Genomic DNA, 57,671 nt, shown 5'->3' with positions numbered 1-57,671 from the left:
ATACATATTCCAACGTATTAAGAGAAACACATAGTTCTTTATTTGTTGGTGGTAGTTTTGTAAATTATTTAGTTGAGCTAGCAGCATGTTGGACAATTTTTATGATTATATCAGGTATTTATTTAACTTTTAAATCAAAAGCATTGAAACCAACTAAAAAGAAATCATCATTCTTATTTAATAGACGATTACACGCGATTATAGGACTTATTATAGCTATTCCAATATTTATAATCGTACTAACAGGCTTACCGTGGTCAGCGCTTATGGGTAAACAAATTAACCAATTTGCCGAAGATCATCCAACGATCGGTTATTCAGCGTTAAAAGCTAACCCACCAGAATCAGAAGATAATGAATTACCATGGGCAACGCGTACTAAGGAGAAACCTTCATCTAAAAAAGATCCACATGCCGCACATCATGGTTCTACCAGTAATGTAATTGGTGCAGATGGACAACAAAGTTTAGAAAATATTATCGCAGATGCTGAAGAAAATGGCATTAAAAAGCCATTCTCTATCGTTTACCCTACTGATGAAAAAGGTGTATTTACCGTTTCTAAAAGTAGTAATACTGGCGTTACAGGATTAGATGTTCCACCTAAAGAGGAAACGACAGCATATTTCGATCAATACTCAGGTAAACTTTTAGATAAAGTAGATTATGATGATTATGGTATTATCGGTAAATGGTTCAGTTTCGGTATACCTTTACATGAAGGTCACCTATTTGGAACTGCAAATAAAATCATTAACCTATTAGTTTGTTTAGCCTTTATTAGCGGCATTACATTTGGTTTCTTATCATGGATGAAACGAAAGAAATCCAACTCATTTAGCGCACCAATAAGAACTAGTAATCAAGTTCCAATTGGACTCATTGTATTCTTAGTTATATTAGGAATCGCAATGCCATTATTCGGATTATCGCTAATTCCAGTCGCTATTATAGAATTCTTCTTATGGAAACGACATAAAAAGTTACATACAGTGTAAATAAAAAGCATATCACGCTTCTGAAATTAAATTCAGATAACACGTGATATGCTTATTTTTATACAAATATTTAAATGCATTCATATATTCATTAAACTTAGCTATTAGCCTCGTCATAATCGTTACAAACTGCTTCAAGTAAGTGTCTTAAATCATGATCATCCATATCATCAGGCACTCTAACTTTTATAAGATGATTTTTATCAGTAATAACATGAAAATAATGATGGTCATTTTCATATCCTTTTCCTAGTATTTGCATGAATAACATCCCCTTAGATATTTATCAAACACTCATATACTAATAATATCATACTTATTTAATTTATTTTAATATTTTAATTTCATAATAAATTAATTACAAGTTGGGCTCAGGATGAACATAAGAAGAATATGCGCCTGCTTCTTTTAATTGTTGTTCAACTAAATCACAAATATCATGGGCTTCATCTAGGGTTAAATCTTTATCGACAATGATCGTTACATCAAGAAATACACTATTACCATGATAACGCCCTTTTATAGATGGCACGTCTAATACGCCGTCTATATTTTCAATTTCTTCTATATAATTATTTAAATCTTTTTCATGAAAACCATCACTTAAAGTAAATATTGATTCTTTAAAAATAGTAAAACCAGTATAAACAATAATTAAGCCTAGAATAACAGCAAGTATAATATCAATTATAGGTAGACCAAATTGTGTGAATATAAGACCAATACCAGTACCAATACTGACTAACGCATCAGACAGATTATCTTTTGCTGCTGATTTTAATGATGTACTTTTAGTTTTAATCGCTAACTTCCAATTAAATAAATATACTAAAATCATTATAATACCACTTATAAAACTAACCCATATTGTCAGTGTGCTAGGTTCACTATAGTCACCTTGAAGTAATTTAGGAATGTTGCTAGAAATAACTTCTATCCCGACAAACATAATGATAAAAGATACAATCAAAGTTGTAATATTTTCAGTCTTCATATGTCCGTAAGGGTGATTTTTATCAGCAGGTTTGATTGAAATCTTCAAACCTATAAGTACTGCCACAGAAACAAATATATCTGTTAAGTTGTTTAAACTATCCGCCTTTAATGCAGATGAATTATAAGTTGTACCAACTGCAAATTTCAAAATAGAAAGAATAATATAAGTAACCAAACTTATATATGCGCCACGTTGTGCAATTCTCAAATTATTTGCCATTTCCAACACTCCAATTTTTTCACTGAAATATGATTATATAACAAAATTTGAGACAAGTTAATGAATTAGTTATCGTAAAATAATATAAATTAATTCGCATATTTATGTTTTAGGTATACCTATATTTCAAATACATATTCTCTTATAATATATTATTTATATATCTAAAAATTTTCAATATATGTTCTTATGATATTTGTTACTATGGACGCCCTTAGTTACACTTCGCCCGACTTTTCTAACGCCTAAAAATCATTTTTCTTAGCAAACTAAAAACCCAGCAAAGTTAGATAACTTCGCTGGGTTTGATGAACTTCATTCTTATAAAATGCTTAATCCGCTTGCTTTAATATCTTTAGCAAATCCTTGAACTGTATCAACAGATAATTCATTAATATCTCTTCCGATATTTGGTACTTTTGCTACCACATCTTTAGGACAAGTAATGATATCGACGCCGATTTCGTCTGCTTGAATAACATTAAATAATTCACGGCAACTTGCCCATAATAATTTAACGCCCTCTTTACTATGACAAACTTTTTCTGCTTCTTTCATTAATGGTAGTGGATCTACACCTGTATCAGCAATTCTACCTGCGAATACAGAAACATATGTTTCAACACCTGGTTTAATTGCTTCTACTATTTCTTTAACTTGTTCAATTGTATAAACAGCAGTGACATTAACTTTAACATCATTTTCTGATAATTTTTTAATTAAAGGAATCATTGATTCACCTTGTGTATTTACAACAGGAATTTTGACAAATACGTTTTCACCATATTGTTTTAAAATTTCTGCTTCTTTAGCCATTGTTTCTATATCATCTGCAAATACTTCAAATGAAATCGAAGCATCTGGTATTGCTTTAACCACATCTTCAGCAAATGTTTTATAATCCGTTACACCTGCTTTTTTCATTAAACTTGGATTTGTTGTAAAACCATCAACTTCTTTATTCTGATAGGCTTGTTTCATTTCTTCAATGTCCGCACCATCAGCAAAAACTTGTACTTTAAGATTACTCATGAATTTCATTCCTTTCTACTTGTTGTGCATTTATCGTACCATAATTTGCAATCGCTTACTAAACTATTTGATTAAAACACAATATCCAAGTTATTTTAAATGTATTTTGAAGTGCTTTATGGCATAATAAGAATTAATAATAACCAAATAATATTTTTTAAGTAATATAAATATAATTGCTTAGGTGGTGTATTTTGATGGCTGATAATATAGAAACAATAAAGCATTTCAAACTTTATACGACTGGGTCATTTTTAGGTGACGAAGCAGTCATCAATAATAGCCCTACGAGCCGAGTTGAGCGGTACTATATTTTTTCCTATTATTTAGAAATTAACGATTTCAAAATACTCATTAACACAGGCTTTTCAGAACATGTTAAACCAAGTACTGATTTAAAAACTTTAAAATTATTTCGCAGACAAGACTATAAAGTGTATGAAACTTTACCAAGCCAATTATTAAAAGACCATATACACCCAGATGAAATTGATTATTGTATTATCACAAACTTTTCAAGCCATCATCTCGGTTATTTAAACGCATTTAAAAATGCAACTATCATAACCTCAAGTGAAGCTTATCATGATTTTATTACACAACAAGTTTCCAACAATAACCTTCAATTAAGCTTTCATGTTATGCCAAATAACTTTAAAGAACGCATTGAATTTGTAGAAGATTTTGTACAAACTGAACATCCTATTTTGGGTAAAGGATATAAAGTCTTTAATCAAGATGCATTAGTTAGTTTTGATTTGCCAGGAGCCATGCCAGGTCAATTCGGCTTAATGATGACATTCTCTAATTTAATGATTTTTATGTGTAGCGATGCCGCATGGTGCCGTTCAAATATTCAAAAGAATGACCTTCCTACTAAAAGATTGTTGCGCAAAGCATACAACGGCGAACTTTTCATTGAAACCCATTTAAAGCTTATTGATTTAAAAGAAAATGCGAATACCTCTCTTTTCATCATTCCTAGTCATTGTAAAAAAATGGACGACTTTGAAGAAGTAATGGAATTATTAGATGCAATAAAATAATTTATGTGATAACATAAACGATTATACGGAATTTTTGGAGGGCATCATGGATAAAGCTAAACGCTATTTTTATATATCAATTATACTTATTATTATTAGTTTATTTTTAAGTGCACAAAATCCACTTTTAGAAACGATGTTTGGTTCTTTAGTTTCGCTCGTACTAATAAGTAGTATTTTAAACGGTATTTTATTATTAATTGCTGTCTTTACAACTGATAAGTCAATTAAATATCAAACTGATAAACACACAACGCTTTCAAAATTGAATAAACTTTTACCACTCGTTTTATTCATCGTCATTTTATATCATATTGTCGTTATAATAAGATTTTTCGGAATAATTTAAGGGAAACATAATGTTTCCTTTTTTTAATGAGGAGGTTTATTAAATGGTATATTTAGCAATATTTTTAGGCGGTGCTATAGGTGGAGGGCTAAGATATTTAGTTTCGTTAACGATCACTAATGACGCCTTCCCATTCCCCACATTGACTGTTAACGTAATCGGAGCACTTTTAATGGGTATATTCTCTACATATTTTATTAGCTATTTCAATTTACACCCAAATATTAAAAAATTAATAACAACAGGCTTCTTAGGTGCTTTAACAACCTATTCATCTTTAAGCTTAGAAACAGTCGAGCTACTAGAACATGGACATATATTAGTTGCAGGTACTTATTTACTCGTTAGTTTACTTCTAGGTTTCATATTTATTGCAATAGGTTATAGGAAAGGAACTGACCAAGCATGACGTTATTATATATTATGATAAGTTCAGGTATAGGTGCACTTTGCAGAAATTTAGTGAATGAATTCTTCACTAAACTGTATACAAACCACTTCCCAATCGCTACTTTAACAGTCAACGTAATTGGTAGCCTTATAATTGGATTTGCCGCTCAATATTTAAATGACGATTCTTATTCATATGCAATTATCGCAATAGGCTTTTGCGGTGGATTTACAACATTCTCTACTCACTTTTTAGAAATTTATGAACGATACTTATTAAAATCATATAAAATGATGACTATTTATATAATATCTACAGTCATACTATCAATTGGAGCATGTTATTTAGGATATCACTTATAAAATCACTTACGTAATAGGTACCTTTATATCTAAGACAAAAGAAAAAGGACTGATAAGAATAAATTTTCTTATCAGTCCTTTTGTGTTAATTATTGACCAGTAAAGACTTCTGGGTCTGGTCCGATTCTTTCGTCTTTATTTAAAGCATTTAATCTTGAAAGTTGATCTTCTGATAACTCAAAATCAAATACGTTTAAGTTTTCTTCAATTCTTGATGGTGTTACTGATTTAGGAATAACAACAATATTTTCATCAATATTCCATCTTATAATAACTTGAGCTGGTGTTTTACCTAACTCATTTGCAATTTCTTTTACAACTTCATCTTCCAGTATTTGTCCGTTCATTAAAGGAGACCATGATTGTGCAACAATTTTTTGTGCTTCTAAATACGTTCTTAATTCTTTTTGAGTTAAGTATGGATGACATTCTATTTGATTAATAACTGGTTTAATAGAAGCTTCTTGTAATAATTCTTCTAAATGATGTACATGGAAGTTACTTACACCAATGTTTTTAAGTTTACCTTCATTGTATAAATCTTCCATAGATTTCCATGTTTCAGTAATAAGATCTTTATCTTGACCTGGCCAATGGATTAAATATAAATCTACATAATCTAAACCTAATCTTTTTAAAGATGCTTCATAGGCTGATTGAACATTCTCTCTACCGTAATCTGTCATCCAAAGTTTAGTTGTAATAAATAAATCTTCTCTATTTAATCCTGTTGCTTCTAATCCTTCTTTGATACCTTGTCCGACTTTTTCTTCGTTGTGATAAGTTTGAGCAGTATCTATATGTCTATAACCACTTATAATAGCATGTTTAACCGCTTCTCTACATTCATCATTATTTTCTACTCTGAATGTCCCTAACCCTAAAGCTGGTATAGAATTTCCGTTGTAAAACTCAATTATTTTCTGTGTCATTTTACTGCCTCCTAATTTTAGACGATACTTAAATTAAAATTGAAACAACTTTAGTTTCTAAATATGGTTCAATACCTTCTGAACCACCTTCTCTACCAAATCCACTTTCCTTCATTCCACCGAATGGAATATGAGCTGCACTTGGTCCACCATCGTTCCAACCAATTACACCATAATCTAAGTTCTCATACAACTTTATACCATTACTATAGTTTTCAGTAAAGAAATATGCTGCCAAACCAAATGGTGTATCGTTTGCTTTTATGATAACTTCATCTAAATCTTTATAAGTTTGAATTGGTGCTACTGGTCCGAATGTTTCTTCTACCATGATTTTCATATCGTCTGAAACGTCAGATAGAACAGTTGGTGTAATAAAATAACCACCATCTTTATAGCTATCCCCTCCAGTAATCACACGTGCGCCTTTACTTGTTGCATCTTCAATATGAGATTTAATTTTTTCAAAACCATCTACGTTAATAACAGGACCTATATCTGTTGATTCATCTTGACCATCGCCTACTTTTAATTTACTGACCTCTGTTCTGAGCGCATCTTCAAACGCGTCTTTAATAGATTCTTGTACGTAAATTCTATTTGCACATACACAAGTTTGTCCTGCATTTCTGAATTTAGATGCAATTGTTCCTTGAACTGCTTTATCTATATTTGCATCTTCGTGAACAATTAAAGGTGCATGACCACCTAATTCAAGCGTTACTTTCTTCAATGTCGAACTAGATTGTTCCATTAATTGCTTACCTACAGGCGTTGAACCTGTATAAGTAATTTTTGAAATTAAAGGATGCTTTGTGAAAATTGCACCGACGTCTTTACCTGAACCATTTACATATTGGATAACACTTTGATCAAATCCTGCTTCATGTGCAAGATCAACTAATTTCATTGTTGTAAGAGGTGTATCTTGTGCTGGCTTACATATAAATGTACACCCTGCTGCTAATGCTGGTGCTGCTTTTCTAGTCATCATCGCTGCTGGGAAGTTCCAAGGTGTTATGCTCGCTACAACGCCAACAGGTGCACGTGTAACGATGAGTCGTTTGTTATCAATATGTTCTGGAATAGTTCTACCATAAGTACGTTTAGCTTCTTCAGCAAACCATAATATATAATCTGACGCATATTTTACTTCACCTAAAGCTTCTTTTAATGGCTTCCCACTTTCTTTTGTCATAATTAAGGCAATTTCTTCTTTATTTTCGAGAATCAATTCATACCATTTATATAACAATGCACTACGTTCATGAGCTGGTTTCTTTTTGTATGTTTGAAAAGCATCATGTGCCTTTTCAATCTTGCTGTTAATATCTTCTTCCGTATTGTTTTTAATCGTTTCGATTACTTCACCAGTTGCAGGATTTTTAACTTCAAAATTTTCTTTTACCATACTTATAACCACCTTTTTAGTATAAAAATAGCGCTACATAATATGCAGCGCTTAGTTATTACGGGTTAAACTTTTCAATTTCATCCATAATTCTCTCAAGGTCTTCCACACTATATTGGAATCTACCATGAAATACAAATTTATTAAAGAAGTGTTGAAGTTGTTTTTCACCAACTAACACTTTAATGTTAGGGTCTTGTGAATAATTACTGATAGTTGCTTCACTTACTTCATTTGGATGGAAGTAAATAATAGGTGTCGGTGTATATTTAAGTTCTAACTGTCTTTGCAATTCTTCAGTTGTATTATCAACTTCTTTAACTTCATTAGTATATGAATGAAAAGCTGCAGTTTTATTATTTGGTTGTTTTTCAAGTAATAACGTTTGTTCTTTGTTTGGGTTTAAATCCAATGTTTCAAAGACTTGTCCTAATACTGGAAAATCACTAAACTGCTGTTCTGTAATACCGTGATAGATATGACCACTTACTAAATTAGAGTCAATTACATAAATACCCGTTCTTGTTAAGACTAAATGATCTATTTGTCGAACTTTACCTAATGGATCTTTAGGTAAGAAGATGTTAGCCATAATTTGCATGTCTTCAGGTCTGATACGACGTTCATTTACAAGTTGGTCTCTTAACTCTAACAAGTGTCTATCAGTTATATATTCCCCTTCATTCTTAGAAAATAACTTTAATGAGTCAATTTCTCTTTCTTTTTGTGAAATTGCTTCTTGATGTGTTTCTTCTTGTTTCGTTAGAACCTTTTTATTTTCAACTCTTTCATGATCTAACTTTTCTTTATGTTCAGATTTAAGCGTCTCATTTTCTTTTTTATGAGCTTCTTGAATCTTATTCAAAGATTTTTGTTTCTGTTTTAATGAAACAAAGAATAATATAATAAATAGTATCGCAATGACGACCGCTGCGATTAATCCATAATGAATCGGTTCTAATTGACTCATAATTGTAGATCGCTCCCTTTCATATGTATTAATTCCATTATAGTAAAAATTACAAATAAATTCAGTATATATCATGAAATATATTGATAATATAACGTAATTTCTTATACTTCATACATTTGAGTAGTTAAACCACACTTTAATAGTAAATATTTTATGAATATACAGCGGATTGCTGTTACAAAACTTGCATGAATTGTAATTATGAGCGTTGTTGTGAACACTTCAGGCCAAACTTGTCCATAACGGGGGCGTTGTGAACACTTTCGCCCAAACTTGTTCATAACGAGGGCGTTGCGAACACTTCTACCCAAACTTGTTGGTAACGGGGCTGTTGTGAACACTTCTGCCTAAACTTGTTCATAACGAGGGCGTTGTGAACACTTTCGCCTACACCTGTTCATAACGAGGGCGTTAATTACAAAAGTCAGCTGAAATGTTACTATGGACCGCCTTAATTACAAAACTACTTAGAAGTGTTAATACCGGTATCCTTATTTGCACTTCTAACTAAAACTGCTAATAACACCCCAACTTCCTTCTAAAATAAAATAAAAACTCTGCATAAATCCCGTAAGATTCTATACAGAGCGTAATTGTTTATTTTAATAAGTCTTTTAATAAATCTACTTTATCTAATTGTTCCCATGGTAATTGAACATCTGTTCTACCGAAGTGACCGTATGCTGCTGTCTTTTTGTAGATTGGTTGTCTTAAGTTCAACATTTGAATAATGCCTGCTGGTCTTAAATCAAATACTTCTCTTATTTTTTCTACTAATACAGTTTCTTCTACTTTACCTGTACCAAAAGTATCTATTGAAATGGATACTGGTTGTGCTACTCCAATTGCATATGCTAATTGAACTTCACATTTATCTGCTAATCCACTTGCTACTATATTTTTAGCGACATATCTAGCAGCGTATGCACCTGATCTATCTACTTTAGTAGGATCTTTACCACTGAAACATCCTCCGCCGTGTCTTGCATAACCACCGTATGTATCTACAATGATTTTTCTACCCGTTAATCCAGCATCTCCTTGTGGTCCGCCAATTACAAATCTACCTGTTGGATTGATAAAGAATTTAGTTTCTTCATCTAATAATTCTTTAGGTACGATTGGATAGATAACATGATCTTTAATATCTTGTTGAATTTTTTCTAATTCAATTTTTTCATGATGTTGTGAAGAAATAACGATTGTATCTACTCTTACTGGTTTGTCATTTTCGTCATATTCAACTGTTACTTGTGTCTTACCATCTGGACGTAAATATTCTAAAGTACCGTCTTTACGTACATCTGTTAATTTCTTCGCAAGTTGGTGAGCTAAATATCCTGGTAAAGGCATGTATGTTTCCGTTTCATTTGTAGCAAAACCAAACATAAGACCTTGGTCACCTGCACCAATTGATTCTATTTCTCTATCTGATAAATCATCTCTATCTTCTAGTGCGCAATCTACACCTTGTGCAATATCTGGTGATTGCTCATCAATAGCAGTTAAAATCGCCATCGTTTGGAAATCATAACCATACTTCGCTCTTGTGTATCCTATATCTTTTACTGTTTGTCTAACTACTTTGGGGATATCTACATATGTTGAAGTAGAAATTTCACCTGCAATTAAAGCCATACCAGTTGTTACTGTTGTTTCACAAGCTACTCTTGCTTTAGGATCGCCTTTTAATAATTCATCCAGGATAGCATCGGAAATTTGGTCCGCAATTTTATCTGGATGCCCTTCTGTTACTGATTCTGATGTGAAGAGTCTTCTATTCTTTGACATAAAAAATCTCCTTTAAATAAAGTTGTACGGTCTCTTCCTCAGCGCAAATAAAAAGTGCCCTCTCTCAATAAAGATATAGAGAGAAGGCACACTCGTCCATTCGCTCTTATCGTTCAGACAATATTGGTCTGCAAACGGTTTGGCACCTTTCTTTCATTAGAAAGAGGTTGCTGGGTTTCATTGGGTCCATGTCCCTCCACCACTCAGGATAAGAGAATCCGTCAGAAATGATAATACTAAAGTTTTCATAATATGTCAATGGAACGAAACACATTCAAATTTCCAAAAATTTTTTATAACAAATTTACTCATTAGTATAGACTATATATTTTAATGTGTTATACTAATTCCATGAAAATGCTTACAACACTAATATTAGACATGGGGGTCGTCATTTATGGCAATACAGTCAATTACCGAATCAATCGAACTTTCAAACCTTTTAAAGAAGGACACAACACTACAGCAACTTTCTAGAACTGAATTATATAATCACATTCTAGAAGCAGGAGAAGGCGTATTAACAGAATCTGGCGCAATCAGAATGGAAACTGGTAAATACACAGGTCGCTCTCCTAAAGACAAATTTATCGTTAAAGAGGAAGATACTGAACAAGATATTGATTGGGGTACAATCAACCAACCTATCTCAGAAAGTAACTTTTTAAATTTATATGACCAAGTTATTGACTACTTAAACCAAAAATCACAACTTTATGTCTTTAATGGATATGCAGGTGCAGATGAATCATCACGATTAAATTTACGCGTGATTAACGAAATGCCTTGGCATAATTTATTTGCACAGAACATGTTTATCCGCCCAGAAACTAAAGAAGAAGCACTTAATATCAGCCCTAATTTCACTGTTATTAGTGCACCAGGATTTAAAGCTGATCCAGAAAAAGACGGTACAAATTCTGAGACATTCATTATAACTTCGTTCAAACACCGTGTCATACTAATTGGCGGTACTGAATACGCTGGTGAAATGAAAAAAGGTATATTCTCAGTAATGAACTATTTATTACCTAAAAAAGGTATTATGAGTATGCACTGTTCAGCAAACGTAGGTTATAACAAAGATGTAGCTTTATTCTTTGGTCTATCTGGTACAGGTAAAACAACGTTATCTGCAGATCCTAATAGAAAATTAATCGGAGACGATGAACATGGCTGGAACGAAAATGGTGTCTTCAATATTGAAGGTGGTTGCTACGCTAAAACAGTAAGTCTTAGTCGTGAAAAAGAACCACAAATTTACGATGCTATTCGTTATGGTACAGTTCTAGAAAATGTTACCGTAAATCCTAATGGTTCAGTTGATTATGACGACACTACATTAACTGAAAATACAAGGGCTGCATACCCAATAGATTTTATCGATAATATTATTACACCATCAATAGCTGGTCACCCAAATACAATTATCTTCTTAACTGCAGATGCATTTGGCGTATTACCACCTATTTCTAAATTAGATAAATCTCAAGCTATGTATCATTTCTTAAGTGGTTTCACTTCTAAGTTAGCAGGTACAGAAAGAGGCGTAACAAGCCCTCAACCAGTATTCTCAACATGTTTCGGTTCACCTTTCTTACCATTACATGCGACTGAATACGCTGAATTACTTGGTAAATTAATTGATGAACATAATGTAGATGTTTATCTTGTAAACACTGGTTGGACTGGCGGCGAATACGGAGTAGGTTCAAGAATGGATTTGAAACATACCCGTTCAATGATTCGTCGTGCAATTAGTGGAGAAATTAAGAATTCAGAATTTGTTCAAGATGATATCTTTGGCCTTAATATCCCGAAACATGTACCAGGTGTACCTTCGGAAATATTATATCCACGTAATACATGGGTATCTTCTGACGCATATGACGAAAAAGCAAAATTACTTGCTAAGAACTTCAAAGAAAACTTCAGTAAATTCGGAGAGTCTTCTGAACATATTCAAGAAGAGGGCGGATTTACGTATAATCGCTTATAAAATACTAAAAGAGCTTGGGCCTTATTGGTCCAAGCTTTTTTCACATTTATACATCCATTCTTTGATTTGTAACAATGTTTGCTTTTCTATTTCTGGTCTTAAAACATGCCCTTCTCCATTTAAATAGATCGTTTGATGTTCAACCGCTTCTTGCTTTAAATGTTCTTCTAAATGATATGCCATATTAATATTTACTTGCTTATCTTTATCACCATGAACGATTAATATAGGTGGACTGTCTTTATGAATAGATTGCAATGCATTTCTACGTGCATAAGCTTCAAATTGTTTTTTAGGATGTCCAACCATTCTTTTTAACATCCCTCTTAGATCTATTCGTTCTTCGTACATCATTAGTAAATCTGACACGCCGCCCCATATAATATAACTCGTTGCTTTCACTTTTTGATACGTAAGTAAGCCTTGAATACCTCCTCTAGAGAATCCAATCATATGAACAGGAACATTTGGATAGTGTGATTTTAATATTTCTATCCCTTCTATAACATCATGAAGGTCATCACCACAAAATTCGTCTCTACCTTCACTACCGTTACTACCTCTGTAATAAGGTGCAAATACAAGTGTATGTTTATCTTTAAATTGCGCCATACGACCTGGTCTCACTCTACCTACTTGTCCTTTGCCACCACGTAAATATACAACTATGCGATTAACACGTTTATTTGGTGTCATCAACATGCCTCTGACTTTCAATTCATCCACTTCATATATCACTTCTTCAGTTAGATGATGATTAAAGAAAACTGGCATTTTTTTCTTACTGTAGAAATCCAAGTTTATACACCCTTTCAACGCACTTTAATATTGCTGTATCTTTTAAAAGAAAGCTCTTTTCTTCTTCAGGTATATCATTGATTTCTTTAGCAATAACGGGTCCATAAGTTTCGAAATATGCTTTATTGCTATCCATTGATTCGACCTCAATAAAATAGACATCTTTATTAAATGGGATTTTATCATGTACAGTATATGAAGCTATAAACGTTATATTTTTAGCGACCGCACCCGTTTCTTCATATAATTCACGCTGAACAGCCTCTTTATTCGTTTCATTTGGTTCAACTTTCCCACCAGGAAATTCAATACCTCTTATCTTATGATGCGTTAACACATATTCATTATTAAAAATCGGAATACCAAGAACATGTTTCGCATTTTGTTGATCTGTTGGACATTTATATACTAAATCAACATCCAATCCATTTGGATCTTTGTAGCGCATGATACACGACCTCTTTCTTCAATTATGATAAACTGTATATACATATTATTAGGAAGGTAGAAGATATTGAAAAAGTTAACCTTAACGACCTTAGTATTAACAATTACTCTTATTCTAGCAAGTTGTAGTCCAGAAGGTCAAAATAAATTTGATGATAGTAGCGATGCTATCGAAGCTTTTCAAAAAAACATTAAAAAAGTAGATTCACATTCGATTAAATCTACTAACGAAACAACAGTTGATTTTCAAGATAAAAAAACAACGCTTAAACAACTGTCACATGGCCGAACAAACCACCATGATAAACTTGCATTTAATGTCGAACAAAAAAGTAATACAAAACAAATTCCAGTGCATAATAAAAGTGTTTGGATTGATTCAAACGAAATCAAATCCTCCCCTAAATCTAAGTATTTAAATTTTCATGCAAAAAATGCCGAGATCGATTATTATCAAAAAATTGGGCAAGATTGGTTCGATTTAACGACTTTTAATCAAAGTTTACTAAAACCTATTGAAGATGATGTCACTTTAGAAAACAATACTCTTTCATATGAAGGTACAGGAAAAGTTATGGAGTATCTCTATCAACTAGGATTTAGTCAATCACCACTGGCAGATCAAGCGTCATTAAGCAATATTAATGACTTAAAAATTAAAAGTGGTAAGTTTAAACTTACATTCCAAAAAGACAAAACATTACCAAAAACGTTAACCTTTAACATTAAAGCAACTGGAAAAATTAAAAATGAAACGATTAACATCCATATGAAACAGACAACAGCTTTCTATAAATTCAATTCCACTGATGTTAAACCATACCAGAACTTAACGAAAAACAATTATAAATAGGAGCATTGATATGAAAAAAGTATTTATTAAATTAATACGCCTTTATCAACGATATATATCCCCATTGACACCACCTACATGCAGGTTCCAACCTACATGTTCTAACTATGCTGTTGAAGCTATTTCAGAATATGGTGTCATAAAAGGAACTTGGTTAGGTACGAAACGTATCTTAAAATGCCACCCATTTCATCCAGGTGGATACGATCCTGTTCCACCTAAAAAAGATTCATAACATTTATTTAAAGGCATATGCGCTAAAAATTTAGCACATATGCCTTTTATTTTGTTAATTTATCTTTATCAACGATTGGTGGCAAATATTTAATTTGATGACCTTGAGTCTTTGCACTATTAACAACGAAATCTTCTGTAAAGTAATAATCACTTGGTGTTACATCACTCGGATAAGAACTTTGCTGAGCTAAGTATGCAGTATAGTAACTACTGAGTCCAAATTCATACATCCCACCTATGACATATTTAAGTTGATGTTCGCGACAATATTCTATAATTTCAAGCGCTTTATCTATACCTCCAACACGTGAAGGTTTAATCACAACACCATCGATCAGGTTATGCTGATTAAATTGAATAATTTGCTCTAAATTTAGAGCACTTTCATCAATAAATACTGGTAACTTAAGCGCACTAATATGCTCAAAATAGTCCTCATATTTAGAAAATGGCTGCTCAATATATATAAATTGTTCATCTTTAAATGTATTTAATAAAGACACATGTTCATGATTTAACACACCATTTGCATCAATCGCTCTTTGTATTTGTGGATAATGTTCTGTTAAAAAATCTATATCTCGATTAACTTCTTCATGCCATTTTAATTTAATTCTCGTTGGTAATTCACCATTATATTGCTTAAAATAGTATTCAATATTTTGATTAATTGTTGCACCATATGCCACTTCAATCGGCTTTAACTCATGGAATTTCTGAAAAAATATCATAGACATAACGCTACGTGCATTCGGATATTCGATGAGTTCATCTATTAATTCACAACATAATGGATAACTATTAAAATCAACAAATTCATGTTTTTCAAACCATTTTATTAAAGTTTCTTCAACTTTATCTATTGTCTCGAAATGATACCAGTCACTATTAAACGCATTACATTCACCATAATACGTAGACCCATTCATATCTTGCCATTCTACAATTAATGCTTCTCGCTCATTTAATGCTATTAAAGGTGTTCGTATCGGTACTCTGAAAGGTGCTTTGAATCTATAGAAATGCAAACTATTTTTTCTCATTCATGACCCACGCCTTTACTTTATATCTTGAAAGTTTACCAGTTGAAGTTCTTGGAATTTCGTTTATTTTATAAAAGTATTTTGGGTGTTTATACTTTGCTAATTTATTATTGAGTATATTTTTAAATGTATCATCTTGGATAGTCTGTTCCGCTTCATACACTAATGCAGGTACTTGACCCCACTTTTTATCATCAACTGGTACAACAACACAATTTTGAACATCCGGATGAATTAATATAACATGTTCAATTTCAAATGGATAAATATTTTCTCCACCACTAATGATTAAATCTTTTCTTCTATCATAAATATATACATAACCGGAATCATCTATTGATCCAACATCACCTGTTTTAAAATAACCATCTTCAAATGTATCTGAATTCTGACTAACTGTTAAATAGCCATTCATCACATTGCCACCGGATACAGCGACTTCCCCATGTCCTTCTTCATTTTGATTTAAAATTTTGAGTCTTACATTTGAAGGTACTTTCCCTACTGTACTTGGTTCTTCACGTAACATCTCTGGACTTGCTGTAACAAACTGAGAGCATGTTTCAGTCATACCAAACGAATTATATATCGGCAATTGATTGTCTAACGCTTTATTAATCATCGTTTCAGATAACTTTGCGCCGCCTAACAATATTTTTTCTAATTGATATGGTCGTGTTAACTCATCTTGCATCAACCATTGTAGTGTTTGAGGCACTAATGAAATATGTGTGATGTTATCATTTTTAATTAAATATATCACGCGATCAACATCAAATTTCGGTTCTAAAATAAGAGTAAAACCTTCAATTAAACTACGTATTAACACACTTAAACCTGAAATATGGTATATCGGTAATACGGACAACCATCTCGTTGATTCATCATAGCCGAGACTTTCTTTGCAACCTATTGCACTAAAATAATGATTTGAAAAAGTTTGTGGTACAGCTTTTGCAGGACCAGTTGTACCAGAAGTAAACATAATCGTCGCAATATCATCCATATCAAACGTAAAATCATAATCTTCATGTTTAATGTCGTCCAAATATATATCCTCGATATCGATACAATTTTGTTTAATATGTAAAGGTTTATACGTAAAGACAGTTTGAACACCAATACTGTCCAATTGTTGTTCAATTTCGACTGGTGTTAACTTTGTATTAATCATAACCACTTCTACATTTGCTAACCAAGCTGCAATGATAAGTGATGCATGTTTAATATCATTCTTTATATATAGTCCAACTCTTTTCAATTGTAGTTGCTTAATGTAATGTGCTTTGTTTTTAGAATCGTTAAATAGCTCTTCATAAGTTAATTCAACATCACCTTGTTGAATTGCAATTTTATGTGGTGTTCGAGACACCTGTTGTTCAATCCAATGTTTCATCGTTTGGACCTCCTTATACCATTATTCATTATAACGATATTTTTGAATTTAAACATAAAAAATGCTTTAAAACATCAAAAAACCTAGGTGACAAATTCACCTAGGTTTTCAGCATATTAGATTGATTCTTTTTCTCTTCTTTGTGTAACGAATCGTTCAAGTAATAAGAAGACAAGGCCTATAATTGTTAAGAATGGCGCGACTAACGCTAGGTCCTTAACTTCTAATTGACTTACTACCATACCGCCGATGAACGCGCCAAGAGCATTACCGATGTTAAATGCAGATTGATTCATCGTACTAGCAAGCATTGGTGCATCTTGTGAAATGACCATACTTTTAAATTGTAATGATGGACTCATACTAAATCCAATCAAACCAAATACAAAAATACCAACAACCATTAGCAAGCTATAATTTTGAATAAAGTACATCATAAAGATATATATTGGAAAGACGATAAATATCGTATTCAATGCTTTATTTAAATTCCAGTCTGCTAATTTGCCACCAATAATATTACCAAATGTTACACCAACACCGAATATAATAAGCACAAATGAAATCCAACGTTCTTCTATATGCGAAACGTTAATTAATATTTGAGAAATATACGTGAAATAAGCAAATACACTACTGAATCCGAACAGTGTTACACCTAGTGTCAGCCAAAGTTTAACATCTTTTAATACACTCAATTCATTTTTAATTGAAATCGGCTGTGTATCTTTTTGATTAGGTACAAATCGAATAATACCTATTAATGTTAATAATCCTAGAACACTAATAATAATAAATGTCATTTTCCAGCCAAAAATTTGGCCAACAAATGTTCCGAATGGTACACCAATGATGTTGCTCATTGTTAATCCCATAAACATTAAAGCCATTGCACTTGCTCTTTTATGAGGGGGTACCATACTTGCTGCAAGTATTGAACCTATACCAAAGAATGAACCGTGTGCTAAAGCGGCAATAATTCTACTTAACATAAGCGAACCATAATTAGGCGCAATACCACCTATCCCGTTACCTACTATAAAAATAGCCATTAATAAGACGAGTAAATTTTTTCGAGGTAATTTATAAGTCGCTAACACTATAATCGGTCCGCCAATTGCAACACTCAATGCATAACCTGTAATCAATTGACCCGCATCGGATACCGTTACATCGAGATCTCTTGCTATATTAGGTAACAAACCCATGATTACAAATTCAGTCATACCTATCGCAAAAGCACCAAGGCTAAGTATCCAAATCGCTAAAGGATATTTTTTCATGTCTCAACGCTCCTTTAATCTTATTATTTTAATCAGATTTATCCATATTAGTACTTTTGCTAAGCAATTACAAGAGTTTTTTTGAATTTTGTATAGAAAAAAAACCTGAGTTAATTTTTTCTCAGGTTTTTAAACGTTTTCATTATTGAGTTTGTATCCAACCTATTCCAATCGTGCCATATCCAGTATGAACAGATGCTACTGGAACTAACGGTTCGATATATACACTTACATCTTTATTTAAAGTTAAAATACGCTCTTTCCACACATGTGCTTCTTGCTCATTCCCAGCATGTAATACACCAATATGTGTAACACCTTTATCAATAATTTCTTTAATATGTGTGATTAAATAAGCTTCTATTTTCTTGTTGCCTCTAGACTTAAGTTCTAAGTCGATTGTACTGTTCTCTAATTTCAATAGTAACTTAATATGAAGCAAACTACTTAATAAATATTTGCTGTTCGAAACCCTTCCACTATTCTTTAATTGTTGTAAGTTTCTTGGCAACAAATATAATTCACTTGTATGTTTAACTTCTTCTAACTTATTAATGATTTCTTCAAATGAATAGTCCTCATCATAAAGTTTTCTACCATACTCGACTAATTCTTTTTGAGGAAAGCTACCTGTTCCACTATCAATTACATGAATTTCCATTGGGAAAGATTGTGCAGTTGATAGCGATGATGCATATGTGCCTGATAAACTACTAGAAGGATGAACTGCAATAACATGTGTATAGCCTTCTTCTTGAATTTGCTCATACGTTTCAATAAAATCTTGAGGTGTAGGTTGAGCCGTTTTTGCACCATTACCATTTTCTTTTAACATATCAAAAAATAACTTTGAACTTTCAAATTCTGAGTCTTTATAAGGTTTGTCATTAATAATTGTAGATAAAGAAACGACAAATAAATCTTTATCATTCATATTTTGATCAATATAAGTTGTTGTATCAATTAACCACGCTAATTTCATTACTTCCTCCATTGTATATACAATAAATGCATTCACTATATAAATAAGTATTTTTAACCTAACTTAATTAATAACATATAATCAATATTGAAACAATTAAAAACAGAACAGATAAGTTAAAGCAATCATATAATAATTACCACAAATATCATTCTAGTATAATAAATAGCCAAACATATAGAAAACGTAATACTTTCACAACAATGAATAAAAATAAATCTCTAAAAAAATCCATAAAAATTATTATTAAAATATATTATTTACAAGATTTAAAAGTTTATTAAAAAATGATGATAACCTATACGCATTTAACCTTCATATGCTATCATTTTAATATTGATAACTAGATAGGAGTCATAACAATGAGTTTATTAAAAACAGAACTACAAGAAAAAGATTATCCAATCAAACATTTAAAATTATAATTTATAATTGAGGTTTTGCTTATGAACAAACAGACAAATATATTGTTACTTATTTCAGTTATTGCCATTTCACTAGCTGCAATATTGGTAAAGCTATCAAACGCCCCTTCTAGCGTGATAAGCATGAACAGGATGTTTATAGCAGTCATCTTACTAGTACCTTTTGCATATCGATATAAAAAAGAAATCTTTAAATTAAGTATTAAAGATTTTCTATATCTTGTATTAGCCGGTCTATTTTTAGCGCTTCATTTCGGATTATGGTTTGGTTCATTAAAATTAACAACCGTTGCTAGTTCAACAGTCATATTATCTTTACAACCCATTATTGCGATTATCGCAAGTTTCTTATTTTATAAAGAAAAAATGATGCTAAAAGTTTTGAGTACAATTTTAATATCATTTATCGGTGTTGTAATCGTAAGTTGGGGCGACTTTAATTTAACTGACTTAACTGTAATGATTGGTAATGTATTGTCCTTATTAAGCGTAATATCTATAGTGTTTAAGCGTAATATCTATAGTGTGTTACCTAATGATCGGAAAGAATGCAATGCTCAAACTCACACATTGGGTTTATAGCATCATTGTGTTCTTCTTAGCAGGCGTGTTTTTACTCATTTATAACATCATTACGCATGCTACATTAGTAAACTATTCAATGAAAGAATGGCTCTTATTTATATCATTGGCAATTTTCCCAACAATAGCACACGTCATATTTAATTATCTCTTAAATATAATCAATCCAACAACCATATCAATGAGCATGCTATTAGAACCCGTAGGCGCCTCAATATTAGCAATATTTATCCTTAAAGAATACTTAGGATACGTACAAATACTCGGTATCGGTATCGTACTCTTAGGTGTGTATTTCTTCTTAAAAGCACAGAAAACTGAAGTGACATGAATATTTAAGAATATTTAAAGGCTAGGACTTAAATAAAAAAGTCCTAGCCTTTATTTTGATTTGATATTTATAAATATATTATTTACTTTTTGTTATAAAATCTAATAATTTAAACATCACATCTTTATTTTCTTTAGGTACTTCATAGTCAATTATTTCTTTAGGTGTTTGATTCAATACAGAATCTACTGCATAAGAAAAGTCATTCGTAACAATTTCTTTAACATCAAAAGGTCCAGGTTCAAAATGAAATTGTAAGCCAATAACATTATCTTTTAATAAGAAGCCTTGGTTTGTTAAGTACTCACTTGAAAATAGCAATTCTGCATTTTTAGGAATTTGGAATGTTTCTTCATGCCAATGCAATGCCATTAATTCTTTCGGCAGATCCGGTATAGTATCACTTTCAATGTAAACTTTATCCCAGCCCACTTCTTTTACTGGTGATTTACTCACTGTATAACCTATTGCTTTTGTTATTTGTTGAGCACCATAGCAAGCTCCAAACATTGGTTTGTTATCTTTCAATAACTCTCTTATTAACTCTCTTTCTTTAAAAATCCAATCATCTGTATCATTCGGACTCATTGGACCGCCCAAAATAATTAGTAAATCAGTTTCTTCAGCAGAAGGTAATACTCCATTATAAAAATACGGATGATAAATATACAAATCATGTCCTCTTTCTTTAGCCCAATCACCTATTGACCCAACACCTTCATTTGGCGTATGTTGTAAAACATTTATTCTCATAAAATAAGCAACTCCTTATATAATTAACAAATTCTAATAACTATATTATAAGTCATTTAAGCAAAATAATGTAAAAATCCTTTATTTCAGAAAAATTAAAGGCTAGGACTTTTTTACATCAGTCCTAGCCTTTGTTTTGCCCATATATCGTAACAAGGTTACAATAAAAATAGTAAATAAAACGTTAAACCAAGTAATGCTATACCAGTGGTATAGTTCAAAACCGTTCTGATCCTTATTTTTGTAATATTTGACAATGTGATCAACTCCAAATCTTATATTTCGTATGATTTTAGCGATTTTATCTGTTATCTATCACATTGAATTATCATACTTTAACAACTCTATTATAATATATTTTCTCTGAAATGGATAAAAAATAAATAATTTCAAAGGAATGATACACATGTCCAAATACACATTAGACAGCACTTTTTTATACATGGCTCTTATGACTTTGCCATTTATTTTTATAATGCCTGTAATGTTTAGTGTTCCACTTGTTTTATTAATTTTTAGTATTAAAAAGAAAGAAGACTAATATACTTTTATAAATACTCGTGTTCACTAGCGTTATAAATAATTAGAAAGGGTGAAATGATATTGAAAGCTAAAAAAATGGATAAAATGTTGTTTCAATCTAAATTCCCTGAAGTTGAGGTCTTACTAGAATCTGAAACATCAACTAAGATTGATAAAGAGTATGTAATAGGTTCAATATTTGTGACAATACACGAAATTATATTAGTGCAGCATAAAGCAAATTTAACTTTTCAAATCCCGTGGTCAGAGATTGTTTCATTAGATACAATAGAAAACTTTATTTCTAGTAAATTAATTTTAGATTAGAGATTAATCATTTTAACAATGATGATATAAAAGTGTTTCAACATAAAAACGAGCAATTGATTAAGGTATGTTTAAGTTAAAATAGCAATGCTACTAATATAGTGATAATCATAGATAAAAGGCTTAATATAGTTGGTATACTAATACCTATCCAGAAACGTTTTGATGTAACTTTATTATCGTTTATTTCATTTTTTAACTCGGAAACAGCATTTTTTATTTCTCCTGATAAAACATCTTTAGTTAAGGAAATTTTATCATTGATAGCATCGAATCTATTATTCATATTTATTTCATGCTGCTGAAATTCTGGTCTCGTAATATATTCACTATTCATAAAAGCACCTCCTTATATACTCCCACTTTCTAGTTTTATCAAGTATATATTACAACAAAATCAAATTGAGCACAATACAGAATGTTAAAATTAACAAACTCTTATTTATAATATAGTAATCACCTTCTCTGCCTCAGTTTGAAAAGCGGTATATGTTGGCATTAACTAACTCGAATTAGCCATATACAGTTACCTCGTTGGCATTAAATCAGTTCATTAATATATAGCAATTAGTTTAGGAATATATTCGGAACTTATAGATGAACATAAAAAAAGCAAGTATCAAAAAGTAAGAGAATTTTTCTCTAGACACTTTTTTGACACTTGCTCAACTAGAAATACTTACCGATTATCTATATTATAATAAGGATTCAAATAATAATTTCACAAAATATCCAATAGATGCAAGATAAATATTAATAATTATTAAAATCCCAATAAAGATAAATAAAAACAGAAGTATAGATATTCTTAAAATTGTATTCTTATATCTTTTAAGCGCTGGTGAAATAAGATTCGAATTAATCAATATTTCACTTTCTTTAAAGCTATATATATTATCAATCACATTAAAATAGTTAATCAAAAAATTTTTATAGTATATATAATTGTAAGAATGGTGCAAAACAATAATAAATCCCACTAACAAAATAAAAATAATTATAATTGTAGTAAATAAAATACTATCTAAATCTTGCTTTTTATATACATAAAAGAATAAAGAAGCTAAAATCCCAGTGATTACAGATAATAATTGTGTAATTGATCTATTGGTTACATCTGTTATTTTGTTACAAGTATTTATGACTTCTTCCAATAGTTTATTGTGATTATCAAAATAATTATCCACATTTTTATTTATATAATTCTCAATTGAATCTGAGGTTTTCACATAAATCTTTTCAAGCTTTTCTATAAATTCTTTTAAATTTGAATTGTCATTTAAATAAATTGATAATACTCTTATCAAAATTTTATTTTTATCATAAACATGTAGATCTTTAGAATTCAAATGTGAATTTAACTTCTTTAAAATATTCCGTGTTTCATTTTTTAAAGAACAATTCGATGGTGTAATATTATTAATATTAACATGTTTGTCACCTTTCAATTCAATACTATCATCAATTTGCTCTAACTCAGTAATAAATGCAAATGTCGAAATAATTGTTACGTAATCAATATAATTATATATATTTAAAGTTAATTCATCAGTTGTATAATCCATATTTTTTATATAACTTCTATAGTCTGTTATGTCTTGAATTTTATTTTCGGGTCGGTTTTTCATAAAGTTTTTATTACTAATTTTCACGAAATTAATAGCGCCCATAACATCTCTTTCAACATTATAGACTACTGAATATAAGTTATTACAATTGAATTTGCCATCAATGAATTTTTTTAAATCTACATAAAATATTTCATGTTTTTCAAGGTTAATATTAGACTTTTCAATCACAAAATCTATACTAATCATTTGGTTAAAATCTTCTTTTTCCAACTGATTATTCAAATATTTATCAAGTAAAAAGCTATTATTATTACTAGCATTATTAGTTTCAATTCTTAAAGGCTTAATTATAGTACCAGAATTAAATTTTAATATGTTTTCAAATCCAATATTTTTTAATGTTCTATCGCTAATTCTTACTTTAGCTGACTTATTATTTTCCGAAACAACATCATAGTTAATCATGGCATTAAAAAATATATTTAATTCTTCAAACATATTCTCACCTACTTCCTATTCATCCTCACTTATTTCATCTATGTATATTTTATTAATTTTAATAATAATAAAATTTTCATCTTCTAAATTCACATCTACTCCATCTGAAATATGAGGATCATACTTGAGAATAATCCTTTCGTCTTTGTCCTTCCATGTTCTTCTAAATTTAGGAACATTTATAGGTGTAAATTCAAAATATAATTCTGTACCATGTTTTTCTATAAGAGAATCACTCCACCTATTTTTAACTGTTTTAGTTATTTCCTTATCATCAATGCTATCATTAAGAATGTTTTGAACTTCATCAGCAAAATTAATGTTCCGATTTGTGAAAAAAAGCCCATGAAATTTTTCTTTAATATCGGAAAGGCACTCTGTAGTAATATCATCTTTTTCCTCTCTAATAATTTCTAATAATTTTGATTCTGAGTTAGCTATAAATCTATTCGCTCTCTTATCATCAATAATAATTTCACCTTCAAGAAAGTTATTAATAAAGAATCCTGAAACATTATCATCCTTAACTTGTTTATCTATAACAAAGAATTTGTAATTATCATCAACTTTATTTAATTCAAAAAATGCAGCCTTATGAAGCCTAGTGTTACTATTTGGCAATAAATTATTTATCTCTTCTAATTGCACCTCATCTGGATTGAATCTTACACCATTTTCAGGTTCCATTTTCATAATGCAAAGATTGTATTGTTCACTTTTTACATAAATTACAAAAATAAGTATACCGCTACTTTTAGACTTATTCTTCATCGTTTTATGTAATTTTAGTGTTAAATTTTTAGTAATCTTTAAGATATTTTCTGTAGAAGAAATATGCTTATTTAATTCATTTAATGACTTTACAAAATCATTGTTGTCTTCTTCGATATGAACGAATTTTGACGGTTTAGTAGCATTATGTACTCTTTGTTTTTCTATATGTTCTTTAAAGTATCTTTTGAAAGTTTCTTCCCCATCAATATCTAGGCTGAAGTCAACTATATCTTTAGAATATTTTGGATATTTCTTATCTACATCTATATAATGAGTAGTCACATATTTTATTTCCATTCCCATTACCTCTTTTACAATTTACTTATCAATATTATACATTTTACAAAATCAATATAAAAGTATAATTTAATAAACTTTGTAAATATCAATTGAAATTAGATCACAATTTAGGAGATCAGAAAAAGTATTAAATATAAATGACATCTTATATCCATCATACATCCTCTTTTCCTCAAAAATAAACCCGCTTTATAATTGATGTAGACAAAGGTGAATAATTGACATAAAATATTTTTTCTAAATAAAGTCAAAAAAAGAAACCCCACTATCATGGGGTTTCTAGCAATATCAACGTCTTGGATTAGTTGATTATTAAGGTACAAGCGGAGAGTGAGGGATTCGAACCCTCGAGACGCTTGTGACGCCTACACACTTTCCAGGCGTGCTCCTTAGGCCAACTCGGACAACTCTCCACAAACAAAAAAATCAGAAGCGATATTTCACCTCTGATTATATGACCCCTACGGGATTCGAACCCGTGTTACCGCCGTGAAAGGGCGGTGTCTTAACCGCTTGACCAAGGGGCCTTATGGCTCCACAGGTAGGACTCGAACCTACGACCGATCGGTTAACAGCCGATAGCTCTACCACTGAGCTACTGTGGAATAATAATGGAGCGGGTGATCGGAATCGAACCGACAACATCAGCTTGGAAGGCTGAGGTTTTACCACTAAACTACACCCGCTTAAGTAAATAATATATATATGGGGCGACTGATGGGAATCGAACCCACGAATGTCGGAACCACAATCCGATGCGTTAACCACTTCGCCACAATCGCCATACTTGTTTAAAAAAGTATGGCTCAGGACGGAATCGAACCGCCGACACAAGGATTTTCAGTCCTTTGCTCTACCGACTGAGCTACTGAGCCAAAATAAAAATGGCGGTCCCGACGGGAATCGAACCCGCGATCTCCTGCGTGACAGGCAGGCATGTTAACCGCTACACCACGGGACCATCATTAAAAAGTATTGCGGGAGGCGGATTTGAACCACCGACCTTCGGGTTATGAGCCCGACGAGCTACCGAACTGCTCCATCCCGCGCTAATAATAAGTAATTTGGCTACCTTATTAATATAACACATTCATTAATATTATGTCAATAAAATTTTAATAATTTTTTATTGAAAATGGTGACCCCTACGGGATTCGAACCCGTGTTACCGCCGTGAAAGGGCGGTGTCTTAACCGCTTGACCAAGGGGCCTCTAATTGAGAACTACTTAAGTATATATAGAAATATTAAGAACGTCAATGCTATTTCTTTACTTTTCTTAATAAAAAATTTGAACTTTTAACATCTATGTGACAATTGTCACTAATGGGAGAAATAATCATTCAAAACACCCTCTTTTTTTATCTTTAGAAGTCTTATTTATTCATGATTTTTATAGAAAAAAGTGATCATAAAGTTGTTTTTTTCGAAGTTAATGTGAAAAAGATGAATTAAAATTACCCATTTTCAACACAGTAATCATTAATTTATATAGACATCTCTATGTTGCTTGTTTGATCAGTCTTCCAATTTACAGCGACTCTATGTTGCTTGTTTGGTCAGTCTTCCAATTTACAGCGACTCTATGTTGCTTGTTTGGTCAGTCTTACAACATTCAGTCCTCCAACATTGCATGTCAGCTCCAACTAGCAACATTCAGACCTCCAATATTGCTTGTCACGCTCCACTAGCAACATTCAGCCTCCCAACATTGCTTATCACGCTCCACTAGCAACATTCAGCCTCCTCCTCCAACAAAAAAACAGAAATTCTAATGTTAAATTAGAATTTCTGTCCCGCTTCAATACGCTTCCATCCTCTTCCATGCACTTCCGCGCACTATCTACTATCTACTTCAAATACTCTATCATCTTGTCACTAGCGTTCTTAGCCATTTGTACACAATCTGGTAATCCGACTGCATCAAATGATGCACCTGTTATGATAAGGTTATGATAATTCTGATCGATATGTTCTTGTATATCTCGAATACGATCGATATGACCGACTTCATATTGAGGCATGCTGTGTGGTAATTTCGTTACGATAGAGAATTCTGGTTCTCCTTTTATCGTCATGATTTTATTCAGATCATTTAGAGCGACTTGTTTCAATTGTTCTTCGTCTTTATGATGAATAATATTTGAGCCTGGTTTACCTACATACGCTCTTAATAAGACTTTTCCTTCTGGTGTTGTATGTGGCCATTTTTTATTTGTCCATGTACAAGCTGTGATGGCTGTATCACTTGTTCTTGCGATTACAAATCCAGTTCCGTCTTTATCATTAACGACTTGATCCTTATCAAATGCCATAACAACTGTTGCAACACTTGTTGAAGGCATATAGTTAAAGTAATCCAATTTAAGATCATCTTCAAACCATTTAACGAAATGTTGGTGTGGTATTGTAACGATTACACCATCATATTCGTGTTCTTCATTATTTATAGTTAAAATTGTTTTATTATCTTTTTCTACTAAATTTTGAACTGAAGCATTTAAATGTATTTGAACACCTTTATTTTCAAGACTATCACTTAAAGTTTGAATGAATGATTCAAGGCCATGTCTAAATTGTTTAAATTGGCCTTTTGGTTTGACTGTTACTTTTTTATCGGCATTATTTTTAGCTTTTTGAGCTATCATACCTTTTATTAAGCCACCCTCTTTTTCTTCTTGTTCTTTAAAATGAGGAAATGTTGTTTTTAAGCTTAATTTATCAATATTTGCACCATAAATACCTGCCATTAAAGGTTCGATTAAGTTTTCTAATACTTCATCACCTAATCTTTGTCTAAAGAAATGGCCGATTGATATATCTGTATGCATCGGTTTAACAGGTAAGAAATAATCTAAACCCGCTCTTAATTTAGCTGCTGGAGAAATCAATTGTGTTTTAAGAAATGGTTTAATTTCTGTAGGTATACCCATAATTGAACCACCTGGTATTGGATATAACTTATTATGGCTGTAAATATATGATTGCCCTGTTTTATTTGTTACTAAATCATCAGCAATCCCAATTTCTTCAGCCAATTCTGTCATAATTGTTTTTCTACCTAAGTATGATTCTGGCCCTAGTTCAATTGTATAACCATTTTTACGATACGTTTTAATTTTGCCGCCTACTCTGTCTGATTGTTCATATACATCAATTTGTGCATCTGGATAATCTCTTCTTAAATAATGGGCAGCAGATAACCCAGTTATCCCTGCCCCTATTATTGCAATTCGTTTTGACATACTTAACACTTCTTTCTTATTCGAATATCGAATTAGAATTTTTTCTTAATTGCTGATACCATTGCTTCTATAAATTTAGGATCAATATTTGGCATTGGTGGTCTGTGATATTTCACGCCTAATTCATCACAAACAACTTTACATTCATAGTCGTTGTCATATAATACTTCTAAATGTTCACATACAAATCCTACTGGTGTATATATAAAGTGTTTATAGCCATGTTCATTGTATAAGTCTCTCGTTAAATCTTGAACATCTGGTCCTAACCAAGGTTCTCCAGTTTGACCTTCTGATTGCCAACCTACTGATACATGTTTAATGTTAGATTCTTCACTTAAAATTTTAGCAGTTTCTTCTAATTGATCAGGATATGGGTCGTTTGCTTTTTTAATTTTTTCAGGCAAACTGTGCGCTGAAACGATTAATACTGTTTCATCATGACTTTCTTCTGGAATTGTTTGTAATGTTTCATCAATCATGTTTGTCCAGTAAGAAATGAATGCCGGTTCATTATAAAATTGCTCAACGTGATGCATTGAAATACCGTATTTATCAGCTTCTTCTTGAGCACGTTTATTATAACTTCCAACTGAGAAATTAGAATAATGAGGTGCTAATACAATCGTAACCGCTTCTTCAATACCATCATTATGCATTTGTTCTACTGCATCTTCAATAAATGGATGAATATGTTTTAAACCAATGTATAATTTAAATTCAACATCTTCATATGCTTCATTTAATGCGCCAAGTAAACTTTCTGCTTGTTTCTCTGTTGTACCTGCTAATGGTGAAATACCACCAATCGCTTTATAACGTCCTTTTAAGTCTTCAATTTGCTCATCAGATGGCTTACGACCATGTCTAATGTGTGTGTAATAAGGCACAATGTCACTTTCTTTATAAGGTGTACCATATGCCATAACTAAAAGTCCCACTTTTTTATTCATCTTCTATACTCCCTTTAATATAATTAAGCTGTTTAATAACCTATCTTTGTTGTAATTTATATTTTGCTGAATAATCATGCACAAACTGAGCAACTCTTCTCAATGTATCAGGTTGTACTTCTGGAAAGACACCATGTCCAAGATTAAAGATATAATTATGGTCTACTAAACCTTGATCCAATATTTGAACGAGTCTTTGTTCAATAACTTCCCATGGTGCTAGTAAAATAGCTGGATCTAAGTTGCCTTGTAACGTCTTAGTAATACCTTTTTCCCTAGCTTCTTTGATTTGTAAGCGCCAATCTAGCCCGATTACATCAACCGGTAATTGATTCCATTCTTCTATTAAATGGCTTGCTCCAACACCAAATGTTGTAACAGGTACGTTCTTTTCTTTAATTGCTGCAAAAATTTTATTCATAGATGGTCTAATGAAATAATGATAATCTTCAGCATTTAACGCACCTACCCATGAATCGAATACTTGAATCATCTTACATCCAGCATCAATTTGAGCATGTGTATAGCGAATTGCCATATCAGCTAATGTATCCATTAATTTAAACCAAGCTTCTGGCTGTTTATACATAAACGCTTTAGTCTTATTATAATTTTTAGATGGTCCACCTTCAATCATATAGCTCGCTAATGTGAATGGTGCGCCTGTAAATCCTATTAATGGTACGTTAAGTTGTTCTTCTGTTAAAAGTTTAATCGTATCTAAGACATATTTCACGTCTTCTTCAGGATTAATTTGACCTAATCGATTAATATCAGAAATGTCTTTAATAGGGTTATGTATAACAGGTCCTATTCCAGATTTTATTTCTACATCTACACCAATTCCAGTTAAAGGTGTCATAATATCTTTATATAAAATTGCAGCATCAGTATTATATTGGTCTACTGGTAATTTTGTAACATATGCACAAAGTTCTGGTTGATGTGTAATTTCAAATAGTGAATACTTTTCTTTAATTTTTCTGTATTCAGGCTGTGATCTACCTGCTTGCCTCATAAACCAAACTGGAGTATGAGATGTTTTTTCTCCCTTTGCTGCTTTTAAAATTGTATCGTTAAACGGTACACTCATTTATTTCACCTCATTATAATCATTACAATCTATTTTAACATATTCTATTATAAAGACATCTCTGTGCACAAAAATTCATAAATTATACAAAAGATTTCATGAATTGGTTGATTTTAGCGCTTACATGTTTATAATCTAATTAAAGAGATATAGGAGGTATATCATTATGAAATGTTATATAACAACAGGTACGTATCATTTTCTGCACAGTATAATGAAGAAACATCCAGATGAAGATATTCATCATTATACGAGACAAGATACGACAGTACTTATTCATGAAACAAATGGTGATACAGTATTTGCACAACCTAGAGAATATCGAATATTAGAATCAAAAGGTGTTTTTATCAATCATGAATTTATAGCAGCAAGCTACATTCCTGTATCTGATGAAATGCAACATCGATTCGAAAATCATTATGTAGATATCGACAGTCAATTCGATAATTTCGAAGGGTTCGAATCGTTTAGATTACTCAAACCTCGAAAAGGCGATACTTATATGATATTAGTTGGTTTCGATTCAAACGAATTATATGAAGATTTCACTAAATCATCTTTCTACGCTGAATATTTCTCTAGAGAGGCTACTCGTAAATTCTCTGGTGCTGAACAATATTCAACAGCAAATTATACAAAGTACTGGTATAGACCTGAAGAAGATGAAGAAACTGAAAACGAACAAGCATAATTATAAAATAAACAAGAAGAAATGACTCTCACTGAGTCACTTCTTCTTGTTTATTGTTATTAATCTCTAAGTAGCTCTTGATGTTTCTTAATTTTCTTAATAGAAGAATCTATTGTTAACCAACCAACAATGAAGAATAATATAACGAAATAAATCGCTGTACCAAATTTCAAGATATATATGATTGATAAAATAATACCTAAGACAATCATGATATTAATTAAAAACTGATGATAGCCTTTAACAACTTGTCCTTCACTTACCGGCCATACTTGAGGCCACAATCCATATGCTTGTTGTTTATAAAATTGAGATAATTGTAATATTAACAAGTACATGATTAAAGCACCTAATATTGCTGATATAACTGACTGATCAATCCACCAAATGAGTAAAAGTCCGATAATCAATAATCTTAAGACGATAAAGAATGCATCTTTCCCTCTTGCAAAACTTCTTACAAATAAAAATTTATACATATAATCTTGATTAAATTTCTTTGAACTTGGAACTTTTAAGAAGACATCTAAATATCTTCTGCGAACTGTTCTTTCATTTAATACTTTTACATCTGTAAACATATTAACGAATTTATAATAATTCATCTTATGATTATGTTCGATAGCAATTAGTGTTTCCCACTGATAAAAAGTACCTCTATTGATATTTTCTAATAAAATAATTAAAGCAATCAATACGACAATAGATAATAGACCTGATAATGCCCCTACTTTTAAAGTTGTGTAATAACCACTCGCATACACGATAAAGAGTAATACATTAATTCCCCAAATTTCTAATCCATATTTTAACCAGAACCATTTCATAATCAGTCCTAGAATTGGAAAGACGAAACTCAATATCATAACCGTGATATATAAGTAAAATTTACCACCCATTAATTGATAGAATAATGGTAGACCTATCACTAAAATCACGACTGGTAAAAATAGTCGATTAAAAAAACTATATGTCAGTGCTTTTCTAATATAAACCATTAAGTGTTTCTCAAATGGTAATAAATATAACTTATCCGCTTCTCTAAAGAAAGTCCTCATTGGAAATATCGAACAAATAGATAATATAACCGAAAAGATTAGTCGATAGTTAATATTTTGTGGAATGTCTTTTAACCAATTACTATAGCCTAACGCGAATGCGCCAATCATAATAGTTATAAATATTAAGAAATGACCATTAAAAATGAATTTATTGTAATTCATTTTCTCTAATACTTCTTCTCTTTGTCTAACCTTATATAAAGTATTTACATCATTCATACGCTTCACCTTGTGTTAAATGTATATAAATATCATCTAGCGTTGCATTGTTAAGTCCTGTTTTTTCTCTCAGTTCTTCTAAATCGCCCATCGCTACTAAACGACCTTGATGTAATATAATAAATCTGTCGCAATATCTTTCAGCAGTTGCAAGTATATGTGTAGACATTAATACTGAAGATCCTTGATTACGTCTTTCTACTATTAAATCTAACATTGTTTGTATACCTAATGGATCTAACCCTAAGAATGGTTCATCTATAATATATTGGGTCGGTTCAACTAAGAATGCGCAAACAATCATAACTTTTTGTTTCATACCTTTTGAAAAATGTATCGGAAAGACTTTTAATTCATTTTCAAGTCTTAGTCTTTTCAATAGTGGCATTGCCTTTTCAAGTGCAGTGTCTTTATCTATACCATATGCCATAGCAGTCATGTATATATGTTCTTCTAAAGTTAATTCATCATATAAAACTGGACTTTCTGGTATATATGTAAGATTTCTTCTATAAGATTCTATATCTGCTTTAATATCTATATTATTAATGGACATCTCACCTTGTTGTGGTGTTAATAAGCCAAGTATATGTTTAATTGTTGTACTCTTCCCTGCACCATTTAAACCAATAAGTCCTACTACTTCATTTGGTTTACATTCAAATGAGATATCATGGATAACAGCTTTTTTACCGTATCCACCTGTTAAATTATTCACTTTAATTGTCACGTGAACACACCTCCAAAATATATTGTAGCATGTTCTCAATGTTACATTCATTAAATATTATCTTTATCAGTGAGATGATATTACGAGCATGATATAATAAAACTAATATTTACATAGGAGATGATAGTATGTCAGAAACAATATTCAGCAAAATTATCGACGGTGAAATTCCATCATTCAAAGTTTACGAAAATGATTATGTATATGCATTCTTAGATATTTCTCAAGTAAGTAAAGGTCATACATTACTTATACCAAAGAAAGCTTCACCTAATATTTATGAAACAGATCCAGAAACAATGAAACACATAGCTGAAGCTTTACCAATCGTCGCGAATGCCATCAAGAAAGCTTTCAACCCTGATGGTTTAAATATTATTCAAAATAATGGTGAGTATGCTTCACAATCTGTATTCCATATCCACTTCCACTTAATCCCTAGATATAAAGAAGATATCGATGGTTTCGGTTATATTTGGAATACGAATGAAGATCAATTAGATGATGAAAAAAAAGCAGAAATCGCACAAACAATTCAACAGCATTTTTAATACACTGCATGTTTACAAAAATTGAGGGTATATATTTAAATAAGAGATATCAAGGAGGATAATTATGAAATTTTCAAGACTCGCAATTGGTGTTGGTGTAGGATTTGTAACAGGTTTTACAACAGCTATTTTAAATACAGACCGTTCTGGTGATGCTTTAAAGACAGATTTAAAATCAACTGCTGACGGTTCTAAAATTCAATTAAGTGAAATTAAAGACAATGCTATTGAAATAAAAGATTATGTATTAAAGACAAAAGACGAAAGCCAAATTGCCATTCAATCATTAAGTGAAGAAATTAAAACGATGATTAATGAATTTAAAGCTGATATTAACCCCAATATTGAACAAATCCAGAAAAATATTGAAAATATTAGTAATCGTGGCAATGAAATTCAAAAAGAAATTCAAAATACTAAGCTTCCATTTCTAAAAAATTAGAAAACATGTTAAAATTATTATATTATTAAAGTGTTATAACTAAGCATGATACATTAGTATCATGCTTTTATTATACAAAAAAGGGGGATGTAACTATGTCGAATGAATTGGACATGATTGAGAAAATGTTATTTACTCATAAGGTTTCACAGTTATCTAAAGCTTTATGGAAGACAATCGAGAAAGATTGGCAGCAGTGGATTAAGCCTTTCGACTTAAATATTAATGAACATCATATTTTAATTATTATTAGAAGTTTAAATGAAGCTACAATTTCTGAAGTGAGTAAATATGGTGTTATGCATGTATCTACTGTTTTCAATTTCGCTAAAAATTTAGAAAAACGTGGCTATTTAACAATGCCTAAAAGTCAGCACGATAAGCGAACAACTTATTTAGAGTTAACGGATAAAGGTCTTGCAGTGCTAAGAAAGACATATTTAAACTATTCAAATGATACAAACAGATTATATGAAATTGCTGCAGATTATGAAAAGGTCATGTACAATATGCCAGAATTTACAGATGTGAAATATATCGTTGGTCAAATATACGGTAGCGACTTTATTCATCACATTGAACAAAACCATGAACAATTAAGAAAATATCTACTTGACGAACAGTCTGAGGATGATGCATAATATCAAGATAAATCATATCTTAGAAGGTGACATTTCTTATGTTTTTGTGTTCTAAATCAATAAATATACAGTCTCGTTACGGATTACAGAGAATTGTATTAATTAGTGCTTTAGTTTCATTCTTAACATTTATCGTCACTTACGAAATATTCAATTATATACAAACAGAACCTTTAAAGGACGATAAGTTTATACTATTCTTATTCGTCCTTTGCTTAATTTATCCAATTCATAAATTGTTGCATTTGATTGTATTAATGTATTATCGTAAGTCATTTAAAATGAACAAAACAACTAAAGCTAAACGCGCTTTACCTTTATATAATATTAGAGTAGATCAACCAGTTAATAAGATTGTATTTTGTTTTGCACTTATTTGCCCGCTCGTAACGATAACTACCCTATCTATTGCACTCGTAAATATAATTCCACAATACGGACATTACATTTTATTTATAATGTCTATTAATATTGGCATATCAATTATTGACTTACTTTATTTGAAGATTATTTTATTCACAAAAAAAGGTACTTATATTGAAGAAAGAAAAAATGGTATCGAATTGTTAACAAAACGTTCACTGGATGCCGAACATTTATAGGTTATTTTTTGTAATTAAAATAGCAAATATGCTATATTTATCATTGTATTCTTACAAAAGGAGTTCTATTTATGAAATCAATTAAAAAAATAGTGTTACCTGTAACACTTTCAGCATCAGTATTAACTTTAGGCGCTTGTGGTAATGGTTCAGATAATTCTGGAGAAACCTTAGTAGAAACTAAAGCCGGAAACGTAACTTCACAAGACGTACTAGACAAAATGGGTAATAACGAAGTCGCACAAAATGCATTTCAAATTGTACTTAACAAAGTCTTAAAAGATAAATACGAAGACAAAGTTGATACGAAGAAATTAGACGAACAAGTTGATAAACAAATCGAGCAATATGGTGGTAAGAAGAAATTTGAAGAAGCACTACAACAAGAAAAACCAGGTGCTACTATTAAAGACTTTAAAGAATCTCAAAAGACTTCTAAATATCAAGAAGAATTTATCAACGATGCCGTAAAAGTTTCTGACAAAGAAATCGATGAAAACACTAAAAAAGGTTCTCATATCTTAATTAAAGTTAAATCAGAAGATTCAGAAGAAGGCTTAAGTGATAAAGCAGCTAAGAAAAAAGCTGAAAAATTACTAGCTCAAATTAAGAAAAATCCAGATGATTTCGAAAAAATCGCTAAAAAAGAATCACAAGATGAAGGTACTAAATCTAAAGGCGGTGCTTTAGGATTTGTATTGAAAGGTCAAATGGATGAATCATTTGAAAAAGCATTATTCAAACTTAAAAAAGATGACGAAATTTCAGATGTTGTTAAATCTCAATATGGTTACCATATTATAAAAGCAGATAAAGGCGAACCATCTAAGAAAGAAAAAGCTAGCCTTAAAGAACAATATCGTCAACTAAAAATCCAAAAAGAACCTAAGATCATCATCAATGCTTACAAAAAATTATTAGATGAATACAAAGTTGATTACAAAGATAAAGATATTAAAAAAGCAATCGAAGATAATATCTTAAACGAAAAAGCATTACAACAACAACAAATGCAAGCAGCACAACAATCATCAGCAAGCTAAAATTAAAAAGCTATGAAGAAACGTTAAATGTTTCTTCATAGCTTTTTTGATTAATCTAAAGTTTCAGGTTTATAAAATTGTCTATTTTCTAAAGCAAAGATACGCTCTGTAAATTGACCTTTATCTACTTTTTTAAGATGTTTTTCAAACATCATCATTCTTGCATCAATATTATCAATAAAATGAAGAATTTCTGCTTCTTTAACCATAGGTAATTTTGGAGATCCATACTCTAATTTACCATGATGACTTAAAACTAAATGTCTCAATAAGAGGACTTCTTCCCCTTCTATATTGTGCTCTTTTGCAACTTGAGCAATTTCATCACTTACGATTGAAATATGACCTAACAAGTTCCCTTCAACTGTGTATGATGTTGCGACTGGTCCTGATAACTCTTTTACTTTACCTAAGTCATGTAGAATAATACCACTATATAATAAGCTTCTATTTAAAATTGGATAAATATCACACAATGCTTTCGCTTGTCTTAACATTGTAACAACATGATAGCTTAAGCCAGAAACAAAATTATGATGATGTGAACTAGCTGCTGGGAATGTAAAATACTCTTTTTGATACTTTTTCAGTAATATACGTGTAATTCTTTGTAATTTAGCATTTTCAATATCTAGTATATACGTCATAATTTCTTCTGACATATCTTCTATTGATAATGGCGCCGCTTCTAGAAAGTTTTCCAACTTCACATTATCTTCATCTACAGCCACTCTAAATTGATTAACTTTCATTTGTTTTCTTCCGCGATAATCAATAACGTCACCTTTCACACGAATAATCGTTTCAGGTACGAGTAATTGAATATCCTCATTTGTTACCGTCCATACTTTTGCTTCTATATCACCACTTTTATCTTTAAGATAAAGAGTCATATATGGTTTACCTTGAGCTGTAACACCTTGAGTTGCTCTATGAATCAAAAAGTAATGATCTACTGAGTCTCCTGGTTTTAATGTCTCTATAGTTCTCATTTGCTCTTAGCTCCTTCTATTTTTGTCAGCGTAATTGTTTGCTTCTGAGGTACATTTTGATCTTTATTACAAGTGAAATAAAGTATTTGAATATCATCTTTCATACTCATTAAATATTTAATCATAATTTCTTTACGATGTTTATCAAAATGCACAAATGCATCATCAACGATAATTGGGAATGGATAATATTTTTGTAAAGATTTAATTAAACTAAATCTTAACGCGATATATAATAATTCTTTCGTTGACTGACTTAATTCAGTAGGATGGAATACTTGTCCATTTTCATGTCTAACTTGTACATTTTGTTCTTCATAAATAACTTGATTATATCTGCCTTCTGTTAATGCTTTTAAAATATCTGTAGCATCCTTCACTACATATGGTAGTCGTTTATCTTTAATTTGTTTAATATGTGCTTCAACTAAGTTTTGTAAATAACTTAATGCTGCCCAATCATTTGCAGTTTCATTCACTTTATCTTTAAGTAAATGGTATTCATGTCTTAAAGCTGAAAGTGTTTCATCTGTTTCCATATGATTGATTTGAGCATTTAAATCACTTAATTCTGATTGAACATTTAAATAGCGATCATTATATTCATCAACTTGACCTTCTAACTGAGTACGTTCATTTTCTAAGTCTGTTTTTGTCATATAACTTAGTTGTGTATTTTTATCGTAATCGTAATTTTGATTGTTCAATAAATCTGTTAAATAATTAAATCGTTTTAAATCTTCGTGATAAGACACAAAGGCTTTATGATGACGATAATATGCTTCTTCATTATCTACACTAATGAAGTCAAATAAAGATTGAATCACATTGTTATTTTCTTCTAAACGTGCATTCAATGCATTTATTTCATTTGTTAATAATGCTTGTTGGTCGTTATTGCGTGATTGAATATTAAATTCTTTTTGATGTTCGTCTAAAGCTTGTTTGACATCATGAAATAGTGAAATCTCTTGATAATGTAATCCTGCATGACTCACAATGCTATCAGCTTCTCTATAAAATGCTTCTAAAGCCGCTTGTTTCTCGTCTCTTATTTTAGTAATGCGTGTGATTTCTAATCTATTTTGTTTAATTTTTCTAATTGTCGACAATGCATCATTTAATAATTGAGAAGAAATTTGATTAGAAACATGTAAACTCACTTTAGTTTCTTTAAGTGCTCTTTCTTTGTTCTCAATAATTTCTTCTACTTGTTCAAGTTCTTTATTTAATTCAGTTTGCTTAGTAGATAAAATCTCTTGAGACTGATAATAACTTTCTAATTCTTGTCTAATTTTCGTTTGTTCATCAAGATTAAAGTCTAAATCATAAAATTGCTTTAAGTGTTGTACTTTTTCTTCTAGTTCATCAATTTCCTTAGAAAATGCTTGATCATGGTTTAATTCTTTAGATTTAATCATAAAGGCTAATCCTACTAATACGACACCTACAACAGCGAATATAGCACTAAATACGATTTGTGATGCGATAAACGCATAAATTGCAATTGCGATTAATAATATGCCACCAATTCCAGAAGCAAGTCTATATTGTTTACTTCTCTTTTCACTTTCTTCTTTTTGCTTATTAAAGCTTTCTTCCATTTTTTTGTATAGCGATTTCTTTTCACCGAGCTCTAGCGCTTTTTGATTATATACTTTCTTTTGTTCATAATTCTCATCAGATACGAGATCATTATGCAATTTATCAACATTATTAGTATAACGCTCTTGTTCTATAGATAATTGGTTGAGTGAACGTTTAATTTGCTCTCGTTCTGCAACGTTTTCTTCTCTAATGCGATTGACTTCAGCTATATGTGTCTTCATCGCATCAGACGTATCTACATCTAAAAATTCTTCATTCCAGCCGATATCTTGTCTAAGTAATTCATTATCACGTTCAGCATTATCGATTTGCTGGTTTAATTGTTTTAATTCTTGATGTTTTTCTTTAATATCTGATTCTCTTTGTCTAATACTATTGAGCGCTTTTTCATCTCGTTCGGACATGACTTTTACATTTTCTAAAGTATGTACGACTTGTCCAAGCTTTTCATTTCTTAACGTTAAATCACGTTTAATACTTTCATTTGAACGTACAGCTGATTCGTAGCGCTCTATCCCTTGTTCAGGGAATTCATATGGTTCTATATTTAAATTGCTTTCTAACTTCTTCCATTCAACCACTTCGTTATGTAGTGAAATTTCCTTTTCTTTACTCGTTAACCTGTCAGTAAGTTTGCCGAGATTCTCTTTTAATTGATTTAATCTTCGAGATGTTTTATCACGTTCATCTTGAAGTCTTTCATATTCTGAAAGTTTCTTTTCTTCATTTTTGATCTTAATTTCTAAATCATTCAACTGCTCTAATTGAACATTTAGCACTGGATTTTTACCATTTTTCTTATATAATGCATCTTTCTCAACTTGCATTAAATCGCTCATACCAGTGAACTCAGTTGAACCTAGTGCACCTGCTTGAAGTAAATACATTTGAAGCTGGTCTTCAGTTAAGTTCTTATGAATATCTTGTAAACCTAATACATTAAAAGAGAAAATACCTTGATAAGTTCGCTTATTAATGAAATTTAACTTTTGTTTCAGCCATTCTTCATCTTTAACTTTACCATTAGAAAGATATACTTTAACGTCACCTGTTACACGACCTTTAACTCGTTCTACTTCAACAATTTGACCATCGAAGTCTAACACTAACTTACCGCCGTATTGGTTCCCTAGTCTTGGTTCTAATCTTGGTTCATTTTCTTTTTTAGTTGGAAAGCCAAATAATATAGAATGAATAAACGCTTGTATCGTTGATTTGCCCGCTTCATTCTCTCCATATATTTGCATAAAACTTTGATCAAATTTTATTGTTCTAGACATGAGTTGGCCATAGCCATAAATTTCTAAAGATTTAATTTTCATCGCTTTAACCTCTCATTCTTCTTTTTAAAATTGCTTCCCCACGCTCAATAAGTGCTTGTTTATCAACATCACTAAATGGCTCTAAAAATCTATTTGCTTTTGGATTCATATACAAATCACTGAGGGCTTCTTCAAGAATGTTCTCATCTTGTAAAATATCATCATTGAACTCATTCGCTAATGCTACTTCTGAATCTTGATCAAAAAAGACATTCAACTGTTCAACAAAGATAAAGTTTGTTTGATTCTCTTCATACTCTTGAATCAATTGTATAACTTGGTTAATTTCATCTTGCTTTAAAATCTCATCATGTTTGACATAAACGTCTAATTGATAAAAAGCCTTACCTTCTGTTCTCACACTATCTTTGAATTTTTGTATCGCTTCGTATAATGCGTGTTTACCTTTAGCTTGTGTTTCAATGACTGCTTTTTCAAACCTAATATATTGAGTTGGTTTGAATGATGCTTGTAATTTAGACTCATCGCCTTCAACAAATAAATAACCCTTTTCACCTTTTTCTTTAAAATGACGGGCTTGTATATTACCAGGATAGTGAACTTGAGATAACTCACTAATCATAGCTCTTTCATGAATATGACCCAAAGCCCAGTAATGATATAATTTGCTATTTAAATCTTCAATATTGAATTCAGTATATCTTTGCTTCACACCTGAAGCTTGTGAATATGTACCATGTAATACACCAATATGTATCCCTTTGTTACCTGTAGATTCAGGATATTCATCAATTTTATTCTCATAACTTTGATCTTTTTGATAACTAAAACCATGTAAATAAACAACTTGTCCATTTTTCGTAATAAGTTGATAAGTAGAAACTTTATCAGAGAAGACTGTTACATTCTCTGGCCAAACTGTATGGACACCCACAGATAAAGGATCGTGGTTACCATGTATGATATAAACAAAAATTTGTTCATCTTGTAATCTAAGAAATTGCTCTCTTAAAAACACTTCTGCACGCAAAGTTCTATTATTTTGATCAAATAAATCCCCTGCAATTACGATGAAGTCAACTTGCTCTTTAATTGCGTCGTCAACAATTTTTCTAAAACTATTATATGCACTTTGCTTTACATCGCTTAAAATAGAAGGGCTTAAATAATGTCTAGACTTAAATGGACTATCAAGGTGTAAATCCGCACAATGTATAAATTTAATCATATACCTAACCTCTTTCAATATTAGCTCATTTCTTAATTATTATATTCAAGCTCAACCAATAGAATAATCAGATTTATAAAGATTTTTAATGCTTTAATTTTACCATATTCCGCGCGTATACGATACATCGCACATATAAGAATGAACAACAAAAAAGTGACATATGAATTATTACTATGGAAGATTGTAATGGATATGTTATGAACACTTCTGGCTAAACTTGTTCGTAACGAGGGTGTTGTGAACACTTTCGGCTAAACTTGTTCATAACGAGGGGCTTGTGAACACTTTCTGCCAAACTTGTTCATAACGAGGATCTTGTGAACACTTTCGCCCAAACTTGTTCGTAACGAGGGCGTTAATTACAAAACTCAGCTGAAGTGTTACTATGGACCTCCTTAGTTACAAATCTCAGTCGAAGTGTTACTATAGACCACCTTAATTACAAAACTCAGCCGAAGTGTTACTAACGCACTCACTATTTGCAATTTTCATCAAAACTGCTAATAACGACACCACTATTTGCACCTTCAGCCAAAACTGCTAATAACAGCCTACTCTCATCAACATTCCCCACTCTATATAATCTGTCATAAAAATTCCCACAAAAAAGCCGACAAAGTCTAATGACTTTGTCGACTCATAAAAGTTAATTAATTAACCTTCTTGGTTTTCTTCAAGGCTACCATAGATATCTTCTAATGGTTTCATGATAACACGGTTTAAATCTTGAATTAATTGACTCATTGCTTGTTCAGCTTGCATTAATTCAGCGATTGTTTCGTTTTGTTCAATTTCTTGAGCAGATTTTTGAGCTCTAGCGATATCTACTTCTGAAATTTCTTCGCCTTGCATTTGTTTAGTTTGTAATTCTAATTGAATTTCACGGAATTCATCGAATAATTTTTTTGTTTCTGGGTTTGCATTAACTTTTTCATATTGTTCTTTAATTTTGTTATATTCTTCACTTGCACGTAAAGTTTGTTCTAGTTCATTCGCTTTGTCGTAAATGTTTACTTCTGCCATAATTAATTCGCTCCTATAATAAATAAATGTATTAGAAAATCAATTCCAATAATACTGTATCATAATTCTAGGTCTTATACAAAAATAGCGATTATTCCTTGTAATAATCCAATAATTCCACCTAATACAAAGCCTAATAATGTAATTAATTTTAATTCTTTATTAGAGATTTCTATGACTAATTTTTCTAAATAAGATAATTCAAATCGATCAATTTGATCTTTAATCAATTCTGCTAATTTCATTCTTTCCAAAATTAAGCTAATATTATCACCGACTTTACCAATCATATAGTCTATAAATCTTTCTGTTCCTCTTCCTTCCATATATACAAATAAATTTGGAACGAGTTCATCTAAAGGAGTATTTAAATATTTATTAACATTAATAGATTCTGTAATCTCAGTTGCGAATAATGTTTTGGCTTTTTCTTTTCTTTCATCTGTTAATACTTCTTGTAAAGGTTTAGCCATCCATTTGTCGTATTGATTATGCACTTGTAGATCAATCATATTTTTGATTTTTTCTTGTTTAATGACATTTCTTAGTTCTTTTTTAACTCTATATACGATATCTTCAGTTGTCATAAACATTTGAATCATGCCGACCATTCTACCTTTTTGTTCAAAAAATTCTTCAACCATCGAATGAATATCTTGTTCTCCTTTTTCAGAAACTAAATATTCATCAATCTTTGTTAAAATTTCTGGTGTTACACGATTAAGTTGAATATTTAATTGCTCAAGTATTTCTTCTGGAATAAGTGATTTAATGTCATCATTTTTATGAGATGTATAATATTGATCAATCTTTTCTTTAATAGTAGATTTAATCGTTTCATTTAATTTCTCTTCAAGTGGATAATCAATTCGATCCACAAAGTTTTGAACGGTATATTTTTTCTCTTTCAAAGTATTAAATTGGACTTTAATCGTATCTTCAAGCACTTTCTTCGTACTTGGGTTCACAAGTTTTTCTTTAAATACTTCAGGTGTTAAGAGATGTTTAGTAACCATCTCACCTACTTTTTCTGATAATTCATTTCTTCTTTTTGGTATTAAGCCTGGTGTGAACGGTAATTTATATCCAAACCATCTAATTTCATGATAAGGATGAAATAACATTTTAATTGCAATATAATTTGTAAATCCACCTATTAACGCACCAATTACCATCATACTAAATACGGTTATAATTGTTGACATGGAAATTCTCCTTCTAAAAAAGCTACTTCTTTAGAATAATCCAAGAAGTAGCTTTTAACAAATATTATACAAATTTTAAACAAATAATGATTGCGTTTTACGTAAGAAATAAGTTTCTGCTTCACGTTTTTTCGCAGTACCGAAGATTGGTTGACGTTCTTCGTTTAAGACTCTGTAAAGATCTGATTTTTTATTAGATTGTAAAATATAGCCAGATTTAGCATCAAGTGTTACCCAGTAAATATCGCTTGTATTGTCATGGTTTGGATATGCACAATGATGACGAGATATGATTTGAATAACTTCTAATGGGTCACAACCAAAAGTAGTATTTAAAACATCTGAATCTCTGAATAACGCACAAATTGATACACATGTCGTCCAGTTAGGTAATACTCTCTCTTTTTCAATTTGCACTAAAGTTTTCTTAGATAATCCTACTGTATTCGCCATAGTATCTTGAGTGTAACCAGCCTCAATACGAACCATTTTGAATTTTGTTTGGATTATTGTTGTAAATGTTTGTTTATCCATCTATATCTACCTTTCTTTTTAATATTTATATTAATTGATTTAATATGTTGCAAAAATACACGATTTTTTCAAGCACAAGTAACATCATAATACATTTTTAACCAAATTAAAAGAGGTAAATTGAATTTAATATCAATTTACCCCTTTAATACACTAAATTATTTATTCTTTTACAAATTTTGACTTTTCTCTTTCAGATAAAATTAGTGCACATGCAGCATCTCCAGTAATATTTACAGAAGTTCTTGTCATATCTAACAATCTATCTATACCTAAAATAATACCTATTGCTGCGGGGTCTAATCCGACTGAAGTCAGTACCATTGCTAACATTACAAGGCCAACACCAGGAACACCTGCAGTACCGATTGAAGCAATAACGGCAACAACGACAACAGTAATCATTTGCATAATTGATAAATCGATACCTGATACTTGAGCTATAAATATCGTTGCGACACCTTGCATAATAGCTGTTCCATCCATATTTATCGTAGCACCTAAAGGCTGTACGAATGAACTAATTTCTTTTCTCACACCCATTTCTTTAGTACATTCTAGTGAAATCGGTAATGTTGCGTTTGAACTTGATGAACTAAAGCCAACTGTCATAGCTGGGAAGAATTTTTTAAAGAACCAGAAAGGATTCTTACCTGCTAATAATTTAACTGCTCCACCATAGATCACAAAAAAGTGCACTGCTAACGCTAATAATACAACAAAGAAGTACATTCCAAGTTGTTTAATTGCGCCAAATCCTGCGTTTGTAAAAGCTGTTGCAACTAGTCCAAATGTACCAATTGGTGCGAAGTAATTCATAATCATAGTAACGATATACATGAGTATATCATTGGTCTGCTCGAAGACTTTTTTCACCGCTTCAACCTTACTACCAAGTGCAATCATTCCTACACCAATAAAGATTGCAAATGTAATAATTGGTAACATATCTTGTTCCACCATAGATTTCATTGGATTTTGTGGGAACAAATTAATCAATGTTTGATCAAATGTTTGATTTTCTGGTGCAGCTTGATCTGATGATTTAGCTTTTTGTTCAGCACCATATTTTTTAACATCATCACTATTTAATAAATCTGATTGACCAACACCTGGTTTAAATACTAAAGCTAATAACATTGCGATAATAATCGCAATTGCCGTAGTACATAAGAAGAATGTAACGGTTTTTAATCCTATACCACCTAGTAATTTTGGATCACCTACGCCAATAACCCCTAATACAATTGAAACAAATACGACTGGTACTACAAGCATAAAAATGAGGTTTAGGAATATTTGACCAATTACATTAAATACATATTGATTTGTACCTTGAACGAAACCCGTTCCGGCAAACATATTAAAAATCGATCCAACTGTTATACCTAATACTAAAGCGATAACAATTTTTAAAGTTAAGTTTTTCCTGACTTTCATATTAAACTACCCCCTATAAAGTATGTAAAATCATTTCTCCCATGTAACATATTATACTTTAAGGGCTTTCATTTTGTAAATTTATTTTTGTAATTTTACATAAAAACGAGTAAGTATTGAATATGACAATACTTACTCGTAAAAATATTATATCTGTATTTAAATTAATAATTGGTGTTCCATTGCATAGACTGCTGCTTGTGTTCTGTCTGATACTTTTAATTTATTTAGTATATGACTGACATGTGTTTTGATTGTTTTTTCAGATACAAATAGTGTTTCTGCAATTTCTTTATTGGTTTTACCTTTCACCAATTCTGCTAATACTTCAAGTTCTCTTTTTGATAATTTATTTTCTCTATGTGGTTTCCGTTCACTTTCAGAAATAACAGACTGTACTTTTGGATGAATTTTCTTCTCACCATTTAATACAGATCTAATTGTTTGTATAAGTGAATCAGGTTCTACATCTTTAATTTCATAACCATCTGCACCTTTATCAATAGCTGATATGACATGTTCTTCATCATAAAAGCTTGTTAAGACTAATATCTTAATGTTTGGGTATTTCTTTTTCATGATACTTGTGATTTCAATGCCATTCATATCAGGCATAACTAAATCTAACAGAACAATATCTGGTGATTCATGTTGTTCTAAGTACTCTAGCAATAACACGCCACTTGAGAAATCAGCTTGTATATTGAAATCTGGAACAGTATCTAGTAAGAAACTTAATCCTTGTCGCACAATATGATGGTCATCTACTAAGATTATTTTATAACTCATGTGTGATACTCCTAACATTTAAAGTGGAATAGAAATCACAATTTCTGTTCCTTCATTCAATTTTGATTTAATATCTACATGTCCCTTCATTCCTTGAACACGTTGCTTAATATTTCTCAAACCGTGAGATAGCTTATTGTCTAAATCTTGACTTTCAAATCCTTTACCGTTATCTACAACTTTAAATTTAAACGATTTTTTATTTTGTTCTAGATATATTTTCGCACTATTTACACCTGAGTGTTTATGAATATTATTTAATGATTCTTGAATAATACGATAAACATTCTCTTCAATTGTATTCGGCAAATCAATAAGTCCTTCAACTTCAAATTCAGGTTCAATATGAATTAACTGACTATATTGTTTAATAGCTGATATTAAACCTTGTTCTAATCCTATCGGTTTAAGTTGCCATATTAGTGCTCTCATTTCATTGACAGCACTTTGACTCGTCTCTTCAATTGTTTGAAAAGCTTTCTTAGCCGCTTCATGATCATCAAGACTTTTCGCAGCATGAGCAGTGATTTTTAAAGAAAATAGCATTTGATTAACAGAATCATGTAAATCTCTCGCTAACCTATTTCTTTCATTTATACGAGCTGCTTCTTTTTCTTGATCGGTTAATAATATCCGTTTAATAGCAGAGCCGATTTGAAATGCTACAGACTCTAACAATTCTAAATCTTCTTCTGAATATCGTTTCGTATTTGGTGTCGCAATATTAAGCAGTCCAAATTTTTCATTACCAGAACGCAGTGGTACAGTTGCATGATGTGTAATCCCATCCGTCTTATCATGATGTTCTTTAGTTGCTTTTACAATTCTCGAACATGTAATAATATTTGAAGCTTTCGTTAGTTTTTTATTTTGATATGCTGTTACACACCAACACGTACCTTCTGTCATGTATTGGCAGCTATTATGTGTTAAAGCGGGCGGTAACGCTTCTTCAGCAACAAGTTCATGTTTACCTTCTTCATCAATAAAAAATATCCAACCTGTATGAAAGTTACTACCACTCACTAATTTTTTAAGTGCGCCATGCATCATACTATACATTTCAGTCTCTTCATTTAAAAATTCCGCAATTTCTTTTAAAAGGCTTGTACGCGTTGGTTTTTCCATATCAATCACCTTTATTATTATTGATTATACGTAATATTATATACGTCATGTCGTCTATCTCTAAGATGTCTAACAGTTCCGTTTTCTCTACCTCTTCTTAATACTTCTAAATCAATTTCACCGATAGCAACCATTTCTAAATTCTCACCTGTTTCACTCACGATACCATCACGAGCAAAACCATAGTCTGAAGGAGAATATATCGCTGAAGCACTATATTGGATATCCATATTCTCAGTTTGTGGCAAGTTACCGCATGTACCTGAAGTCACTGTATAAACTTGGTTTTCTATAGCGCGTGCCATACAACAATATTTTACACGTAAATAACTTTGTCTATCTTCTGTTGAGAATGGTGTAAATATAATTTTTGCACCTTTTTCCATTGCGATTCTAGCCATTTCAGGGAATTCACTATCGTAACAAATTTGAATCGCTATTTTACCACAATCAGTATCGAATACTTCAACGCCATTACCAGGTGATACACCCCACCATTTTCTTTCATTTGGTGTTACATGGATTTTATATTGTTTTTCGATAGATCCATCTCGTCTAAATAAATATGAAATATTATAAATATCTTCCCCTTCTTCAACGAAATGAGAACCACCAATAATGTTGATATTATATTTCATCGCAAACTGATTGAACATCTCAATATATTGAGATGTATAAGTAGTTAATTTTCTAATAGATTCTGCCGGATTACTTTGTTCATCAAAGCTCATTAATTGTGTCGTTAACAATTCTGGAAAGACGATAAAATCACTATCCGCATCGTATGCAACATCAATAAAGTATTCAATTTGGTTTGCAAACTCTTCAAATGAATTAATTTTACGCATCATATAATTAACTGTGCATATTCTCACAGGTTCACTCGTTTTAAAATGAACATTACTTCTTGCTATGTAATCAGGATTATTCCATTCCATCAAAGTAGCAAATTTCATACTTTTTACATCATCATTTAAATAATTGGGATTAATACGCATTAACGTAAAATCATTCATCAATTGAAATGTTAATACTGGATCTTTAATACGATGTTTAATGACACCTTGTACATATTCACGTGGCGTTAATTCATCACTATATTGATGATAGTTAGGAATTCTACCGCCTATAATGATACTCTTTAAGTTTAATTCATAGGCAATTTCTCTACGCGCTTCATACAATCTTGCGCCTACTTTCATCCCTCTATAATCAGGATGAACCATGACTTCAATACCATATAAATTATGACCGTGATCATTATGGTTTGTAATATAACCATTATTCGTAATACTATCCCAAGTATGTCTGTCATCATATTCATCAAAATTGATGATAAGTGAAGAACATGAACCTATTATTTCACCTTCAAATTCTACAACAATTTGTCCTCTCGGAAACATTCTTAAATGACTTTCAAGGTGTCCTCTCTCCCACGGTTCCATCCCTGGAAAACATTTAGACTGTAATTCAATAACTTCATCAATATCATCAAAAGTCATCTGTCTAGTATTAATACTTACGTTAAATTCATTATTATCGATTGATTTTGACATGAAACATACTCCTCATCTCTTTTTCTTGTTATAATAATTATAACTTATTTTTTGTTATAATATAATTTTTCCCGATTTTGAGAGAAATATTCCTGGAGGGCGCTATGCTAATTACAATACCATCAAAATTTGAAGGTCAAACAATCGAAGAGATGTTTAAATCTTTACATCTACCAAAGAAAGAACTTCACCTTTTAAGAATGTCAAAAGAACTTACGATAAATAACGAAGTGTGTACATTAAGAAATACTGTAAATGCTGGAGATAAACTCAATATCCCATTATTTGACGAATCAAGCCAATATGTTTCTAGTTACCGATTAGCTGAAATTAAATACGAAGATGAATACTTAGCTATTGTTGTTAAACCTAAAGGTGTTAAAACACATCCAAATGATTTAAAAGAAGCAAACACACTTATGAATCACGTGATCTATACGTTAGATTCAGATTATGCTGAGCCTGTCCATAGACTTGACCAAGAAACTGTTGGTTTATTATTAGTCGCAAAACACCCTATCGCTAAAAAAATATTAGATCGTATGTTAGAAGATAGAGAAATTACAAGAACATATAAAGCGCAAGTTGATAGTCTATTACCACTTAAACCACAAACAATTGATATGCCAATTGGTAAAGACAAGTTCCATCCAAACAAAAGACGTGTATCACCAACAGGTCAACGTGCGATCACACATATACTTGAAAGTCATATGATTGATGAACATACAGCAGAAGTAGAATTAAAATTAGATACGGGTAGAACACACCAAATCCGTGTCCACCTTGCAGAAATAGGACATCCAGTTGTCGGTGATCCACTTTACAACAACAGTAAACTTAGAAAATTAAAATTACACAGCTACAAAATAGAATTCGAACATCCATTTAAAGATGAATTGATTTCAGTTACATTAGACGATTAAATAACGCGAAAAGCCAACAAAGCTTTAACTTTGTTGGCTTTTTCTATTTATCTCTTTAATCTTTGCTTAAATTTATTAATAAAGTTACTTCTTTTACTCGTTACAGGTCTCCCTATATTTAAGTGAGACTTTCTCATTTCTTTCCCTGCTAACATAGCCTCATCCATTAACATTTCTTGTGAGTTCATATGTTTATTCCCTGCATCATTGTATTGGTATAAACCTTCATTATTTTGAATACGACCTTTTAGTCCATCATTGAGTTGTAAATCAACAATACCTTTTAAACGTTTAACTAAATTAGGATCTAATACTGGGAATAATATTTCAACACGTTTAATCATATTTCTTGTCATCATATCAGCTGAAGAAAGATACATTTTTTCTTGTCCATTATGGTAGAAATAATAGATTCTTGAGTGTTCTAAAAATCTACCTACAATACTGATGACTTCGATATTTTCACTTACACCTTTAATACCTGGTTTTAGACAACAAATACCTCGAATTATCAGTTTAATTTTGACGCCACACTGTGATGCTTCAAATAATTTTTTAATTACTTTTTTATCTGTTAACGAATTCATTTTAGCTATAATGAGACCATTACCATGTTCTTTATGAGATTCCATTTCTTGTTCGATATGTTCAACAAAGAAATCTCGTATTTCAAATGGTGCGACGATTAACTCATTATAATCAGGCTTTAATGAATAACCACTTAAATAATTAAAGAAGTTAATCGCATCTTGTCCTATTTGAGGGTTTGTCGTAATAATTCCCATATCTGTATATATTTTAGCTGTCTTATCATTGTAATTCCCTGTTCCTAGATGCACAAAAGGTATCACTTTTCCTTTAACTTTCTTAATAACTAGCGTAATTTTACTATGTGTTTTAAGGAATGTCATACCATAAATAACATTACAACCTGCATCCTCCAGCATTCTTGCCCACTGAACATTGTTTTCTTCATCAAATCGAGCTTTCAATTCAACAAGAACTGTAACTTGTTTACCATTTTCAGCTGCATTTTTTAAAGCTTGAATGATTGGTGAATCACTACTTACACGGTAAAGTGTTTGCTTGATAGCAAGTGTATCTGGATCTTCTGAAGCTTCTTTTATAAATTCAACAATCGGCTCAAAAGATTCATATGGATGATGGAAAAATACATCTCTTTCCAATGCTAATTCAAAAACATTATTTTTACTTAATGAGGAAGGTATTTGTGGTGTATAAGGTTTAAATAGTAGTTCTGGGAATAAATCTTCTAATTGTCCTACAAGAGAGAATAACACTGTTAAATCTAGTGGACCATTAACTCTGTATATATCTTCGTTTGATAACTCAAGTTCATTCATTAAGAAAATACTCTTCACTTCTGCGTCTATATGTCTACTATCAATTTCAAGTCGTACTGCTGCACCACTTTTTCTTTCTTTTAAAAATCGTTCTATTTCTATTAATAAATCTTCTGCACCTTCTTCATGAATTGTTAAATCTGCATTTCTTGTTACTCTGAATGTGTACGTATTAATCACTTCATATCCATTAAATAATTGTTCTATAAATAATGAAATGACATCTTCAAGAAATACAATATATTTAACGCCTTCATGTTCTAACTTAATAATTCTATCTAATAATGTTGGAACAGGAACGATTGCCGATTTAATTTCGCCATCATTTAGCCTAATATCTACAAATAAATTCAACATTTTATTATTTAATTTTGGAAACGGCCTGTATGCATCTATTCCTAATGGTGAAAGTGTTGGTAATATTTCAGTGTTAAATTGATGTTGAAGCTGCTCAATCAAAGGTTCTGGCAATCTTTCTGGTTGTGTAATAAATATTTTATAGCTCTTTAACAATTCTTTTAATTCATTAAATCGCTTATATTGAAGCTCGACGTTCACTCTATTTTTCTTTTCAATGCCGATTAGTTGTTCTTTAGGTGTCAATTGCGCTTTATTCTCTGGTTCATTAAAATTCATCTTAACTTGGTCTTTCAACCCCGCTACTCTAACCATAAAAAATTCATCTAAATTAGAACTATGAATTGCTAAAAATTTCAACTGTTCTAATAAAGGATTGTTAGGATCAATTGCTTCTTCAAGAACACGATAATTAAAGTCTAGCCAACTTAATTCTCGGTTGTTGTAATATTCTGGATTGTCTAAATAAAATTGTTCCGCTTGTGCTTCCATAATTATCTCACCCTTTACAAATTTCCAATCAAGATTATAAAATCACACTACTTCATTTAAACGTAAGTTTATTAATCTTGTGTAAATATAATATTAAGTTTTTTCGGTAGTAACTTTTCTAAATGTTTTTTCTGTCTATCTGACTGATATTCTTCAGCGATTGGGTCTGTAACATATTTGGCTTTTAATTCAAATTCATTTTTCTTTTCAATTAATGCCATTGATTCAATGCAATCCGTATTAGAAACATTTAAAGCATGCGCAAATTTAATGATGCCGCCAAGCTTTTGAATAATTTCCATTTCTTCATCATCAAACCAAGGCGTTCCCTTTATATAGAACTTTAATAATGTCTTGTTTTTAAAGCTTGCCAGAAGTGCTAATTTAACCCTTTCTTTATGCGATAAACCATTAATACTTGAATTGGCTATAATATAATACGTATGTTGTGAACTAGAATCTGCATCAATAAATGAACCTAAATAATATAAATATGCAGCTTCTTTAAATATTTCTCTATCTTCTTTTGAAATTTTGAAGCTAGTGATATCTTCTAATTTGTTTAACAAATCTTCAGCTAATTTCATGCGCTGTTTACCATTTGAAGCATTGATATTATATTCATTTGCTATATGTTTTAATGCATCACTTGTAACATTATTTTTATTAAATGCCTTTGGAAATTCTTCTTTAATTCTTGTCATCACTAAACCTTCACGTAGACCTTTTCTTGAGAACGTAAAACGTTTTGCATCTGCGATATCATATAATGTATTAAAGACAATAGAACTAGGTAAAATGATATCTGTACGGTCTCTACTTAAACCATCTAAATCTTTTAATTCACTTTTATCAGATTTTTTCAAGACATCAAACACTTCTTCAAGTCCTTTTTTAGTCATGTCATACCCATGTACACCTGCAATTGGATAATTATTTAATGACTGATGTATACGCGCATTATTTCGGGCAGATCCACCAATTCCTATAATAGGAACGTTTTTATCTTTTATCCATTTTTCAGACTCAAACTGTTCTTTAACATACTTCTCACATTTTTTTATCGCATTTTTATCATTGTGATCTTTATCAGAGAAAAATATTTTCTCTAAAGTTACAACACCAAAAGGAAAACTTATTGCCTCTTTTAACTTTTTATCTTCAAAATAAGTTATTTCTGTTGAACCACCACCTATATCAACTGTAATACCGTTATTTATATTTAAAGTATGTGTTGCTGCATAAAATCCGTAAAACGCCTCATCTTGTTCTGGAATAATTTCAATATCGAGATTCGTTTTGTCTTTTACACTTTTTATAATTTCATCTATATTTTTAGATTGTCTTACTGCTGCTGTAGCTGCAGGGACAAGTTCTTCCACTTGAAATTTTTCGGCAACTTTTTTAAAACTATTTAATGTTTCTACTAAAATATTGATTCCATCTTTGTTCATTGTTTTATCTTCTTCTAAATATTGACTCAAACGTGCTGGTGTTTTAACGTTTTGTAGTTCATTTAAACCTGTATCTTTAGAGTATTCAAAAATAACAAGTCTTATAGTATTGGAACCTATATCTATTAATCCTAATCTCTTCATAAATTGCCTCCAAAGTTATATTTTGATACAGAAAAAGGTGCCTATAGCACCTTTTTTCTGTTCTTTATATTTGTGTCTTAAAGCTGCTATTATTTTTTAGAGCTTATCATATCTTCTGGTTTAATCCACTCATCGAATTGTTCTTCTGTTAGAAGTCCTGATTCAATTGCAGATTCTTTTAATGTTAATCCATTTTTGTGAGCATTTTTCGCAATTGCTGCTGCATTTTCATATCCAATATGTGGATTTAAAGCAGTAACAAGCATCAATGATTGATTTAAATATTTATCGATATTTTCTTCAATCGGTTCAATTCCAACTGCACAATTGTTATTAAATGTTTCAATACCATCAGTTAATAAATAAATAGATTGTAATGTATTGTATAAAATAACTGGTTTAAATACATTTAATTCAAAGTTACCTTGTGATGCTGCTATACCTACTGCTGCATCATTTCCTAATACTTGAACAGCAACCATTGTTAACATTTCACATTGAGTTGGGTTTACTTTACCTGGCATGATTGATGAACCTGGTTCATTCTCTGGAATTGAGATTTCAGCTAATCCAGCTCTTGGGCCAGAAGCTAACCATCTTACGTCATTTGCAATTTTCATTAAGTCACTTGCTAATGCTTTAAGTGCGCCATGAACATAAACAACTTCATCATGAGCAGTTAATGCATGGAATTTATTTTCAGATGATACAAATGGATAACCTAATTGTTCGCTAATCTGTTTAGCCACTTTATCGCCGAATTCTGGATGTGCATTGATACCAGTACCAACTGCTGTACCACCAATTGCTAAGTTTAATAATTGACCTTTAGATTCATTTAATAATGATTCACATTTATCTAACATATATCTCCAACCACTAACTTCTTGACCTAAAGTTAAAGGTGTTGCATCTTGTAAATGTGTTCTACCGATTTTAATAATATCTTTGAAATTTTCTTCTTTTTTCTTAAATGTATCTCTTAACGTACCAATTGCTGGTAATAATTTAGATTCAATTTCGTGGTATAAAGCAACATGCATTGCAGTTGGATATGTATCATTTGAACTTTGAGACATATTAACATGATCATTTGGATGAACGGACTCTTCTGAACCTTTTTCTTTCAAGTATTCATTGGCAACGTAGCTCACAACTTCGTTCACGTTCATATTACTTTGTGTACCACTACCTGTTTGCCAAACTACTAGAGGAAAATGTTCATCTAAATTTCCTTTTAAAATTTCATCAGTAGCATATACAATGGCATCTTTCTTATCATCAGATAATTTACCAAGTTCATGATTTGAAATCGCTGCTGCTCTTTTTAAATGTGCAAATCCATAAATCACTTCAATTGGCATTTGTTCTTTACCTACTGGGAAATTCTGTTTACTTCTTTGTGTTTGTGCTTTCCAATATTTCTCACTTGGAACTTTAATTTCACCAAATGTATCATGTTCAATTCTGTAACTCATTTCAATACTCCCCTTTATTTCTTGAATTCATCATTCTTTATTCATCTCTATTATATCGTATAAAGAAAGCGAATTAAACTCTCAGTTGTCAGATAATTTAAATTAACGAAAAAAAGAGACTGAGACATTACATTATGTCCCAGACTCGTTTTTTAAGACTCTTGTTCAGATTTCTTTTCTTCAAAAGCTTCATCATTTTGTTCTGATATTTGTTCCATTTCTTTACCTAGTTCTTTAACATCTTCTAGGTCTTGAACCATTTCATTTTCTTCTTCTAGATTTTTATTCAAATTTCTCACCTTCTTATGAAAATTGAATTGAGAAGTAAGATCTAACGTCTTCAGGTAAGCCTTGTGCCGCTTCATTATCTAATACAACTGTTACCATTCTATGTTGTTTTAATTTAGCGGATTCAACAGAACCATTTGCAGGTTCTTGATATAACTGACTTACTGCTTTAGCTTTTTCTTTACCAGTGACAAGTACGATAACTTCTCTTGCTGGGTGAATTGCTTGATTATAGTCTAATCCAGTTCTACTATCTTCAGTTAAAGTGACAACATCTAACATCAATTTGTTTTTCTTTTTGTCAGTATTCACTTTTTCTTTAATAAATGCTTCAACATCACTACCGACATCAGTTTTTAATACTTGTTTAGCTGGGACACCTAATTCTGTGTAATAATCTTCTTTACCGTCAAAATCTAAAATATGAATTTGACTGAAGTTCACAGGATTTTTCTTAACATCATCTAATAGTTCATCGAAAAATGATGTTTGCTCAGCTTCTAAATGTACACCGACAACTGAAGTGCTGTCTGAATTAAATTGTTTGCGAACTACATCTGCAGCAAATCGTGCAGCAATATCTTTTGTTTCAAATACTTTAAAGTTTAAAGCCATTTTGTCCACTCCTCATTTCAACTTGTCTATTTACAAAAATCATAACCTTTAGTCATTATTTATAATATACCCTTTTTTAATAGTAGTTAAAACATTTAATTCTGAATCAGCTATAACAAGATCTGCTTGTTTTCCAACTTTGATTGAGCCAATTCTATCATCAACTTTCAATCGAATAGCTTGATTTAAACTTGCTGTACGCCATGCTTCTTCAAGTGGTATATTTGCAAAGTCCATTAAATTTTTTAAGCCTTTGTTCATAAGTAATATACTTCCTGCAAGTGAACCTGTTTCTAATCTTGCTTCGTTATTTTTAACAAATACATCTTGACCTCCAAGATCGTATTTACCATTTTTCATACCTTTTGCACGCATTGCATCTGTAATAATGCAGAAATTCTCATTTCCTTTAGCAAGATACGCTAATTTTACTGCAGCAGGATGAGAATGAATACCATCAACAATGACTTCTGTTGTTAATCTTTCATCTGTCAGAGCGGCACCAAATACGCCTGGTTCTCTATGTGTAAATGTCGTTTGGGCATTATATAAGTGTGTAATATGCTTAAGACCATTTTGAACTGCTTTTTCAATGCCATCGTAATCAGATACGGTATGTCCTGCTGAAAAAATAACATCTTGATGAAGTGCTTTAATAACTTCTTCTGCACCTTCAACTTCTGGCGCAATTGTCACTACTTTAATCGCGCCATTTGCTTTTTCTTGAAAATCTTTGAATTTTTGCACTGTAGGTCTTGCAACAAATGCAGGATTTTGAGCACCAACTTTATGTTCAGAAATAAATGGACCTTCTAAATGTACACCGAGTATTTCAGCACGTTTATCATCTATCTGTTTATAGTTTGCAA

The 57,671-nt window shown here is 31.1% G+C and carries 56 protein-coding genes, 9 tRNA genes and 1 riboswitch (2 of these 66 only partly in view); of the genes, 18 read left to right on the top strand and 47 right to left on the bottom strand.

The genetic code is table 11. The features are described from left to right. A protein-coding gene (locus tag MHH94_RS05535; protein WP_107609569.1) for a PepSY-associated TM helix domain-containing protein crosses the window boundary here: on the top strand, positions 1 to 998 show its 3' portion. The gene continues 352 nt to the left of window position 1, outside the view; 998 of the gene's 1,350 nt are visible here — the last part of the coding sequence; the start codon falls outside the window, past its left edge; its stop codon occupies positions 996 to 998. A gap of 97 nt (positions 999 to 1,095) precedes the next feature. Here the strand turns inward: MHH94_RS05535 and MHH94_RS05530 are convergent, their stop codons facing one another. The 3 genes from MHH94_RS05530 to MHH94_RS05520 form a co-directional block, all read right to left on the bottom strand. After that, positions 1,096 to 1,260, bottom strand: coding sequence for a hypothetical protein (locus tag MHH94_RS05530; protein WP_162841912.1), 165 nt, complete (start codon positions 1,258 to 1,260; stop codon positions 1,096 to 1,098). A gap of 96 nt (positions 1,261 to 1,356) precedes the next feature. Then, positions 1,357 to 2,214, bottom strand: coding sequence for a cation diffusion facilitator family transporter (locus tag MHH94_RS05525; protein ID WP_078355933.1), 858 nt, complete (start codon positions 2,212 to 2,214; stop codon positions 1,357 to 1,359). Positions 2,215 to 2,535: 321 nt separating this feature from the next. Beyond that, positions 2,536 to 3,246: a transaldolase gene (locus MHH94_RS05520; RefSeq protein WP_058591991.1), complete on the bottom strand. Its 711-nt coding sequence runs from the start codon at positions 3,244 to 3,246 to the stop codon at positions 2,536 to 2,538. A 197-nt stretch (positions 3,247 to 3,443) separates the two neighbouring features. Here MHH94_RS05520 and MHH94_RS05515 point away from each other — a divergent pair, with 197 nt between their 5' ends. The 4 genes from MHH94_RS05515 to MHH94_RS05500 are packed head-to-tail and all read left to right on the top strand — an operon-like array spanning position 3,444 to position 5,394. Then, positions 3,444 to 4,292, top strand: coding sequence for a hypothetical protein (locus tag MHH94_RS05515; protein ID WP_048539520.1), 849 nt, complete (start codon positions 3,444 to 3,446; stop codon positions 4,290 to 4,292). 46 nt (positions 4,293 to 4,338) lie between these two features. Next, a complete protein-coding gene (locus MHH94_RS05510) occupies positions 4,339 to 4,641 on the top strand; it encodes a hypothetical protein (protein ID WP_078355934.1) in 303 nt (100 codons plus the stop codon). Between the two features lie 43 nt (positions 4,642 to 4,684). Then, positions 4,685 to 5,050: a fluoride efflux transporter CrcB gene (crcB, locus tag MHH94_RS05505; protein ID WP_058591989.1), complete on the top strand. Its 366-nt coding sequence runs from the start codon at positions 4,685 to 4,687 to the stop codon at positions 5,048 to 5,050. Further along, positions 5,047 to 5,394, top strand: coding sequence for a fluoride efflux transporter FluC (locus MHH94_RS05500; RefSeq protein ID WP_058591988.1), 348 nt, complete (start codon positions 5,047 to 5,049; stop codon positions 5,392 to 5,394). The genes crcB and MHH94_RS05500 overlap by 4 nt, the downstream gene beginning before the upstream one ends. Positions 5,395 to 5,483: 89 nt before the next feature. Here MHH94_RS05500 and MHH94_RS05495 read toward each other — a convergent pair whose 3' ends face one another. The 4 genes from MHH94_RS05495 to metK all read right to left on the bottom strand — a co-directional run bounded on the left by MHH94_RS05495 (position 5,484) and on the right by metK (position 10,501). Then, on the bottom strand, positions 5,484 to 6,326 hold the full coding sequence (locus MHH94_RS05495) for an aldo/keto reductase (protein ID WP_078355935.1): 843 nt from the start codon (positions 6,324 to 6,326) through the stop codon (positions 5,484 to 5,486). 28 nt (positions 6,327 to 6,354) lie between these two features. Continuing rightward, positions 6,355 to 7,737, bottom strand: coding sequence for an NAD-dependent succinate-semialdehyde dehydrogenase (locus tag MHH94_RS05490; protein ID WP_058591986.1), 1,383 nt, complete (start codon positions 7,735 to 7,737; stop codon positions 6,355 to 6,357). A gap of 58 nt (positions 7,738 to 7,795) precedes the next feature. Then, the gene (locus MHH94_RS05485) at positions 7,796 to 8,707 is read right to left on the bottom strand and encodes a nuclease-related domain-containing protein (protein WP_340840042.1); all 912 of its coding nucleotides are present in this window, start codon (positions 8,705 to 8,707) and stop codon (positions 7,796 to 7,798) included. Between the two features lie 600 nt (positions 8,708 to 9,307). Next, positions 9,308 to 10,501, bottom strand: coding sequence for a methionine adenosyltransferase (metK, locus tag MHH94_RS05480; protein WP_048539513.1), 1,194 nt, complete (start codon positions 10,499 to 10,501; stop codon positions 9,308 to 9,310). A 103-nt stretch (positions 10,502 to 10,604) separates the two neighbouring features. Beyond that, a riboswitch (SAM riboswitch) is annotated at positions 10,605 to 10,716 on the bottom strand. 182 nt (positions 10,717 to 10,898) lie between these two features. Between metK and pckA the strand changes: the two genes are divergently transcribed. Beyond that, positions 10,899 to 12,500 carry a phosphoenolpyruvate carboxykinase (ATP) gene (gene pckA / locus MHH94_RS05475; RefSeq protein ID WP_048539512.1) on the top strand — a complete coding sequence of 534 codons (1,602 nt, stop codon included), beginning with the start codon at positions 10,899 to 10,901 and terminating at the stop codon, positions 12,498 to 12,500. A gap of 21 nt (positions 12,501 to 12,521) precedes the next feature. On the opposite strand, the gene MHH94_RS05470 is transcribed toward pckA, so the two are convergent. Then, positions 12,522 to 13,298, bottom strand: coding sequence for an alpha/beta hydrolase family protein (locus MHH94_RS05470; RefSeq protein ID WP_172968511.1), 777 nt, complete (start codon positions 13,296 to 13,298; stop codon positions 12,522 to 12,524). Beyond that, complete coding sequence (ytkD, locus tag MHH94_RS05465) at positions 13,282 to 13,746, bottom strand: RNA deprotection pyrophosphohydrolase (protein ID WP_107609444.1); 465 nt, start codon at positions 13,744 to 13,746, stop codon at positions 13,282 to 13,284. Before ytkD ends, MHH94_RS05470 begins: the two co-directional genes overlap by 17 nt. Positions 13,747 to 13,812: 66 nt before the next feature. On the opposite strand from ytkD, the gene MHH94_RS05460 reads away from it, so the two are divergent. Both MHH94_RS05460 and yidD read left to right on the top strand, forming a co-directional pair. After that, the gene (locus tag MHH94_RS05460) at positions 13,813 to 14,598 is read left to right on the top strand and encodes a hypothetical protein (protein ID WP_106417460.1); all 786 of its coding nucleotides are present in this window, start codon (positions 13,813 to 13,815) and stop codon (positions 14,596 to 14,598) included. 10 nt (positions 14,599 to 14,608) lie between these two features. Further along, complete coding sequence (yidD, locus tag MHH94_RS05455) at positions 14,609 to 14,833, top strand: membrane protein insertion efficiency factor YidD (protein WP_025905546.1); 225 nt, start codon at positions 14,609 to 14,611, stop codon at positions 14,831 to 14,833. 46 nt (positions 14,834 to 14,879) lie between these two features. Here yidD and menC read toward each other — a convergent pair whose 3' ends face one another. The 4 genes from menC to MHH94_RS05435 form a co-directional block, all read right to left on the bottom strand. Continuing rightward, on the bottom strand, positions 14,880 to 15,878 hold the full coding sequence (gene menC, locus MHH94_RS05450; protein ID WP_058591983.1) for an o-succinylbenzoate synthase: 999 nt from the start codon (positions 15,876 to 15,878) through the stop codon (positions 14,880 to 14,882). Next, entirely contained in the window at positions 15,865 to 17,274 is a 1,410-nt protein-coding gene (gene menE / locus MHH94_RS05445) for an o-succinylbenzoate--CoA ligase (RefSeq protein ID WP_119650479.1), read from the bottom strand. Before menE ends, menC begins: the two co-directional genes overlap by 14 nt. 116 nt (positions 17,275 to 17,390) lie before the next feature. Then, entirely contained in the window at positions 17,391 to 18,557 is a 1,167-nt protein-coding gene (locus MHH94_RS05440) for an MFS transporter (RefSeq protein WP_058591981.1), read from the bottom strand. A 142-nt stretch (positions 18,558 to 18,699) separates the two neighbouring features. Then, entirely contained in the window at positions 18,700 to 19,539 is an 840-nt protein-coding gene (locus MHH94_RS05435; RefSeq protein ID WP_107603223.1) for a DegV family protein, read from the bottom strand. 446 nt (positions 19,540 to 19,985) lie between these two features. Between MHH94_RS05435 and MHH94_RS05430 the strand changes: the two genes are divergently transcribed. Then, positions 19,986 to 20,546: a DMT family transporter gene (locus MHH94_RS05430; RefSeq protein WP_340840033.1), complete on the top strand. Its 561-nt coding sequence runs from the start codon at positions 19,986 to 19,988 to the stop codon at positions 20,544 to 20,546. Then, the gene (locus MHH94_RS05425; RefSeq protein WP_340840032.1) at positions 20,518 to 20,877 is read left to right on the top strand and encodes an EamA family transporter; all 360 of its coding nucleotides are present in this window, start codon (positions 20,518 to 20,520) and stop codon (positions 20,875 to 20,877) included. Before MHH94_RS05430 ends, MHH94_RS05425 begins: the two co-directional genes overlap by 29 nt. A 78-nt stretch (positions 20,878 to 20,955) precedes the next feature. Here the strand turns inward: MHH94_RS05425 and MHH94_RS05420 are convergent, their stop codons facing one another. Further along, positions 20,956 to 21,630, bottom strand: coding sequence for a type 1 glutamine amidotransferase (locus tag MHH94_RS05420; protein ID WP_119650495.1), 675 nt, complete (start codon positions 21,628 to 21,630; stop codon positions 20,956 to 20,958). Between the two features lie 603 nt (positions 21,631 to 22,233). Here MHH94_RS05420 and MHH94_RS05415 point away from each other — a divergent pair. Continuing rightward, entirely contained in the window at positions 22,234 to 22,479 is a 246-nt protein-coding gene (locus tag MHH94_RS05415) for a hypothetical protein (protein WP_340840030.1), read from the top strand. A 76-nt stretch (positions 22,480 to 22,555) separates the two neighbouring features. Here MHH94_RS05415 and MHH94_RS05410 read toward each other — a convergent pair whose 3' ends face one another. From MHH94_RS05410 to hemE, 15 genes are all read right to left on the bottom strand, one after another. Next, a complete protein-coding gene (locus tag MHH94_RS05410) occupies positions 22,556 to 22,816 on the bottom strand; it encodes a hypothetical protein (RefSeq protein ID WP_232179755.1) in 261 nt (86 codons plus the stop codon). Between the two features lie 358 nt (positions 22,817 to 23,174). Beyond that, the gene (locus tag MHH94_RS05405; RefSeq protein WP_340840026.1) at positions 23,175 to 24,548 is read right to left on the bottom strand and encodes a hypothetical protein; all 1,374 of its coding nucleotides are present in this window, start codon (positions 24,546 to 24,548) and stop codon (positions 23,175 to 23,177) included. A gap of 15 nt (positions 24,549 to 24,563) precedes the next feature. Next, positions 24,564 to 25,619, bottom strand: coding sequence for a hypothetical protein (locus MHH94_RS05400; RefSeq protein WP_340840024.1), 1,056 nt, complete (start codon positions 25,617 to 25,619; stop codon positions 24,564 to 24,566). Positions 25,620 to 25,946: 327 nt separating this feature from the next. Continuing rightward, positions 25,947 to 26,035, bottom strand: a tRNA-Ser gene (locus MHH94_RS05395). Between the two features lie 42 nt (positions 26,036 to 26,077). Continuing rightward, positions 26,078 to 26,149 (bottom strand) — tRNA-Glu (locus MHH94_RS05390). A 3-nt stretch (positions 26,150 to 26,152) separates the two neighbouring features. Continuing rightward, positions 26,153 to 26,227 (bottom strand) — tRNA-Asn (locus tag MHH94_RS05385). A gap of 7 nt (positions 26,228 to 26,234) precedes the next feature. Then, positions 26,235 to 26,308: transfer RNA gene (locus MHH94_RS05380), tRNA-Gly, on the bottom strand. Between the two features lie 20 nt (positions 26,309 to 26,328). After that, positions 26,329 to 26,404: transfer RNA gene (locus MHH94_RS05375), tRNA-His, on the bottom strand. 20 nt (positions 26,405 to 26,424) lie between these two features. After that, positions 26,425 to 26,497 (bottom strand) — tRNA-Phe (locus tag MHH94_RS05370). 10 nt (positions 26,498 to 26,507) lie between these two features. Continuing rightward, positions 26,508 to 26,583, bottom strand: a tRNA-Asp gene (locus MHH94_RS05365). A gap of 14 nt (positions 26,584 to 26,597) precedes the next feature. Beyond that, positions 26,598 to 26,671 (bottom strand) — tRNA-Met (locus MHH94_RS05360). An 87-nt stretch (positions 26,672 to 26,758) separates the two neighbouring features. Next, positions 26,759 to 26,833 (bottom strand) — tRNA-Glu (locus MHH94_RS05355). Positions 26,834 to 27,471: 638 nt separating this feature from the next. After that, positions 27,472 to 28,866 carry a protoporphyrinogen oxidase gene (hemY, locus tag MHH94_RS05350; RefSeq protein WP_153653540.1) on the bottom strand — a complete coding sequence of 465 codons (1,395 nt, stop codon included), beginning with the start codon at positions 28,864 to 28,866 and terminating at the stop codon, positions 27,472 to 27,474. Between the two features lie 32 nt (positions 28,867 to 28,898). Then, positions 28,899 to 29,819: a ferrochelatase gene (gene hemH, locus MHH94_RS05345; protein WP_025904824.1), complete on the bottom strand. Its 921-nt coding sequence runs from the start codon at positions 29,817 to 29,819 to the stop codon at positions 28,899 to 28,901. Between the two features lie 40 nt (positions 29,820 to 29,859). Further along, the gene (gene hemE, locus MHH94_RS05340) at positions 29,860 to 30,912 is read right to left on the bottom strand and encodes a uroporphyrinogen decarboxylase (protein ID WP_058591054.1); all 1,053 of its coding nucleotides are present in this window, start codon (positions 30,910 to 30,912) and stop codon (positions 29,860 to 29,862) included. Between the two features lie 166 nt (positions 30,913 to 31,078). On the opposite strand from hemE, the gene MHH94_RS05335 reads away from it, so the two are divergent. Then, positions 31,079 to 31,606, top strand: coding sequence for an antibiotic biosynthesis monooxygenase family protein (locus MHH94_RS05335; RefSeq protein ID WP_058591055.1), 528 nt, complete (start codon positions 31,079 to 31,081; stop codon positions 31,604 to 31,606). A 59-nt stretch (positions 31,607 to 31,665) separates the two neighbouring features. On the opposite strand, the gene ecsB is transcribed toward MHH94_RS05335, so the two are convergent. Then, positions 31,666 to 32,886: an ABC transporter permease EcsB gene (gene ecsB, locus MHH94_RS05330; RefSeq protein ID WP_107603501.1), complete on the bottom strand. Its 1,221-nt coding sequence runs from the start codon at positions 32,884 to 32,886 to the stop codon at positions 31,666 to 31,668. Next, positions 32,879 to 33,616: an ABC transporter ATP-binding protein gene (locus MHH94_RS05325; protein WP_058591057.1), complete on the bottom strand. Its 738-nt coding sequence runs from the start codon at positions 33,614 to 33,616 to the stop codon at positions 32,879 to 32,881. Before MHH94_RS05325 ends, ecsB begins: the two co-directional genes overlap by 8 nt. A 128-nt stretch (positions 33,617 to 33,744) precedes the next feature. Between MHH94_RS05325 and MHH94_RS05320 the strand changes: the two genes are divergently transcribed. The 5 genes from MHH94_RS05320 to MHH94_RS05300 all read left to right on the top strand — a co-directional run bounded on the left by MHH94_RS05320 (position 33,745) and on the right by MHH94_RS05300 (position 36,895). After that, a complete protein-coding gene (locus MHH94_RS05320) occupies positions 33,745 to 34,167 on the top strand; it encodes an HIT family protein (protein ID WP_025904819.1) in 423 nt (140 codons plus the stop codon). A 64-nt stretch (positions 34,168 to 34,231) separates the two neighbouring features. Further along, positions 34,232 to 34,609, top strand: a complete 378-nt coding sequence (locus MHH94_RS05315; RefSeq protein WP_025904818.1) for a YtxH domain-containing protein — start codon at positions 34,232 to 34,234, stop codon at positions 34,607 to 34,609. Positions 34,610 to 34,704: 95 nt separating this feature from the next. Beyond that, positions 34,705 to 35,250, top strand: coding sequence for an HTH-type transcriptional regulator Hpr (locus MHH94_RS05310; RefSeq protein ID WP_025904817.1), 546 nt, complete (start codon positions 34,705 to 34,707; stop codon positions 35,248 to 35,250). Positions 35,251 to 35,288: 38 nt separating this feature from the next. Further along, on the top strand, positions 35,289 to 35,852 hold the full coding sequence (locus tag MHH94_RS05305) for a DUF3267 domain-containing protein (RefSeq protein WP_025904816.1): 564 nt from the start codon (positions 35,289 to 35,291) through the stop codon (positions 35,850 to 35,852). Between the two features lie 71 nt (positions 35,853 to 35,923). After that, on the top strand, positions 35,924 to 36,895 hold the full coding sequence (locus MHH94_RS05300; protein WP_048539850.1) for a peptidylprolyl isomerase: 972 nt from the start codon (positions 35,924 to 35,926) through the stop codon (positions 36,893 to 36,895). 50 nt (positions 36,896 to 36,945) lie between these two features. Here MHH94_RS05300 and yhaM read toward each other — a convergent pair whose 3' ends face one another. From yhaM to MHH94_RS05250, 10 genes are all read right to left on the bottom strand, one after another. Then, the gene (gene yhaM / locus MHH94_RS05295; RefSeq protein WP_084756690.1) at positions 36,946 to 37,887 is read right to left on the bottom strand and encodes a 3'-5' exoribonuclease YhaM; all 942 of its coding nucleotides are present in this window, start codon (positions 37,885 to 37,887) and stop codon (positions 36,946 to 36,948) included. Further along, positions 37,884 to 40,817, bottom strand: a complete 2,934-nt coding sequence (locus tag MHH94_RS05290) for an ATP-binding protein (protein ID WP_058591060.1) — start codon at positions 40,815 to 40,817, stop codon at positions 37,884 to 37,886. The genes yhaM and MHH94_RS05290 overlap by 4 nt, the downstream gene beginning before the upstream one ends. A gap of 4 nt (positions 40,818 to 40,821) precedes the next feature. Continuing rightward, positions 40,822 to 42,006 carry a metallophosphoesterase family protein gene (locus tag MHH94_RS05285; RefSeq protein ID WP_058591061.1) on the bottom strand — a complete coding sequence of 395 codons (1,185 nt, stop codon included), beginning with the start codon at positions 42,004 to 42,006 and terminating at the stop codon, positions 40,822 to 40,824. 657 nt (positions 42,007 to 42,663) lie between these two features. Further along, the gene (locus MHH94_RS05280; protein ID WP_048539848.1) at positions 42,664 to 43,032 is read right to left on the bottom strand and encodes a YlbF family regulator; all 369 of its coding nucleotides are present in this window, start codon (positions 43,030 to 43,032) and stop codon (positions 42,664 to 42,666) included. A 74-nt stretch (positions 43,033 to 43,106) separates the two neighbouring features. Further along, positions 43,107 to 44,237: a DUF445 domain-containing protein gene (locus MHH94_RS05275; protein WP_340840003.1), complete on the bottom strand. Its 1,131-nt coding sequence runs from the start codon at positions 44,235 to 44,237 to the stop codon at positions 43,107 to 43,109. 75 nt (positions 44,238 to 44,312) lie between these two features. After that, positions 44,313 to 44,771: an XRE family transcriptional regulator XdrA gene (xdrA, locus tag MHH94_RS05270; RefSeq protein WP_025904809.1), complete on the bottom strand. Its 459-nt coding sequence runs from the start codon at positions 44,769 to 44,771 to the stop codon at positions 44,313 to 44,315. 162 nt (positions 44,772 to 44,933) lie between these two features. Beyond that, entirely contained in the window at positions 44,934 to 46,211 is a 1,278-nt protein-coding gene (locus MHH94_RS05265) for a dicarboxylate/amino acid:cation symporter (RefSeq protein ID WP_058591063.1), read from the bottom strand. Between the two features lie 159 nt (positions 46,212 to 46,370). Further along, the gene (locus tag MHH94_RS05260; RefSeq protein ID WP_058591064.1) at positions 46,371 to 47,000 is read right to left on the bottom strand and encodes a response regulator; all 630 of its coding nucleotides are present in this window, start codon (positions 46,998 to 47,000) and stop codon (positions 46,371 to 46,373) included. An 18-nt stretch (positions 47,001 to 47,018) separates the two neighbouring features. Beyond that, positions 47,019 to 48,128: a GAF domain-containing sensor histidine kinase gene (locus tag MHH94_RS05255; RefSeq protein WP_084756687.1), complete on the bottom strand. Its 1,110-nt coding sequence runs from the start codon at positions 48,126 to 48,128 to the stop codon at positions 47,019 to 47,021. A gap of 17 nt (positions 48,129 to 48,145) precedes the next feature. After that, positions 48,146 to 49,684 (bottom strand): bifunctional GNAT family N-acetyltransferase/carbon-nitrogen hydrolase family protein, encoded by a 1,539-nt coding sequence (locus MHH94_RS05250; protein ID WP_048539843.1) that lies wholly within the window; start codon positions 49,682 to 49,684, stop codon positions 48,146 to 48,148. Between the two features lie 104 nt (positions 49,685 to 49,788). On the opposite strand from MHH94_RS05250, the gene MHH94_RS05245 reads away from it, so the two are divergent. Further along, the gene (locus MHH94_RS05245; RefSeq protein ID WP_106417823.1) at positions 49,789 to 50,610 is read left to right on the top strand and encodes an RluA family pseudouridine synthase; all 822 of its coding nucleotides are present in this window, start codon (positions 49,789 to 49,791) and stop codon (positions 50,608 to 50,610) included. Positions 50,611 to 50,657: 47 nt separating this feature from the next. Here MHH94_RS05245 and MHH94_RS05240 read toward each other — a convergent pair whose 3' ends face one another. The 6 genes from MHH94_RS05240 to nagA form a co-directional block, all read right to left on the bottom strand. Continuing rightward, positions 50,658 to 52,823: an RNA degradosome polyphosphate kinase gene (locus MHH94_RS05240; RefSeq protein ID WP_058591067.1), complete on the bottom strand. Its 2,166-nt coding sequence runs from the start codon at positions 52,821 to 52,823 to the stop codon at positions 50,658 to 50,660. A 71-nt stretch (positions 52,824 to 52,894) separates the two neighbouring features. Then, complete coding sequence (gene ppx, locus MHH94_RS05235; protein ID WP_208182404.1) at positions 52,895 to 54,421, bottom strand: exopolyphosphatase; 1,527 nt, start codon at positions 54,419 to 54,421, stop codon at positions 52,895 to 52,897. Between the two features lie 89 nt (positions 54,422 to 54,510). Continuing rightward, a complete protein-coding gene (fumC, locus tag MHH94_RS05230; protein WP_048539839.1) occupies positions 54,511 to 55,899 on the bottom strand; it encodes a class II fumarate hydratase in 1,389 nt (462 codons plus the stop codon). 152 nt (positions 55,900 to 56,051) lie between these two features. Next, positions 56,052 to 56,264, bottom strand: a complete 213-nt coding sequence (locus tag MHH94_RS05225; RefSeq protein ID WP_370622769.1) for an SAS053 family DNA gyrase inhibitor — start codon at positions 56,262 to 56,264, stop codon at positions 56,052 to 56,054. Then, the gene (locus MHH94_RS05220; RefSeq protein WP_058591069.1) at positions 56,203 to 56,802 is read right to left on the bottom strand and encodes a 6-phosphogluconolactonase; all 600 of its coding nucleotides are present in this window, start codon (positions 56,800 to 56,802) and stop codon (positions 56,203 to 56,205) included. The genes MHH94_RS05225 and MHH94_RS05220 overlap by 62 nt, the downstream gene beginning before the upstream one ends. 48 nt (positions 56,803 to 56,850) lie before the next feature. Beyond that, positions 56,851 to 57,671 carry the 3' portion of an N-acetylglucosamine-6-phosphate deacetylase gene (gene nagA, locus MHH94_RS05215; protein ID WP_058591070.1) on the bottom strand. It continues 331 nt past the right edge of the window, so the window shows 821 of its 1,152 coding nt (coding positions 332–1,152); its start codon lies off the right edge, out of view; it ends in the stop codon at positions 56,851 to 56,853.

This window comes from Mammaliicoccus sp. FSL K6-3158 (assembly GCF_038005105.1).
GTDB classification, from domain to species: domain Bacteria; phylum Bacillota; class Bacilli; order Staphylococcales; family Staphylococcaceae; genus Mammaliicoccus; species Mammaliicoccus sciuri.
This window is presented reverse-complemented; position numbering and strand designations above follow the sequence as displayed.

Coding starts and splice junctions, on each gene's coding strand:
- menE (WP_119650479.1), bottom strand. CDS start 17,274: ATGAAACATTGGATTGAACAACAGGTGTCTCGAACACCACATAAAATT.
- MHH94_RS05405 (WP_340840026.1), bottom strand. CDS start 24,548: ATGTTTGAAGAATTAAATATATTTTTTAATGCCATGATTAACTATGAT.
- MHH94_RS05260 (WP_058591064.1), bottom strand. CDS start 47,000: ATGAGTTATAAAATAATCTTAGTAGATGACCATCATATTGTGCGACAA.
- MHH94_RS05525 (WP_078355933.1), bottom strand. CDS start 2,214: ATGGCAAATAATTTGAGAATTGCACAACGTGGCGCATATATAAGTTTG.
- fumC (WP_048539839.1), bottom strand. CDS start 55,899: ATGAGTTACAGAATTGAACATGATACATTTGGTGAAATTAAAGTTCCA.
- MHH94_RS05310 (WP_025904817.1), top strand. CDS start 34,705: ATGTCGAATGAATTGGACATGATTGAGAAAATGTTATTTACTCATAAG.
- MHH94_RS05240 (WP_058591067.1), bottom strand. CDS start 52,823: ATGGAAGCACAAGCGGAACAATTTTATTTAGACAATCCAGAATATTAC.
- menC (WP_058591983.1), bottom strand. CDS start 15,878: ATGAGAAAAAATAGTTTGCATTTCTATAGATTCAAAGCACCTTTCAGA.
- MHH94_RS05305 (WP_025904816.1), top strand. CDS start 35,289: ATGTTTTTGTGTTCTAAATCAATAAATATACAGTCTCGTTACGGATTA.
- MHH94_RS05275 (WP_340840003.1), bottom strand. CDS start 44,237: ATGTCAACAATTATAACCGTATTTAGTATGATGGTAATTGGTGCGTTA.
- MHH94_RS05420 (WP_119650495.1), bottom strand. CDS start 21,630: ATGAGAATAAATGTTTTACAACATACGCCAAATGAAGGTGTTGGGTCA.
- MHH94_RS05430 (WP_340840033.1), top strand. CDS start 19,986: ATGAACAAACAGACAAATATATTGTTACTTATTTCAGTTATTGCCATT.
- hemY (WP_153653540.1), bottom strand. CDS start 28,866: ATGTCAAAACGAATTGCAATAATAGGGGCAGGGATAACTGGGTTATCT.
- MHH94_RS05510 (WP_078355934.1), top strand. CDS start 4,339: ATGGATAAAGCTAAACGCTATTTTTATATATCAATTATACTTATTATT.
- MHH94_RS05530 (WP_162841912.1), bottom strand. CDS start 1,260: ATGCAAATACTAGGAAAAGGATATGAAAATGACCATCATTATTTTCAT.
- pckA (WP_048539512.1), top strand. CDS start 10,899: ATGGCAATACAGTCAATTACCGAATCAATCGAACTTTCAAACCTTTTA.
- MHH94_RS05285 (WP_058591061.1), bottom strand. CDS start 42,006: ATGATTAAATTTATACATTGTGCGGATTTACACCTTGATAGTCCATTT.
- MHH94_RS05225 (WP_370622769.1), bottom strand. CDS start 56,264: ATGAAGCGGCACAAGGCTTACCTGAAGACGTTAGATCTTACTTCTCAA.
- MHH94_RS05515 (WP_048539520.1), top strand. CDS start 3,444: ATGGCTGATAATATAGAAACAATAAAGCATTTCAAACTTTATACGACT.
- MHH94_RS05400 (WP_340840024.1), bottom strand. CDS start 25,619: ATGGAAATAAAATATGTGACTACTCATTATATAGATGTAGATAAGAAA.
- MHH94_RS05265 (WP_058591063.1), bottom strand. CDS start 46,211: ATGAAAGTCAGGAAAAACTTAACTTTAAAAATTGTTATCGCTTTAGTA.
- MHH94_RS05255 (WP_084756687.1), bottom strand. CDS start 48,128: ATGGAAAAACCAACGCGTACAAGCCTTTTAAAAGAAATTGCGGAATTT.
- xdrA (WP_025904809.1), bottom strand. CDS start 44,771: ATGGATAAACAAACATTTACAACAATAATCCAAACAAAATTCAAAATG.
- MHH94_RS05440 (WP_058591981.1), bottom strand. CDS start 18,557: ATGAAAAAATATCCTTTAGCGATTTGGATACTTAGCCTTGGTGCTTTT.
- crcB (WP_058591989.1), top strand. CDS start 4,685: ATGGTATATTTAGCAATATTTTTAGGCGGTGCTATAGGTGGAGGGCTA.
- hemH (WP_025904824.1), bottom strand. CDS start 29,819: ATGAATAAAAAAGTGGGACTTTTAGTTATGGCATATGGTACACCTTAT.
- MHH94_RS05280 (WP_048539848.1), bottom strand. CDS start 43,032: ATGGCAGAAGTAAACATTTACGACAAAGCGAATGAACTAGAACAAACT.
- MHH94_RS05290 (WP_058591060.1), bottom strand. CDS start 40,817: ATGAAAATTAAATCTTTAGAAATTTATGGCTATGGCCAACTCATGTCT.
- ecsB (WP_107603501.1), bottom strand. CDS start 32,886: ATGAATGATGTAAATACTTTATATAAGGTTAGACAAAGAGAAGAAGTA.
- MHH94_RS05300 (WP_048539850.1), top strand. CDS start 35,924: ATGAAATCAATTAAAAAAATAGTGTTACCTGTAACACTTTCAGCATCA.
- ppx (WP_208182404.1), bottom strand. CDS start 54,421: ATGAAGAGATTAGGATTAATAGATATAGGTTCCAATACTATAAGACTT.
- MHH94_RS05490 (WP_058591986.1), bottom strand. CDS start 7,737: ATGGTAAAAGAAAATTTTGAAGTTAAAAATCCTGCAACTGGTGAAGTA.
- ytkD (WP_107609444.1), bottom strand. CDS start 13,746: ATGCGCTACAAAGATCCAAATGGATTGGATGTTGATTTAGTATATAAA.
- MHH94_RS05500 (WP_058591988.1), top strand. CDS start 5,047: ATGACGTTATTATATATTATGATAAGTTCAGGTATAGGTGCACTTTGC.
- MHH94_RS05495 (WP_078355935.1), bottom strand. CDS start 6,326: ATGACACAGAAAATAATTGAGTTTTACAACGGAAATTCTATACCAGCT.
- MHH94_RS05425 (WP_340840032.1), top strand. CDS start 20,518: ATGCTCAAACTCACACATTGGGTTTATAGCATCATTGTGTTCTTCTTA.
- yhaM (WP_084756690.1), bottom strand. CDS start 37,887: ATGAGAACTATAGAGACATTAAAACCAGGAGACTCAGTAGATCATTAC.
- metK (WP_048539513.1), bottom strand. CDS start 10,501: ATGTCAAAGAATAGAAGACTCTTCACATCAGAATCAGTAACAGAAGGG.
- MHH94_RS05320 (WP_025904819.1), top strand. CDS start 33,745: ATGTCAGAAACAATATTCAGCAAAATTATCGACGGTGAAATTCCATCA.
- yidD (WP_025905546.1), top strand. CDS start 14,609: ATGAAAAAAGTATTTATTAAATTAATACGCCTTTATCAACGATATATA.
- MHH94_RS05250 (WP_048539843.1), bottom strand. CDS start 49,684: ATGTCAAAATCAATCGATAATAATGAATTTAACGTAAGTATTAATACT.
- MHH94_RS05520 (WP_058591991.1), bottom strand. CDS start 3,246: ATGAGTAATCTTAAAGTACAAGTTTTTGCTGATGGTGCGGACATTGAA.
- MHH94_RS05220 (WP_058591069.1), bottom strand. CDS start 56,802: ATGGCTTTAAACTTTAAAGTATTTGAAACAAAAGATATTGCTGCACGA.
- MHH94_RS05315 (WP_025904818.1), top strand. CDS start 34,232: ATGAAATTTTCAAGACTCGCAATTGGTGTTGGTGTAGGATTTGTAACA.
- MHH94_RS05335 (WP_058591055.1), top strand. CDS start 31,079: ATGAAATGTTATATAACAACAGGTACGTATCATTTTCTGCACAGTATA.
- MHH94_RS05435 (WP_107603223.1), bottom strand. CDS start 19,539: ATGAAATTAGCGTGGTTAATTGATACAACAACTTATATTGATCAAAAT.
- MHH94_RS05410 (WP_232179755.1), bottom strand. CDS start 22,816: ATGAATAGTGAATATATTACGAGACCAGAATTTCAGCAGCATGAAATA.
- MHH94_RS05245 (WP_106417823.1), top strand. CDS start 49,789: ATGCTAATTACAATACCATCAAAATTTGAAGGTCAAACAATCGAAGAG.
- hemE (WP_058591054.1), bottom strand. CDS start 30,912: ATGAGTGTACCGTTTAACGATACAATTTTAAAAGCAGCAAAGGGAGAA.
- MHH94_RS05485 (WP_340840042.1), bottom strand. CDS start 8,707: ATGAGTCAATTAGAACCGATTCATTATGGATTAATCGCAGCGGTCGTC.